The organism is Bradyrhizobium ottawaense, from assembly GCF_900099825.1.
GTDB lineage: Bacteria > Pseudomonadota > Alphaproteobacteria > Rhizobiales > Xanthobacteraceae > Bradyrhizobium > Bradyrhizobium ottawaense_A.
In genome coordinates, this window is record NZ_LT629693.1 from 2,050,871 (window position 1) to 2,106,443 (window position 55,573).

Annotated in this window: 56 protein-coding genes and 3 pseudogenes (1 of these 59 only partly in view); 25 read left to right on the forward strand and 34 right to left on the reverse strand. The window is 63.1% G+C overall.

The genetic code is table 11. From position 1 onward, the window contains the following. Nucleotides 1–15: 15 nt before the first annotated feature. The 3 genes from BLR13_RS09550 to BLR13_RS09560 all read right to left on the reverse strand — a co-directional run bounded on the left by BLR13_RS09550 (nt 16) and on the right by BLR13_RS09560 (nt 3,089). The gene (locus BLR13_RS09550; RefSeq protein ID WP_074825168.1) at nt 16–1,338 is read right to left on the reverse strand and encodes an MFS transporter; all 1,323 of its coding nucleotides are present in this window, start codon (nt 1,336–1,338) and stop codon (nt 16–18) included. 269 nt (nt 1,339–1,607) lie between these two features. Next, nucleotides 1,608–2,789 (reverse strand): winged helix-turn-helix domain-containing protein, encoded by a 1,182-nt coding sequence (locus tag BLR13_RS09555; protein ID WP_074825165.1) that lies wholly within the window; start codon nt 2,787–2,789, stop codon nt 1,608–1,610. 69 nt (nt 2,790–2,858) lie between these two features. Next, nucleotides 2,859–3,089 (reverse strand): hypothetical protein, encoded by a 231-nt coding sequence (locus BLR13_RS09560; RefSeq protein WP_074825162.1) that lies wholly within the window; start codon nt 3,087–3,089, stop codon nt 2,859–2,861. A gap of 624 nt (nt 3,090–3,713) precedes the next feature. Between BLR13_RS09560 and BLR13_RS09565 the strand changes: the two genes are divergently transcribed. Continuing rightward, a complete protein-coding gene (locus BLR13_RS09565) occupies nt 3,714–4,343 on the forward strand; it encodes an OmpA family protein (protein ID WP_074831712.1) in 630 nt (209 codons plus the stop codon). 140 nt (nt 4,344–4,483) lie between these two features. Here BLR13_RS09565 and BLR13_RS09570 read toward each other — a convergent pair whose 3' ends face one another. After that, complete coding sequence (locus tag BLR13_RS09570) at nt 4,484–5,692, reverse strand: phospholipid carrier-dependent glycosyltransferase (protein ID WP_079587929.1); 1,209 nt, start codon at nt 5,690–5,692, stop codon at nt 4,484–4,486. A 285-nt stretch (nt 5,693–5,977) separates the two neighbouring features. Here BLR13_RS09570 and BLR13_RS09575 point away from each other — a divergent pair, with 285 nt between their 5' ends. Further along, entirely contained in the window at nt 5,978–6,703 is a 726-nt protein-coding gene (locus BLR13_RS09575; RefSeq protein WP_074825159.1) for a FecR family protein, read from the forward strand. A 2-nt stretch (nt 6,704–6,705) separates the two neighbouring features. Then, nucleotides 6,706–7,851, forward strand: coding sequence for a hypothetical protein (locus BLR13_RS09580; RefSeq protein WP_244525129.1), 1,146 nt, complete (start codon nt 6,706–6,708; stop codon nt 7,849–7,851). A 155-nt stretch (nt 7,852–8,006) separates the two neighbouring features. Here BLR13_RS09580 and BLR13_RS09585 read toward each other — a convergent pair whose 3' ends face one another. Next, nucleotides 8,007–9,035: an alpha/beta hydrolase gene (locus BLR13_RS09585; RefSeq protein ID WP_074825152.1), complete on the reverse strand. Its 1,029-nt coding sequence runs from the start codon at nt 9,033–9,035 to the stop codon at nt 8,007–8,009. Between the two features lie 179 nt (nt 9,036–9,214). On the opposite strand from BLR13_RS09585, the gene BLR13_RS09590 reads away from it, so the two are divergent. Beyond that, the gene (locus BLR13_RS09590; RefSeq protein ID WP_074825148.1) at nt 9,215–10,741 is read left to right on the forward strand and encodes an amidohydrolase family protein; all 1,527 of its coding nucleotides are present in this window, start codon (nt 9,215–9,217) and stop codon (nt 10,739–10,741) included. Nucleotides 10,742–10,936: 195 nt separating this feature from the next. On the opposite strand, the gene BLR13_RS09595 is transcribed toward BLR13_RS09590, so the two are convergent. Both BLR13_RS09595 and BLR13_RS09600 read right to left on the reverse strand, forming a co-directional pair. Next, the gene (locus BLR13_RS09595; protein ID WP_074825146.1) at nt 10,937–11,674 is read right to left on the reverse strand and encodes an enoyl-CoA hydratase/isomerase family protein; all 738 of its coding nucleotides are present in this window, start codon (nt 11,672–11,674) and stop codon (nt 10,937–10,939) included. A gap of 33 nt (nt 11,675–11,707) precedes the next feature. Then, nucleotides 11,708–12,241 carry a cupin domain-containing protein gene (locus BLR13_RS09600; protein ID WP_074825142.1) on the reverse strand — a complete coding sequence of 178 codons (534 nt, stop codon included), beginning with the start codon at nt 12,239–12,241 and terminating at the stop codon, nt 11,708–11,710. Between the two features lie 139 nt (nt 12,242–12,380). Between BLR13_RS09600 and BLR13_RS09605 the strand changes: the two genes are divergently transcribed. Then, nucleotides 12,381–12,596, forward strand: coding sequence for a CsbD family protein (locus tag BLR13_RS09605; protein WP_074825140.1), 216 nt, complete (start codon nt 12,381–12,383; stop codon nt 12,594–12,596). Between the two features lie 224 nt (nt 12,597–12,820). Here BLR13_RS09605 and BLR13_RS09610 read toward each other — a convergent pair whose 3' ends face one another. The 3 genes from BLR13_RS09610 to ggt all read right to left on the reverse strand — a co-directional run bounded on the left by BLR13_RS09610 (nt 12,821) and on the right by ggt (nt 16,143). Next, nucleotides 12,821–13,804, reverse strand: coding sequence for a D-2-hydroxyacid dehydrogenase family protein (locus BLR13_RS09610; protein WP_074825137.1), 984 nt, complete (start codon nt 13,802–13,804; stop codon nt 12,821–12,823). Nucleotides 13,805–13,837: 33 nt separating this feature from the next. Further along, nucleotides 13,838–14,251 carry an FKBP-type peptidyl-prolyl cis-trans isomerase gene (locus BLR13_RS09615; protein ID WP_433994276.1) on the reverse strand — a complete coding sequence of 138 codons (414 nt, stop codon included), beginning with the start codon at nt 14,249–14,251 and terminating at the stop codon, nt 13,838–13,840. Between the two features lie 305 nt (nt 14,252–14,556). After that, nucleotides 14,557–16,143, reverse strand: coding sequence for a gamma-glutamyltransferase (gene ggt / locus BLR13_RS09620; RefSeq protein WP_074825131.1), 1,587 nt, complete (start codon nt 16,141–16,143; stop codon nt 14,557–14,559). Nucleotides 16,144–16,345: 202 nt separating this feature from the next. On the opposite strand from ggt, the pseudogene BLR13_RS09625 reads away from it, so the two are divergent. After that, nucleotides 16,346–17,145 (forward strand): annotated as a pseudogene (locus tag BLR13_RS09625) (rhodanese-related sulfurtransferase). 28 nt (nt 17,146–17,173) lie between these two features. Further along, nucleotides 17,174–17,353 (forward strand): annotated as a pseudogene (locus tag BLR13_RS09630) (SlyX family protein); the annotation flags it as partial. 83 nt (nt 17,354–17,436) lie between these two features. On the opposite strand, the gene BLR13_RS09635 reads toward BLR13_RS09630, so the two are convergent. The 3 genes from BLR13_RS09635 to BLR13_RS09640 all read right to left on the reverse strand — a co-directional run bounded on the left by BLR13_RS09635 (nt 17,437) and on the right by BLR13_RS09640 (nt 18,183). Continuing rightward, a complete protein-coding gene (locus tag BLR13_RS09635) occupies nt 17,437–17,709 on the reverse strand; it encodes a hypothetical protein (protein WP_074825124.1) in 273 nt (90 codons plus the stop codon). A gap of 100 nt (nt 17,710–17,809) precedes the next feature. Beyond that, entirely contained in the window at nt 17,810–17,944 is a 135-nt protein-coding gene (locus BLR13_RS42225) for a hypothetical protein (RefSeq protein ID WP_283806839.1), read from the reverse strand. 17 nt (nt 17,945–17,961) lie between these two features. Next, nucleotides 17,962–18,183, reverse strand: a complete 222-nt coding sequence (locus BLR13_RS09640) for a hypothetical protein (protein ID WP_074825122.1) — start codon at nt 18,181–18,183, stop codon at nt 17,962–17,964. A gap of 200 nt (nt 18,184–18,383) precedes the next feature. Between BLR13_RS09640 and hemE the strand changes: the two genes are divergently transcribed. Further along, nucleotides 18,384–19,355 (forward strand): uroporphyrinogen decarboxylase, encoded by a 972-nt coding sequence (gene hemE / locus BLR13_RS09645; RefSeq protein ID WP_433994277.1) that lies wholly within the window; start codon nt 18,384–18,386, stop codon nt 19,353–19,355. A 131-nt stretch (nt 19,356–19,486) separates the two neighbouring features. Here the strand turns inward: hemE and BLR13_RS09650 are convergent, their stop codons facing one another. Together BLR13_RS09650 and BLR13_RS09655 are read right to left on the reverse strand one after the other, a co-directional pair. After that, the gene (locus BLR13_RS09650) at nt 19,487–21,103 is read right to left on the reverse strand and encodes a GMC family oxidoreductase (protein ID WP_074825117.1); all 1,617 of its coding nucleotides are present in this window, start codon (nt 21,101–21,103) and stop codon (nt 19,487–19,489) included. A 57-nt stretch (nt 21,104–21,160) separates the two neighbouring features. Next, complete coding sequence (locus tag BLR13_RS09655) at nt 21,161–21,748, reverse strand: TetR/AcrR family transcriptional regulator (protein ID WP_074825114.1); 588 nt, start codon at nt 21,746–21,748, stop codon at nt 21,161–21,163. 105 nt (nt 21,749–21,853) lie between these two features. Here BLR13_RS09655 and BLR13_RS09660 point away from each other — a divergent pair, with 105 nt between their 5' ends. The 9 genes from BLR13_RS09660 (at nt 21,854) to BLR13_RS09700 (ending at nt 29,004) form a co-directional block, all read left to right on the forward strand. After that, nucleotides 21,854–22,219, forward strand: coding sequence for a nuclear transport factor 2 family protein (locus BLR13_RS09660; RefSeq protein WP_074825112.1), 366 nt, complete (start codon nt 21,854–21,856; stop codon nt 22,217–22,219). Between the two features lie 63 nt (nt 22,220–22,282). Further along, nucleotides 22,283–23,011 carry a GntR family transcriptional regulator gene (locus BLR13_RS09665; RefSeq protein WP_074825109.1) on the forward strand — a complete coding sequence of 243 codons (729 nt, stop codon included), beginning with the start codon at nt 22,283–22,285 and terminating at the stop codon, nt 23,009–23,011. A 53-nt stretch (nt 23,012–23,064) separates the two neighbouring features. Next, entirely contained in the window at nt 23,065–24,036 is a 972-nt protein-coding gene (locus BLR13_RS09670; RefSeq protein WP_074825106.1) for an ABC transporter substrate-binding protein, read from the forward strand. A 10-nt stretch (nt 24,037–24,046) separates the two neighbouring features. Next, a complete protein-coding gene (locus tag BLR13_RS09675) occupies nt 24,047–24,799 on the forward strand; it encodes an ABC transporter permease (protein WP_074825104.1) in 753 nt (250 codons plus the stop codon). Further along, nucleotides 24,778–25,575 (forward strand): ABC transporter ATP-binding protein, encoded by a 798-nt coding sequence (locus BLR13_RS09680; protein WP_244525130.1) that lies wholly within the window; start codon nt 24,778–24,780, stop codon nt 25,573–25,575. The genes BLR13_RS09675 and BLR13_RS09680 overlap by 22 nt, the downstream gene beginning before the upstream one ends. A 7-nt stretch (nt 25,576–25,582) precedes the next feature. Next, nucleotides 25,583–26,383 (forward strand): ABC transporter permease, encoded by an 801-nt coding sequence (locus tag BLR13_RS09685; RefSeq protein ID WP_074825099.1) that lies wholly within the window; start codon nt 25,583–25,585, stop codon nt 26,381–26,383. 13 nt (nt 26,384–26,396) lie between these two features. Continuing rightward, the gene (locus tag BLR13_RS09690) at nt 26,397–27,062 is read left to right on the forward strand and encodes a polysaccharide deacetylase family protein (RefSeq protein ID WP_074825096.1); all 666 of its coding nucleotides are present in this window, start codon (nt 26,397–26,399) and stop codon (nt 27,060–27,062) included. Continuing rightward, nucleotides 27,059–27,928 carry a fumarylacetoacetate hydrolase family protein gene (locus BLR13_RS09695; RefSeq protein WP_074825093.1) on the forward strand — a complete coding sequence of 290 codons (870 nt, stop codon included), beginning with the start codon at nt 27,059–27,061 and terminating at the stop codon, nt 27,926–27,928. Before BLR13_RS09690 ends, BLR13_RS09695 begins: the two co-directional genes overlap by 4 nt. A gap of 35 nt (nt 27,929–27,963) precedes the next feature. Further along, nucleotides 27,964–29,004 (forward strand): uroporphyrinogen decarboxylase family protein, encoded by a 1,041-nt coding sequence (locus BLR13_RS09700; RefSeq protein ID WP_171944981.1) that lies wholly within the window; start codon nt 27,964–27,966, stop codon nt 29,002–29,004. Nucleotides 29,005–29,078: 74 nt separating this feature from the next. Here the strand turns inward: BLR13_RS09700 and BLR13_RS09705 are convergent, their stop codons facing one another. The 4 genes from BLR13_RS09705 to BLR13_RS09720 all read right to left on the reverse strand — a co-directional run bounded on the left by BLR13_RS09705 (nt 29,079) and on the right by BLR13_RS09720 (nt 31,607). Continuing rightward, nucleotides 29,079–29,348, reverse strand: coding sequence for a hypothetical protein (locus BLR13_RS09705; protein ID WP_074825091.1), 270 nt, complete (start codon nt 29,346–29,348; stop codon nt 29,079–29,081). Next, nucleotides 29,345–30,379, reverse strand: coding sequence for a DUF2778 domain-containing protein (locus BLR13_RS09710; protein WP_083387621.1), 1,035 nt, complete (start codon nt 30,377–30,379; stop codon nt 29,345–29,347). Before BLR13_RS09710 ends, BLR13_RS09705 begins: the two co-directional genes overlap by 4 nt. Nucleotides 30,380–30,567: 188 nt before the next feature. Further along, complete coding sequence (locus tag BLR13_RS09715) at nt 30,568–30,990, reverse strand: DOPA 4,5-dioxygenase family protein (protein ID WP_074825088.1); 423 nt, start codon at nt 30,988–30,990, stop codon at nt 30,568–30,570. Nucleotides 30,991–31,073: 83 nt separating this feature from the next. After that, nucleotides 31,074–31,607 carry a VOC family protein gene (locus BLR13_RS09720; protein ID WP_074825085.1) on the reverse strand — a complete coding sequence of 178 codons (534 nt, stop codon included), beginning with the start codon at nt 31,605–31,607 and terminating at the stop codon, nt 31,074–31,076. Between the two features lie 244 nt (nt 31,608–31,851). On the opposite strand from BLR13_RS09720, the gene BLR13_RS09725 reads away from it, so the two are divergent. The 3 genes from BLR13_RS09725 (at nt 31,852) to BLR13_RS09735 (ending at nt 34,781) form a co-directional block, all read left to right on the forward strand. Beyond that, the gene (locus BLR13_RS09725) at nt 31,852–32,904 is read left to right on the forward strand and encodes a LacI family DNA-binding transcriptional regulator (RefSeq protein ID WP_074825083.1); all 1,053 of its coding nucleotides are present in this window, start codon (nt 31,852–31,854) and stop codon (nt 32,902–32,904) included. A 69-nt stretch (nt 32,905–32,973) separates the two neighbouring features. Next, nucleotides 32,974–33,942, forward strand: coding sequence for a Bug family tripartite tricarboxylate transporter substrate binding protein (locus BLR13_RS09730; RefSeq protein ID WP_074825080.1), 969 nt, complete (start codon nt 32,974–32,976; stop codon nt 33,940–33,942). Nucleotides 33,943–33,989: 47 nt separating this feature from the next. Then, on the forward strand, nt 33,990–34,781 hold the full coding sequence (locus tag BLR13_RS09735) for an SDR family NAD(P)-dependent oxidoreductase (RefSeq protein WP_074825077.1): 792 nt from the start codon (nt 33,990–33,992) through the stop codon (nt 34,779–34,781). Between the two features lie 68 nt (nt 34,782–34,849). Here the strand turns inward: BLR13_RS09735 and BLR13_RS09740 are convergent, their stop codons facing one another. Next, the gene (locus tag BLR13_RS09740) at nt 34,850–36,067 is read right to left on the reverse strand and encodes a cytochrome P450 (protein ID WP_074825076.1); all 1,218 of its coding nucleotides are present in this window, start codon (nt 36,065–36,067) and stop codon (nt 34,850–34,852) included. A 65-nt stretch (nt 36,068–36,132) separates the two neighbouring features. Next, nucleotides 36,133–36,342, reverse strand: coding sequence for a ferredoxin (locus BLR13_RS09745; protein ID WP_074825074.1), 210 nt, complete (start codon nt 36,340–36,342; stop codon nt 36,133–36,135). 166 nt (nt 36,343–36,508) lie between these two features. Between BLR13_RS09745 and BLR13_RS09750 the strand changes: the two genes are divergently transcribed. From BLR13_RS09750 to BLR13_RS09760, 3 genes are all read left to right on the forward strand, one after another. Further along, nucleotides 36,509–37,144 carry a TetR/AcrR family transcriptional regulator gene (locus tag BLR13_RS09750; RefSeq protein WP_074825071.1) on the forward strand — a complete coding sequence of 212 codons (636 nt, stop codon included), beginning with the start codon at nt 36,509–36,511 and terminating at the stop codon, nt 37,142–37,144. A 130-nt stretch (nt 37,145–37,274) separates the two neighbouring features. After that, entirely contained in the window at nt 37,275–38,756 is a 1,482-nt protein-coding gene (locus BLR13_RS09755; protein ID WP_074825068.1) for an aspartate ammonia-lyase, read from the forward strand. 10 nt (nt 38,757–38,766) lie between these two features. Continuing rightward, a complete protein-coding gene (locus tag BLR13_RS09760; protein WP_244525131.1) occupies nt 38,767–39,720 on the forward strand; it encodes a hypothetical protein in 954 nt (317 codons plus the stop codon). Between the two features lie 35 nt (nt 39,721–39,755). Here BLR13_RS09760 and dctP read toward each other — a convergent pair whose 3' ends face one another. From dctP to BLR13_RS09790, 6 genes are read right to left on the reverse strand one after another with little or no spacing between them, the layout of a single operon-like run. Then, the gene (gene dctP, locus BLR13_RS09765) at nt 39,756–40,784 is read right to left on the reverse strand and encodes a TRAP transporter substrate-binding protein DctP (protein ID WP_171945053.1); all 1,029 of its coding nucleotides are present in this window, start codon (nt 40,782–40,784) and stop codon (nt 39,756–39,758) included. 42 nt (nt 40,785–40,826) lie between these two features. Then, nucleotides 40,827–41,543 carry an ABC transporter ATP-binding protein gene (locus tag BLR13_RS09770; RefSeq protein ID WP_074825067.1) on the reverse strand — a complete coding sequence of 239 codons (717 nt, stop codon included), beginning with the start codon at nt 41,541–41,543 and terminating at the stop codon, nt 40,827–40,829. After that, nucleotides 41,540–42,313 carry an ABC transporter ATP-binding protein gene (locus BLR13_RS09775; RefSeq protein WP_074825064.1) on the reverse strand — a complete coding sequence of 258 codons (774 nt, stop codon included), beginning with the start codon at nt 42,311–42,313 and terminating at the stop codon, nt 41,540–41,542. The genes BLR13_RS09770 and BLR13_RS09775 overlap by 4 nt, the downstream gene beginning before the upstream one ends. Beyond that, entirely contained in the window at nt 42,310–43,311 is a 1,002-nt protein-coding gene (locus BLR13_RS09780; protein ID WP_074825061.1) for a branched-chain amino acid ABC transporter permease, read from the reverse strand. The genes BLR13_RS09775 and BLR13_RS09780 overlap by 4 nt, the downstream gene beginning before the upstream one ends. Nucleotide 43,312: 1 nt before the next feature. After that, on the reverse strand, nt 43,313–44,182 hold the full coding sequence (locus BLR13_RS09785; RefSeq protein ID WP_074825058.1) for a branched-chain amino acid ABC transporter permease: 870 nt from the start codon (nt 44,180–44,182) through the stop codon (nt 43,313–43,315). 47 nt (nt 44,183–44,229) lie between these two features. Continuing rightward, on the reverse strand, nt 44,230–45,396 hold the full coding sequence (locus BLR13_RS09790; protein WP_091976419.1) for an ABC transporter substrate-binding protein: 1,167 nt from the start codon (nt 45,394–45,396) through the stop codon (nt 44,230–44,232). Between the two features lie 321 nt (nt 45,397–45,717). Here BLR13_RS09790 and prpB point away from each other — a divergent pair, with 321 nt between their 5' ends. Then, entirely contained in the window at nt 45,718–46,647 is a 930-nt protein-coding gene (gene prpB, locus BLR13_RS09795) for a methylisocitrate lyase (RefSeq protein WP_074825054.1), read from the forward strand. 49 nt (nt 46,648–46,696) lie between these two features. Here the strand turns inward: prpB and BLR13_RS09800 are convergent, their stop codons facing one another. The 6 genes and pseudogenes from BLR13_RS09800 to tcuA form a co-directional block, all read right to left on the reverse strand. After that, the gene (locus BLR13_RS09800) at nt 46,697–47,476 is read right to left on the reverse strand and encodes a GntR family transcriptional regulator (RefSeq protein ID WP_074825051.1); all 780 of its coding nucleotides are present in this window, start codon (nt 47,474–47,476) and stop codon (nt 46,697–46,699) included. 185 nt (nt 47,477–47,661) lie between these two features. After that, entirely contained in the window at nt 47,662–49,605 is a 1,944-nt protein-coding gene (locus BLR13_RS09805) for an FAD-dependent oxidoreductase (protein ID WP_074825046.1), read from the reverse strand. A gap of 29 nt (nt 49,606–49,634) precedes the next feature. Next, nucleotides 49,635–50,780 (reverse strand): 2-methylaconitate cis-trans isomerase PrpF family protein, encoded by a 1,146-nt coding sequence (locus BLR13_RS09810; RefSeq protein WP_074825040.1) that lies wholly within the window; start codon nt 50,778–50,780, stop codon nt 49,635–49,637. Between the two features lie 18 nt (nt 50,781–50,798). Then, a pseudogene (locus tag BLR13_RS09815) lies at nt 50,799–51,591 on the reverse strand (N-acyl homoserine lactonase family protein). A gap of 38 nt (nt 51,592–51,629) precedes the next feature. Further along, entirely contained in the window at nt 51,630–52,616 is a 987-nt protein-coding gene (locus tag BLR13_RS09820) for an NAD-dependent epimerase/dehydratase family protein (RefSeq protein ID WP_074825035.1), read from the reverse strand. A gap of 141 nt (nt 52,617–52,757) precedes the next feature. Beyond that, a complete protein-coding gene (gene tcuA / locus BLR13_RS09825; RefSeq protein WP_074825032.1) occupies nt 52,758–54,260 on the reverse strand; it encodes an FAD-dependent tricarballylate dehydrogenase TcuA in 1,503 nt (500 codons plus the stop codon). 188 nt (nt 54,261–54,448) lie between these two features. On the opposite strand from tcuA, the gene BLR13_RS09830 reads away from it, so the two are divergent. Continuing rightward, nucleotides 54,449–55,408 carry an NAD(P)-dependent oxidoreductase gene (locus BLR13_RS09830; RefSeq protein ID WP_349518115.1) on the forward strand — a complete coding sequence of 320 codons (960 nt, stop codon included), beginning with the start codon at nt 54,449–54,451 and terminating at the stop codon, nt 55,406–55,408. 45 nt (nt 55,409–55,453) lie between these two features. Here the strand turns inward: BLR13_RS09830 and BLR13_RS09835 are convergent, their stop codons facing one another. Further along, nucleotides 55,454–55,573, reverse strand: the end of a protein-coding gene (locus BLR13_RS09835; protein ID WP_074825026.1) for a Bug family tripartite tricarboxylate transporter substrate binding protein. The gene runs 852 nt beyond the window's last position; the window shows 120 of its 972 coding nt (coding positions 853–972); its start codon lies off the right edge, out of view; the stop codon is at nt 55,454–55,456.

The window sequence follows — 55,573 nt, forward strand, 5'->3', positions numbered from 1 at the left end:
CCGGCTAACCGCCGGTCACTTCGCCGTGGCGAATTCGGTCTTGGTGTCGTGGCCGCCGAGAAATACCAGCAGTCCGGCCGCGAGCGGCAACAGCGACAGCACCAGCAGGCCCGTCGACGTGCTGCCGGTTGCGTCCTTGATCCAGCCGACGATGTAGGGTCCGCCAAAACCCGCGAGGTTGCCGATCGAATTGATCAGCGCGATCGCGCCGGCGGCTGCGGTGCCGGACAACCATGCAGTCGGCAGCGTCCAGAACACCGCGAAGGTGCAGAACACGCCGATCGCCGCCACCGTCAGCACGATCATGGTCGTGGTCGGGTCGGTGATGTAGCTGGAAGCGCCGAGCGCGACCGCGGTGAGCAGCAAGGGCCCGCCGACATGGGCGACGCGCTCGCGGCTGGCGTCGGAATGCCGCGCCCACAGGATCATCGCGATGGTGCCGAACAGATAGGGGATCGCGGTGACGAAACCGGTCTGCGCGTTGCTGAGGCCGAACGCTTTCACGATCTGCGGCAGCCAGAACTGCATGCCATAGAGCGCGCCGACGAAGCCGAAATAGACCAGGCTCAGCGTGATCACCTTTGGCGAGGACAGCGCCTGCCCGAGCGACATGTGGCTGGCCGCCTGCTTGGTTGCGGTCTCGGCCTGCAGCTTTGCCGCGAGCCAAGCCTTCTGCTCGGCGGTGAGCCAGTCAGCCTTCTCCGGCTTGTCGGTGAGATAGAACCAGGTGACGATGCCGAGCAGTACCGAGGGAATGCCCTCGATGATGAACAGCCACTGCCATCCCTTCAACCCCATCGCGCCGTCGAGCCCGAGCAGCAGGCCGGAGACCGGCGCACCGATCACGGTCGACACCGGAACGGCAATCGCAAACGCCGCGAGAAACCGCGCGCGATATTCCGCCGGATACCAATAGGTCAGATACAGGATGATGCCGGGGAAGAAGCCGGCTTCGGCGACGCCGAGCAGGAAGCGCAGCACGTAGAAGCTCGTCTCGCCGCTCACCAGCGCCATCGCCGCCGAGATGATGCCCCAGGTCACCATGATGCGGGCGATCCAGCGGCTGGCGCCGAATTTTTCCAGCGCCAGATTGCTCGGCACCTCGAAGATGAAATAGCCGATGAAGAAGATGCCGGCGCCCCAGGCGAAGATCAGCGGCGTGAACTTCAGCTCGGCATTCATCGTCAGCGCGGCGAAGCCGAGATTGACGCGGTCGAGATAGGAAAAGAAATAGGCCAGCACCAGGAACGGAATAAGCCGCCACGAAATGGTGCGTATGGTGGACGTCTCGACCTCGCTCTTCACAGGCGTGGTGGCAAGCGTACTGGATTGGCTCATTGGTTTCCCCCGAGGTTTCTTGTGGGTCGAGGATTACCGAGTGCTTTCACGTCTGGCAACGGCGAATGCCCGCGCTGGCGCAACGCGGGCATTCCGTTGGTGGGGGGGCTGGCATGCCCGTAGAACTACGCAGGAAACGACGTCCGCGGACGACTACGTTTGCGAAGCGTTAGCACCGACTCAAGGTCGCGCCGCCGAAGCAGAAGGCTTTCATCGCCGATACCTGCCGGATGCTGATCAAGGGCATAAGTTAGGGAGCACCGGGCGTCTCACTCCGCCAACTGAAACCGCTCGAACCGATCCAGCTCTTCCTCGATGCGGCGCTTGTAGATTTTGGCGCCACCGCGCGCGGCGCCCTTGCCGACCCAGTTCCATTTCTGCATCAGCAATTTCTGGTTCTGCCGGTCGGTCTTGAGATCGAGGGCGGCGACGATATCGTCGCCGACCAGCACCGGCAATGCGAAATAGCCGAATACACGCTTCTCCTTCGGCACATAGGCCTCAAAACGGTGGCCGTAGCCGAAGAACAATTCGGTGCGCTTGCGCTGGATGATCAGGGGATCGAACGGCGACAGGATGTGCACGAGACCGGCATCGCCCTCGCCTGCCGGTGCCGCGGCGTCCGGCTCCAGCACCTCGGGCCGCACCCAATGCTCCTGCTTGCCGGCGCCTTCGAGTGCGACCGGCGTCAATTCCTTGCGCCGCACCCGCGCCTCGATCAGGCGACGGATCGCGGCCTTGCTCGGCGCATCGAGATGGCAGATCGAATCCAGGCTGACCACCCCCTGTGAACGCAGCGCGCGGTCGAGCAAATAGGCCGTGGTCTCCGCTGACGAGGCCGGCTTCGGCGGTCGGTCCCAGCCGAAATGCCGCGCCGTCAGTTCATAGGTCTTGAGCATGCCGGTGCGTTCGGAGATCGTCACCTCGCCGGTATAGAAAGCGAGCTGCAGCGCACGCTTCGACGGCTTGCGGCTCTGCCACAGGTGCTCCTTCTCCGTCAGCACATCGTCCTCGATGTCACGGATGGTGAGCGCGCCGTCGCGCCGCAGCAGCCGCATCACCTTGCGGGTGTCCTCCGGCTTGACGGAAGCGAACCAGCGGTGGCCTTCACGCTTGTGCAGCTTCATCAGCGGCACGAAGAAGCGGAAATCTTTCGCCGGCACATAGGACAGCGCGTGCGTCCAGTATTCGAACACGCTTTTGTCGGCGCTCTGGGCCACGCGCAAATCCGCGCGGGTATAGGCAGGGATACGACTATAGAGAATATGGTGGTGGCAGCGTTCGATCACGTTGATTGTGTCGATCTGCACATAGCCGAGATGCTCGACCGCCGCCGCGGTCGCCTGCGGCCCGGCGCCGAATGGCGCTGATGTATCGAGCCGCTGGGCGCGGAGCCAGATCCGCCGGGCACAGGCTTTGGTCAGGGGATGGGGTTCAGTCGCGCGGGGCATTGCAGCGCAATGTAGTCGGATTCGCGCGCGTGAGAAGTCGGGAAACAGGCACCTGCCGTGCGAGTCACCTCAATGCTTCGCCCGCTCCGCAATGCTGCCGGTCGTGACCGTGGCATCGCAGGAGGCCCGACCACGTTCCGTCGCCTGGCATCGATAGACGCTGCCGGTGAGGCGATCGACCAGCCAGGCAGTCTCTTCCGTAGGGCTTTCGACGCCGACATAGCGGCTGCCGAGCGCATTGATCAGTGTCGACAACAGGATAGCCGCCGCGATCATGGCTGCGCCGATCAGGATCGGCATCGAACTTCCGGAACTTTCCGGCTCCGGTGTGCTGGGGCGATAGCCCTGATACTCGCGCTGACGCTTTACCGACTGAAACACCGCCCCGCCCGTCTCGCTTGTCTCGAACGATTTATTCTTCGACTTTTCTTGTGAGCTGTCTTGCTAGATCGCCATCTGGCCGATTTGTTGTCCACAGATCGGCGCTTGCGCGACGGCATTGAGACCGCTTCGTAACTTGAATCAAAAAGACGGTCCGCTGGCCACTTATTATTGTCGTTCGAAGTGCGGGCTCAGCGGCGGAACAATCCGCCCATCATGCCGCCGAAGAAGGCGCGCGGGTGTTGTCGTCGAACTTGCCGGAAACCTTGGTGTCGAAGCCGAGGCTGGTCAGGCGGCGCTGCACGTCGCGGCGCTGGCTGCGATCACCCGATCCAACAACGCAGCGACGTGACCGCAAAATCAGGCGAACGACGCAAGGACCGCCTCAAAACATCGACGCCGGGACGCGGGCGCCCTCGCCCGGCCCGAAGCCGGACGTCCTAGCGTGACCTAAATCACATTCGAGGCTTTGAACCCGTCCTATGTTTCGAGCATCAAAACGCCATGCACGCCATGCTGGCGGAACCCGTGAGGAACACGACAATGACCCGCCTTAATGGACTTTCCATCGTGACGATCGGCGCCGCGCTGTCGATGACGGCGGGCCTGGCCTTTGCAGGCGACACCGTCTCGGCCGATCAGCTCCTGAGCGCGCTGAAGCCGAAGCCGCTGACCCGCGGCCTTTCGACCGGCACCCAAGAGGACACCGCAACGCAGGCCAAGGAAACCGGCTTCGTCAATACGCTGCGCAACCGGAAGACCCGGTCGCTCTCGCTCGGCGAGCGCCAGGAGATCGCCGAGATCGCCGCGACCAAGCCGAAGATCGATCTCGAAATTCACTTCGACTACAACTCCGCCGACATCAGCAAGGACTCGATGCCGTCGGTGCAGGAACTCGGCAAGGCGCTCGCGAACGCCAGCCTGAAGGGTTCGACCTTCGTGGTCGCCGGTCATACCGATGCGATAGGCGGCGAGGCCTATAATCAGGACCTCTCCGAGCGGCGCGCCGATACGATCAAGAAGTATCTGACCGACAAATACGGCATCGTCGGCGCCAACCTCGTGACCGTCGGTTACGGCAAGACCCAGCCGAAGGATCCGAACGCGCCAATGGATCCGGCCAACCGCCGCGTCCAGGTCGTCAACATGGACACCAAGACCGCGTCAAAGTGACGCCTAGAAATTGATCCGCCTGCCCCCTCCGGCAGGCGGATTTCATTTTGGGGAAGCGAGGGCCGCCGCGCCCGCCTCACCGCCCGGCTGCAACCGAAGCACCGCGCCCTCATCGGCACTATGCGCGAGGCGACCTCGCCTCAGATCCAGCTCTGGAAGATCATCAGGCGACGATACGTTTCCATCGACGTACCCAAGGACGCCACCGAGATCGGCAACATCGCCACGAATCCGAACGATGCCGCCGCGACGAACGTCCACAACATCCAGCGCGGCGGCGCCCGCTCGCCTTGCGTGAACGCATAGACCAGCGCGAGCGTCGCGATCGTCGCCGACGGCAGATAGTAATAGATGAAGCCGATGGTACGCGGCAGCGCCGCCCACGCCAACCATGGGCCGAGGTAAAACGCCAGAATCAGAAACGCATCGGCGCGACGCCTCACGATCCAGTCCCTCAGGCAGATGCCGAGCGCCACCAATGCGGGCCACAGGATCAGCGGATTGCCGAGAAAGACGATCGCCTGAAACCGGTCGTCGGCAAGTTTGTCGAACTGAAACCAGATCGGCCGCATCAACAGCGGCCATGACGGCCACGAACTCATATAGGGATGCGGCGGATGCGAACCTGAGTTCTCGACAAAGATCCGGCGCTGTGCCTCGATGAAATCGCCGATCGACAATCCGTATAGGGGAATGTAGGTCACGTAATAGGCAAGCGCCGGAACCAGCACTAGGCAGACGGCAAAGTGGTAGTACCTGAATTCGGGCCAGCGGTCCGGTTGATACCAGTCGTCGGCATTGGCGTCCGCGAATGAGGTGCGCCAGCCCTGCATCAGGCGGATGACGGCAACGATCGCGATACATACGCCGAGCGGAAACAACCCGCTCCATTTGCAGGCTGTCGCGAGGCCGAAAGCGAGGCCGGCCAGCGCGAACGCGATCTCCGGTTTCTGCTTCCTGATTCCATGGATGAACGCCGCAACACCCAGCAGATCGAATGCCAGCGTGTAAATATCCAGCATCGCGATACGCGATTGCACGAACACCATCTGGTTGAGGAACGTCAGCAGCGCGGTCGCGAGCGCCGGCCCCTGGGCTGCAAACAACGCCAGCCCGCAAAGATACATCGCAACAATCGCCAGCGCCCCGAACACGACGCTGGGATAGCGCCAGCCGAGCGAGTTATCCCCGAAGGCGCGAATCGACAACGCCATGAACTGCTTTGCCAATGGCGGATGCATCGGGTTGAGCAACGGGTTCGGTACACCCGGTTCAAGCAACTGCTTTGCCGCGGGCACGTAATGTACTTCGTCGAAATTGATCTTGTCGGGTGTGGTTAATCCGATCATCAAGGCAAGATGCGCGACGACGAAAATCGCGACAGAAATTGCCACGATCTTCCACGCCTGATTTTGCGGAACAAACGGCGATTCGACAGCGGCTCCACCCGAATCTTCCGTCGCGCGCAGCTCTGTGGAAGGAGCAGCACTTTGCGATCGATCGCGTTGAACTTTTTTTCGTCTGGAGGTCACTAATCGACGGGCCGGTAAAGTGGGACAAGCTTGTGATAAAATTACAACATCGCCGGCCCGCACTATCCGGTACGATGACCGGCATAGATTGTACGGTGGGAAATGATTGCGCGTAACTACATTTTTGCGGTGCTGGGAATCTGCCTTGTGGCGGGCATCGATTCAGCGTCGGCTCAAGCTCCCACGCGTGTCGGCGAAGCCGCCGTCGTTAAAAATGAAGTTCTCCGCGTCGCCGCGTCTTCGACCAGCCAGATCAATGTCGGCGATGGATTGCTGCGCGACGAGGTCGTGCGCACCGGCCTCGACAGCGCGACGCGGCTGGTGATGGCCGACAGCACCAATCTGTCGCTCGGTCCGAATGCGACGCTCAAGCTCGACCGTGCCGTGTTCGACGACGAGCACCATTATCGCGACGTCGCGGTACGGCTGACGTCGGGCGCCTTCCGCTTCGTGACCGGCCATTCGGAAAAGGCCGCCTACAAGATCACGACGCCGCTGGCGACCATCGGCGTCCGCGGCACCATCCTGGATATCCTGTCGCAGCCGCGCGGCCCGACCATCGTCAACCTGCAGGAAGGCGCAGCCTCGGTCTGCACGCTCGCGTTTGACTGCATTCAGCTGACGCAGCCCGGCGACACCGCCATCATCACCGTGAGCGGTGGCAAGACGACGATCAAGAAGACCAATAATTCGCCGTGGACCTTCGCCAAGACCTGCAGCGCGGCCGCGGGCCTCTGCAGCACCACGCAATATGCGGACGCGACGCCGACGGTGGTGCCTACCGTCGATGACGGCAGCGACCCCACCGGCATGCTGTGCGGGCGCTGACGATGGCAAACCCCTCACGAGGCTGGATCGTCTTCGGCACCATGCTGGTCGCGGTGTCGCTGTTTTTTCTGCGCGACGAGTCGGGCATTGTCCACGCGCAATCCCTTTCCTGCGGGACGTCGACGGGCACCTATAATTCGGACAGCGTTAATTCGGAGTCCCAGGCAGGGACCGGGTGCAGCACCTCGACGTCCACTTCGAGTTCTACCTCAACATCGACTTCGAGTTCGACGCCAACGCCGACAACCACCGGCGCCGACTCCAGCGGCAACTCGGTCAACGATCTGGCCAAGCAACGCTTCAACCAGATGATCACCAACCGCGTGCTCGGCACCGTGCTGCTCGGCGTCAACGAGCAGGTCAACTGCAGCGACTGCGTCAGCGCGTTCGGCTCGGCGGGCTCGTTCTCGGCCGGCATTCACGGCCGCAAGAGCCTGACTGACAACCTGTCGCTACTGGCAGGCATCGCCTATACCCAATACAGCGAGGGCGGCTACAGCGTCACCAGCGCGCCGATCGGCGCCTTCGCGCTGCGCTATGATTTCGTCGACTGGGGATCGTCGCGGCCGTTCTTCGATATCGGCACTATCCTGACGCCTTACGAGAAGGTGCGTTACACCCGCAGTTATACGACGAGCCTCGGCGCGGTATCGCTGGACAGCCAGACCACCGCCAGCAATTACGCCGTGTACGGCCGCGCCGGCTGGATGAGCCGGCTGTCGCCGCGCGATGAAGTCGCGGCCTCCGTCGAGGTGTGGCAATTGTGGCAACGGGTCAACGGCTACACCGATCCGGCCGGCGTACCGTTAAATCCGTTCGACGCCTCGATCGCCGGCGGCACCGACCGTACCAGCCTCGTCAAGGTCGGCGGACAGTGGACACATCTGTTCGGCTCGAACGTCGAAGCCAATGTCAACGGCGGCTGGGTGCAGTCGTTTGCGACGCGCTCCGGCATCATCGCCACCGTGACCGGCGACGGCACCGTGGTGCCGACCATCGGCAACCAGGGCTGGTTCGAATATGGCGGCCGCCTCGGCTTCCGGATCACCAAGGGCTGGGTCGCCGATCTCTTCCTCAACGGCACCGCCGGCCCGCAACCGGTCGGCAACACCATCCACGGCGGCGTCGGATTGCGGATCAGTTATTAGCGGCGTCCGTTCACCCAACCGTCATTGCGAGCGCAGCGAAGCAATTCATTCTTTCTTTACGCGGCGAGATGGATTGCTTCGCGGAGCCTGTCATCGGGCGCGCATTCGCGCGCCCCGTTGGCTCGCAATGACGCTGTTGGGACCTTGCGCTCCCCTCACGTCGCAATCGGCGTCGGCATCGTCAAGAACGCCCGCGTCACGTGCCAGAACAATTGCCGGTTGATCGCCAGCGCCACCGAATGGGCGGTACCGGGCAGGATGATGAACTGGCGATCGCCGTTCGGCAGCTTGTTATAGAACTCCTCGAGATCGGCGACGGTGGCAATGCCGTCATACTCGCCGCGGACCAAGAGCACCGGCGCCAGCACCTTCTCCGGATGCACCACCGGCAGGTTGGCGGTCATGTCGAGATAGGTGCCGGTCGGAATCTGGTCGCCGAACTGCATCTCGACATCCGCCAGCACCTCGATCGCGGCGGGATCGGAAGTGCCGGGCTTGTCGCGGGTCGCGATCGAGCGGATCATTTCGCGGTCGCGCTTACGCATGTTGTGCGAGCGATAATAGGCGAGCTGCTCGGCGCGCTTGGTCAGCGTCGGCGAACCCTGGCCCTTGTAGGTGAAAGCGGCGAACACCAGACGGTCGACACGGTCGGGCGCCAGCATCGCAAAGGCCCCGGCGCGCAGCGCGCCTGAGGACTCGCCGACGAAATGCACTTTCTGCTGGCCGGTCTCGCGCGCGATGAGCTCGACCGCGACCTTCAGATCCTCGGCGCCGCTGGCGATGTCGGCATTGCCCGCGGTGCGGCCGGACTTGCCGTAATTCTCGTGGTCCATGGTCCAGACGTCAAAGCCGTAACGGGCAAACTCGTTCATCACGGAATATTCCCCCTTGCCGGGCACGTTGAGATCGAACACCCGCGAGGTCACCGACGAACCGTGGACAAAGAACACTACCGGCCGCGCCGGCTCGCCCGCTTTCGGCGCGCCGATCCGCTTGCGAAATATCCACAGCGGGATGTCGCCCTTCTTGGTCCAATACTCGCTGCTCCAGATCTCGCCGCCTTCCGAGGCGACTGCCGTCGCGGCCTGCGCCGGCATCGCGGCAGCCGCCGCGGCACCAAGCCCTCCGAGGCCGATGGCCCCAAGCACCGTACGCCGCGCCAACGGATGTCCGGAATCGGTCATGGTCTCTCTCCTCGCGTGACGTCTTGCTTCGGGCAAACTCTAACACGGGCCCGATGCTTTGAAAGCAGGTGTGCGCTGCACCGCGAAAACAACATCGCGCGATCACGCGCGGAACAGGCTGACAGCCGGGGGTTGCGGGGCTTATCCTTGGCCAGCCAATCAGGCCAGGGAGCGAACGCATGAGCAGCAATCTCACCGAAGAAGAACTCGCCGCGTTGATGCCGTCCGAATTGTGCCAGTACCAGACGCCGATCCCGACGCAGATCGTCTCCAGCGACGAATTTTACCCCGACCCGCAGAATGAACGGCAGCGCGAGGTCGAGGCGCGGCTGCTGGCGATGGCCGACGATCTCGGCGGCAAGCAGGGCCTTGACCGCCGCCGGTTTTTCCAGACCGCCGCCGGCATGGCCGCGTCCTTCGTGGCGATGAACGAGGTCTATGGACCGCTGTTCGACGTTACGAAGGCGGAGGCCGCCACGCCGGCGATGGCGCAGGAACGTGCCGCCGCGCTGAAAGACCAGTTCATCATGGACATGCACACGCATTTCCTGCGTGACGACACCCGCATCATGACGTTCGTCAACATGCGCGCCGCGGTCGGCAAGGCCGGCTGGAACAAGCAGCTCAGCGATCACGAGCAGACCATCGAGGACCTGAAATTCAACAACTACAAAAAGGAGATGTTTCTCGACTCCGACACCAAGATCTCGCTGATCTCGTCCGCGCCATCCGATATCGAGCAGGACTGGTTCCTGACCAACGAGCAGATGGCCGATGCCCGCAGGAAGATCAACGACGAGGCCGGTTCGCGGCGGGTGTTTTCGCACATGATCTTTACGCCGGGGCAGCCCGGCTGGCTCGACAAGCTCGACGCCGGGCTCGCGCTGAAGCCGGAATCCTGCAAGGGCTATACGGTCGGCGACAACACCCATAAGGAAATCAGCCGCTATCCGTGGCGGATGGACGACGAAAACGTCGCCTACAAGGGCTACGAGAAGATGGTGAAAGCAGGCATCAAGAATGTCTGCGTGCACAAGGGACTGTTTCCGCCCGGAATCGAAAAGCAGTATCCCAATTTGCGGGGCTTCGCCGATGTCGCTGACGTCGGGCAGGCCGCCAAGGACTGGCCGCAGCTCAATTTCATCGTCTACCACTCGGCCTATCGCCATGTCGGCGGCGATCCGAAACAGGCGCTGGCCGAATTCGACCGGACCGGGCGCATCTCCTGGACCAGCGATCTCGCCGACATCCCTGCGCAATACGGCGTCAGCAATGTCTATGGCGATGTCGGACAGTTGTTCGCGACCACGCTGGTCGCCGAACCCAATGTCTGTGCTGCGCTGATGGGCACGCTGATCAAGGGGCTCGGCGTCGACCACGTTTGCTGGGGCACCGACGCCTTGTGGACCGGCGCACCGCAGTGGCAGATCGAAGGCCTGCGCCGTCTCGAAATTCCCGAAGCGATGCAGAAGAAATTCGGCTACGCGCCGCTGGGGGCCGCCGACGGTCCGGTGAAGACCGCGATCTTCGGCGACAACAATGCGCGGCTGTACAATATCCAGCCGAAGCGCGCGATGCTCGATCTCAAGGGCGACCGGTTTGCGCTGATGAAGGCGGAATACGAGAAGGCCGGGCCAGAGCCGTCGAACATCCGCTATGGCTATGTGGTACCGAACAAGCCGATGGATCACAGCGTGTTCGTGTAAGGTCGTCCTAACTAAAATATCGAAAACAACCCCATGCAAAGTAACAGGGGGTCGCCTCCGCCGTCATTGCGAGCGAAGCGAAGCAATCCATGGCGCCACAAGGAAGGATGGATTGCTTCCGCCTTCGCTCAGGAGCTACGGCGGACAAGTCGTCGCTGCGCTCCTCGCAATGACGGTGCGAAGAGGTCGGGCTATTTACCTGCCCTTGAACTGCGGCTTGCGCTTTTCGCTGAAGGCCTTGACGCCTTCCTTGAGATCTTCGCTGGTTCGGACCGGGTCGAGCAGCCGGCGGACTTCGGCGACCGTTTCCAGCGGCCCCTTCGGCATCGCCTCGCGCGCCAGCCGCTTTAGCGCCTGAACCACCAGTGGAGCGGCGGCGGCGATCTTGGCAGCCATCTCCTGGGCGAGCACGACGTGCTGCCCTTTCGGCGCGATCTTGTTGACGAAGCCGATCTCGTAAGCACGCTGTGCCGACATTTCTTCGCCAACCAGAAGAAACTCCATCGCGATCTTGTGCGGCATACGCGCCAGCACCGACGAGACACCGCCACCGGTGGTGCCGACTTTGACCTCGGGATAGCTGAATCGCGTCGTCTCCGACGCCACGCACATGTCGGCCATCTGCACCAGAACGAAGCCGCCGCCGACCACCCAGCCGGACGTCGCGGCAATCACCGGCTTGTCCAGCTCGACACCCAATCCGGGAACGGCCCGCCACATGTCGGCGGGAAAATCCCTCACATCGGCGCCGACACAGAAATACGCTTCTTCGGCGGCAGCCAGCACCGCCACGCGGTCGTCGCTGTCGCGAAACCGCCGCCAGGCCTCGCATAGCTCTTCGCACAAAGCGGGGTTGAGCGCATTATGGGCGGAGGCACGATCCATCGTGATGGTAGCGACGTGGCCGGCGCTTTCGTAGCGAACGAGCTTCATGGGGCCTCCCGTATCACGCAATTTTTGCGCTTATTATTTCTTTTCGGCGGGATCGCGGTGCACGGGATCGATCCACAGCACCGTCTCCGGCTTTTCCACCGGCTCGATGTCGAGATTGATCGCGACCGCCTCGCCGTCGCTGCGTACCAGCACGCATTCCAGCACCTCGTCGCGGCTGGCGTTGATCTCCTGATGCGGCACGTAAGGCGGAACGAAGATGAAATCGCCGGGACCGGCTTCGGCGGTGAACTGCAACTGCTCGCCCCAGCGCATCCGCGCTTTGCCCTTGACGACGAAGATGATGCTTTCGAGATGGCCGTGATGATGGGCGCCGGTCTTGGCGTCGGGCCGGATGGTGACGGTGCCCGCCCATAATTTCTGCGCGCCGACGCGGGCGAAATTGATCGCGGCCTTGCGGTCCATGCCCGCGGTCGACGGCACGTTGGGATCGAGCTGGTTGCCGGGAATGACGCGAACGCCGTCATGCTTCCAGCGCTCGGCATCGCCGTGCGAATGATCGTGATCGTGATCGTGATGGGAATGGGTGTGATCGTGAGGACCGGTCATCTTGTTGCTTTCCGAAAATCTTCCTTGAGTTCCGCAACGTACATAAAACCGTGATCGCAAACCAGTCAAATAGCGGAACATTCGGGCCCACCTGCGACTTGTCCTGGCGAAGCTTAACCGCGTGCAAAGGAAAATTCCGATGGGTGCAACGGCAGACAAGATCAAGGGCACGACCAACGAAGCGATCGGCAAGGCCAAGCAGGGTGTCGGCGAGGCCACCGGTTCCGAGCGCCTGGAGGGCGAAGGCGTGATCCAGGAACTGAAGGGCAAGGGCCAGAAGGCCGTCGGCGACGCCAAGGACGCCACCAAGGATGCCGTGAACAAGGCGGCCGCGTCGGCGAACAAAAATCTCTGATCGGCATACGATCTGAAATGGAAGAGACCGGCCCATTGGGCCGGTCTTTTTCATTGGCTGCTTCTTACCTCGCCCCGCTTGCGGAGAGAGGTCGAATTGCACGCAGTGCAATTCGGGTGAGGGGGACTATCCGCAAGTCCGAATGCGTGGTGAGAGCCCCTCACCCCAACCCTCTAAGAGCGAGCTTCGCTCGTCTCGACCCCGCAAGCGCGGGGCGAGGGAGCCTACTGCCGCCTTTTCGCCATCACATCCGGATTGACCACGTTGGTCGGCGCGCCGGCAGCGTAAGCAACGATCTGGTCAAAAATATCCGTGAACTGGAGCTCATATTCGTCACGGGTGACGTAGCCGATATGCGGCGTGCAGATCGCGTTAGGCAGGTTCAGCAAGGGATCGTTGACATCGCGGAGCGGCTCCTTCTCGTAGACGTCCACCGCTGCCATGCCGGGCCGGCCGGCGCGCAAGGCGGCGACCAGCGCGTTCGGTTCGATCAGCGGCGCCCGGCTGGTATTGACCAGCAGCGCCGAAGGCTTCATCCGCGCGAGGTCCTCGGCCTTGACGATACCGCGCGTGGCGTCGACCAGGCGCATATGCAGCGACAGCACGTCGCATTGTTCGAAGAATTCGGCCTTGCTGGCCGCGGTTGCGTAGCCGTCGGCGCGTGCCTTTGCCATCGCCGGCTCTCGCGCCCATACCAGCACCTTCATGCCGAACGCCTTGCCATAGCCGGCGACGACGGCGCCGATGCGGCCATAACCATAGATGCCGAGCGTCTTGCCGCCGACGCTTTGGCCGACGCCGATCTGCCATTTGCCGGCTTTCATATTAGCGACCTGCTGCGGGATGGCGCGCATCCCTGCCAGCACCAGCCCCCAGGTGAATTCCGCCGTCGCATAGGACGGTGTGTCCGCATGCTGGCTCGACGACACGACGATGCCGAGCCGGCTGCAGCTATCGATATCGATGTGGGGATAGACGCTGCGCTGGCTGATCAGCTTCAGCTTCGGCAGCCGTTCGAGCAGCGGTGTGCGGATCTGCGTCCGCTCCCGGATCAGCACCAGCGCCTCGGTATCGCGCAGGCGCTCGGCGAGAACATCGACGTCCTGGACGTGGTCGTTCCAGATCGTGACGTCGTGTCCGGCCAATTTTCGGAAACAGTCGAGGGTGCGCAGCGTGTCGAAGTAATCGTCGAGGATCGAGACTTTCACGATGCGCTCCCCCGTCAGTTGTCGTTCGGGCGGTTACTTCACCGCCAGCAATTCGACGTCGAACATCAGCGTCGCATTGGGCGGAATGACGCCGCCGGCGCCGCGGGCGCCATAACCGAGCGCGGGCGGAATGATCAGCGTGCGCTTGCCGCCGACCTTCATCGAGGCAACGCCCTCGTCCCAGCCGGCAATGACCCGCTTCTGCCCGATCGGAAACTCGAACGGCTCGTTGCGGTCCACGGAACTATCGAATTTCTTGCCCTTCTGGCCGTTTTCATAGAGCCAGCCGGTGTAATGCATGACGCAGGTCTGGCCGGGCTTCGGTGACGCGCCGGTACCGACCGCGTTGTCGATGATCTGCAAACCTGAAGCTGTCGTCATAGGTTTTCCTGCGGTCTGGGCCGATGCCATCCTGGAGGCAACGGGCGTGGCAACCGCAGCCGCCATGGCGGCAAACGCGGTCTGGATGATGGTGCGTCGGGAAGATCGCATCTGTGAAAATACCTTTCCTCGATAGAGCCGGACGTGTCTAGCGCAAGGAAACCGGTGTTGCTACCCCATTTGACGCGTGCAAAAGCGCCGGGCTGATAGCTCCAGCCCGGCGTTCAAGCAAACGTTATTGTTGGATCAGACGGCCTGGGAGATCTGGGCAATTCGCGATCGAGGATGAAAACGGAGAGCTCCCGTCGCCCGCCAAAAAATCTAGATGCTTAATTGCTCCAGCCTGACCGGTAGCTTGCGAAACCAGTTGCTCAATAGCCGAGCGCGCAACCGTCCTTGCGCGGATCGGAGCCGCCGGCCAGCGTGCCCTTGTCCCAGTCGATCCAGATCGCCTGGCCGCCGCCGAGCGGGCCGACCACGCTGGTGGTCTTGTGTCCGATCTTCTTCAGGCCCTCGACGATCGCGGCCGGCACGCTGTCCTCGAGCTGGTAGACGCCCTCGTAATGCAGGCCACGCGGCATATCGATGGCTTCCTGCACGTCGCAGCCATAGTCGAGCATGTTGGTCAGCACATGGGTCTGGCCGACCGGCTGATACTGGCCGCCCATCACGCCGAACGGCATCACGGCGCGGCCGTTTTTCGTCGCGAGACTCGGAATGATCGTGTGCAGCGGCCGCTTGCGCGGGGCGATGCAATTGGGATGGCCGGGCTGAATCCGGAAACCGCCGGCGCGGTTTTGCAGCAGCACGCCGGTCTTGTTGGAAACGATCGCCGACCCGAACGAATGCGCGATCGAGTTGATGAACGAACAGACGTTGCGGTCCTTGTCGACTACCGTGATGTAGACCGTGGACGGGTTCATCGGCGGCGCGACGTTCGGCAGGTCGAGCAGTCCGTCCATGCGGATCTTGCTGATGTGCTCCTCGGCGAATTCCTTGGCCAGGATGCCGGCGACGTCGACATGAACCTGGGCGGGATCACCGATATATTGTTCGCGCATCATATAGGCGATGCGCGCGGCCTCCGCTTCAAGGTGGAAGCGCTCGACGCTGAGCGCCGGGAATTTGGTCAGGTCGAAGCGCGAGAGAATGTTGAGCATGACCAGCATGGTGATACCCGGACCATTCGGCGGGCATTGCCAGACGTCGTGGCCTTTGTAGATCGTGCCGATCGGCGACGTGGTCTCGGTGGCATGGCTGGCGAAATCTTCCAGCGTGTGCAGGCCACCGATACCGCGCAGCGTCTCGACCATGTCCTCGGCAATGGCGCCGGAATAGAACGCGTCGCGGCCACCCTTGGCGATCGCGCGCAGCGTCTTGCCCAGTTCAGGCTGATGGATCACGTCGCCGGCGGCCGCCGGCTTGCCATGCGGCAGCAGGTAGCGCTCGGTGTTGGTACCATTCTTCAGCTTGTCGAAACCGTTCTTCCAGTCGAACGCGATGCGGGGCGCGACGATGTAGCCCTCTTCCGCCGCCTTGATCGCCGGCTGCAGCAGAGTGTCGAGCCCCATCTTGCCGTGATCGCGCAGGATGGTCGCCCAGGCATCGACAGAGCCTGGAATGCTGACGGCATGGGCCGAGGTCAGCGGCACCGAGTTGATCTTGCGCTCCAGATACCATTCGACCGTGGCCGCCGCGGGCGCGCGGCCGGAGCCGTTATAGGCCACGATCTTGCCCTCGCCTTTCGGCTGGATCAGCGCGAAACAATCGCCGCCGATGCCGGTCGATTGCGGCTCGATCACCGCGAGCAGCGCGGATGCCGCGATCGCCGCGTCAGCAGCGGTGCCGCCCGCGCGCATCACATCGACCGCCACCAGCGCGGCCGCCGGGTGCGACGTCGCCACCATCGCGTTCTGGGCATGGACCGTCGAGCGGCCGGCGAAATGGAAATTCCTCATCGCTAGTCTTTCTTTATGAGCGTATTTTTGGGCACCCCACCGGCATGGGCAGGTTTACTTGAAGGTTTACTGGCGTTTCTTGGCATATTCATCCCGGGAAGGGCAATGGCTGGCATACCAGGGAATGGCCTGGGGGAAATGCGCGGAATACACGCGGTTTTGCGGGGTTTCCCCACCCCTGCCCGCCTGATAAACGGTCGCCATGCCCTTAAAAGTCGCCGCCTTCTATCAATTCACCGCGCTGCCGGATTTCCGGGAGTTGCGCGAGCCGCTGCGCGCGATCTGCGTGGGCCTCGGGCTGAAAGGCAGCGTGCTGCTGGCGCAGGAAGGCATCAACGGCACGGTGGCGGGTCCCACCGAGGGCATCGACGCGCTGGTGGCCGAACTGCAGCGCGGCGCGCTGTTCGGCGGCCGGCTCGACAATCTCGAACTGAAATTCTCGCAAAGTTCTGACCTGCCGTTTCAGCGGATGAAGGTCCGGCTGAAGAAGGAAATCGTCACGCTCGGCGCCGCCGTCGATCCGACGCGGCAGGTCGGCACCTATGTCGACCCCGCCGACTGGAACGCCCTGATTGCCGCACCCGACACGCTGGTCATCGATACCCGCAATGAGTTCGAGGTGGCGATGGGCACATTCGACGGCGCGGTCGATCCGGGAATAAGGAGTGCCAGTTCAAGGAATTCGCCGCGCAAAAGCTCGATCCGGAGAAGCGCCGCAAGATCGCCATGTTCTGCACCGGCGGCATCCGCTGCGAGAAGGCCAGCGCCTATCTGCTGGCGCAGGGATTCGACGAAGTCTATCACCTCAAGGGAGGCATCCTGCGCTATCTGGAAGGCGTCCCCGAGGCGGAAAGCCTCTGGCGCGGCGAATGCTTCGTGTTCGACGAACGTGTCGCGCTCGGCCAAGACTTACTTGAACAAAAGGACTTACTTGAACAAAAGGACTTGCGCGAACACAAGGACCTGCGCGAGTACAAAACGAACGATGGCTCCCATGAGTGACGGCAACGCGCTGATCGAACGCATCGACGCCCTGGAAATGCGGCTGACCTATCAGGACGAGGCCATCGAAACGCTGAATCAGACGATCACGAAGCAATGGCTCGAGATCGACCGGCTGAAGCGCCAGCTTTCCGAGATGAAAGAACGTCTGCAGGAAGCCGAAAGCCATGCGCCGGGACCGGCGAACGAGCCGCCGCCGCACTACTAGTCGCCGGGAAATAGAGAAGACTAAAACGACAAACAGAAACGGCCTCCGCAAGGGAGGCCGCTTCGTCAGTTCAATCGAACAGATTAGCGATCGCGGTCGATGATAACCGTCTTGTGGTCACGATCGTAGTCGCGGTCCCTGTCATGGCCCGGGCGCACGACAACCGTTTCGCCGCGATCACGGTGGTCACGCTCACGAACTACTTCACGGTCGCGATCGCGGTCGCGATCGCCGTGACCGGTACCTACGGTGACGCCCACCGGGCCAACACCCATACCGACTTCTTCCGCGCTCGCCGGCATCGCAATAGAAATTGTGGCCACTGCGACGGCAGCCAATACCATATGCTTGATCATCGCTTGCTCCTCTTGGATTTAATTACCGCTAAAGCAATTCGCGGAAATGTGATTTGTTCCGCTTCAGACATTCCGATCATGCGTCACGCATGAAAGGACATCACACGCGCATGCCAAACCAGATCGCGACGACGATCATCGCAAGCACGATCACCGCCCAAACCGCAGGCACGACGTACTTCGAACTGCCGCTGCGCGGCGAGTCGTTGGCAGCATGGTTGAATTCGGTTTGCATCGATTCACCCGCCTGCGCTACCGAAAGACGGCGCGCAATTTTTCCCAGAGCGTTTCGTTGTCGATATCGCCGTCAGGCTTCGATGGCGCCGGTTGCGTGGCACTCACCGGATCAGACGCCGGAAAGCTGTCCATCAGGCCGGTTTCGAGCCTGGCGTGGATCTCCCTGTCGGCGGCAAGTGCGGCAACCGGATTGGCAGCGTGCTTGTCATGCGGCGCGGGATCAAATTTCTCAGCCATAGGGGGCCTCCATTCAGGAAGACAACGCCCCGTATTCCGTGTTGTTCCGCGTCTCGCCTTGGCTAAGCCGCGGCCTGCGTGTATCAGGAACTCGAAAATATCAGCTGGCCGCAGGAACTTTTCGATTGACCCAGGAATCCGCCGTCAAACCTTTTATCGAAGTGCTGTCCGGCCACCGCCAGCCGGTGCCCCCGGTCTGGATGATGCGGCAAGCGGGGCGCTATTTGCCGGAGTATCGCGAGCTGCGTGCCAAGGCGGGTGGTTTTCTCGATCTGTGCTTCACGCCGGAATACGCCGCCGAAGTGACGCTGCAGCCGATCCGGCGTTTCAACTTCGATGCCGCGATCATCTTTTCCGACATTCTGGTGATCCCCTACGCGCTCGGCCGATCCGTCCGCTTCGAAGCCGGCGAAGGCCCCCGGCTCGATCCGCTGGATACGCCCGAGAAAGTGGCAACGCTGGCGCGCCATGCCGACTTCGGCAAACTCGAGCCGGTCTATGAGGCGCTGCGCCGCGTGCGCCGCGAGCTCGATCCGCGCATCGCCTTGATCGGCTTCTGCGGTGCGCCATGGACGGTCGCGACCTACATGGTCGCCGGGCAAGGCACACCGGACCAGGCCCCGGCACGAATGATGGCCTACCGGCATCCCGAGGCGTTCGCCGACATCATCGACGTGCTGGTGGAGAATTCGATTCAGTACCTGCTCGACCAGCTCAAGGCCGGCGCCGACGTGCTGCAGATTTTCGATACCTGGGCCGGCGTGCTGCCGCCGCGTGAATTTCAGCGCTGGTCGATCGAGCCGGCCAGGCGCATCGTCGCCGGCGTGCGCGCACAGGTGCCTGACGCCAAGATCATCGGCTTTCCCCGCGGCGCCGGCGCGCAGCTTCCCGCATATGTCGAAACAACCGGCGTCAACGCCGTCAGCATCGACTGGGCAGCCGAACCGTCACTGATCCGCGAGCGCGTGCAAAACCGAGTCGCCGTGCAAGGCAATCTCGATCCGCTGGTGCTGATCGCAGGTGGCGCCGCGCTCGATCGCGCGGTGGACGACGTACTGGCGAATTACGCCGGCGGCCGGTTCATTTTTAATCTCGGCCACGGCATTCAGCCGGAAACCCCGATCGCGCATGTCGAGCAGATGCTGAAGCGCGTGCGAGGATATAAAGGCTGAACCAACCACGCGCCGTCATACCCGCGAAGGCGGGTATCCAGTAATCACTGGCCCGGATTCGAGCCGAGACGTCAGGGCGTACTGGATCATCCGCCCCAGTGCGCAATTGCGCACAAGGCGGATGATGACAGTTACCGCGCATCTTCCAGGATCATGTCCGACGCCTTCTCGGCAATCATGATCGTCGGCGCATTGGTGTTGCCCGACATCAAATCCGGCATGACCGAGGCATCGACCACGCGCAGGCCTTCGATGCCGCGAACTTTTAGCCGCTGGTCGACAACCGCCAGCGGATCGTTGCCCATCCGGCAGGTCGACGTCGGATGATAGACTGTGCTGCCGGTGCGGCGGCAGAAATCCAGCAACTCGTCGTCGCTCGCCACCTTCGGCCCCGGATCGACCTCGCCGACCGCATAGGGTTTCAACGCAGGCGCCGCCAGAATCTTGCGCAGGATCCCGATGCCGTCGATGAAGGCCCGGCGATCGGTTTCGGTCGCAAGATAATTGATGCGGATTTCCGGCGGCACCGAAGGATCGGCGCTCTTGATGCGCAGCGAGCCGCGGCTTTCCGGGCGCAACTGGCAGACCGAGGCGGTGAAGCCGGACTGCGCATGCAGTTTCTCGCCCATCTTGTCGGTCGAGAACGGCAGGAAGTGAATCTGGATATCGGGGCTCGCCAATCTGGGATTGGTCTTGAAGAACGCGCCCGAGGTGCCAGCGGCAATCGTCAGCGGTCCCTTTCGGAACGCCGCGTATTGCGCGCCGGCCAGCATCTTGCGAATGGGATTGTTGACGATATCGTTCAGCGTCACGGACTGCGCGCAACGCGTCACCAGCCGTACCTGCAGGTGATCCTGCAGGTCGTTGCCGACGCCTTGCGCATCGAGCACGACATCAATGCCGTGGCTCTTCAGGAGGTCCGCCGGTCCGACGCCGGAGAGCTGCAGCAGTTGCGGCGAATTATACGCGCCGCTGGAAACCAGGATTTCCTTGCGCGCCCGCGCCGTGCGTACGCGGCCTTCCTGCTTGTATTCGACCGCTTTGGCACGACGTCCCTCGAACAGGATGCGCTGCGCCAGCGCCGAGGTCTCGACGTGCAGATTGCTCCGCTTCAATGCAGGCCGCAGATAGGAGAACGCAGTCGAGGCGCGCCGTCCGCGCTTGGTCGTGGTCTGGAAAAATCCCGCACCTTCCTGGGTGGCGCCGTTGAAATCGGGATTGGTCGGAATGCCGGCCTCGGCGGCGGCGACCACGAAGGCCTCCGACACCGGATCGGCGTGCCGCCAGTCGGAGACCGGCAGCGGTCCACCCGCGCCGTGATATTTGCTCTCGCCGCGCTGCTGGTTCTCGGCCTTCTTGAAATAGGGCAGTACGTCGTCATAGCCCCAGCCGGCATTGCCGCGCTGACGCCATCGGTCGTAATCCTCGTGCTGCCCGCGCACGTAAAGCAGTCCGTTGATCGAACTCGAACCGCCCAACACCTTGCCGCGCGGCTGAAACACCTGGCGACCGTTCAGTCCCGGTTCGGGCTCGGTCTGGTACATCCAGTTGACGGTCTTTTCCTTGAACAGCTTGCCGTAGCCGAGTGGCACGTGGATCCAGAGATTGGTGTCCTTGGGTCCGGCTTCCAGCAGCAGCACCGAATGCTTGCCGTCGGCGCTCAGGCGATTGGCGAGCACGCAGCCGGCCGAACCGGCACCGACGACGATATAATCGAATTCGGCAGCGTCATTGTTGTTATTGTTCATTGGCTTCCTCCCGCGCCACGAGAGGTAGCGGGGCCACCACAGGCGGTCAAGCGGCCTTCAGCGCAGCCGAAGCGCCTCGATCAGCGACTTGAAAGCGCGGCTGTATTCACCGCCGGCCTTGAGCACGTCCGACCGGCCGGCGCAGGCGACGGCCGCTTCCGTCGCGGCGCCGAGCAGCAGACGCGCGAGCGGCTCGATCGGCTGCCGCGCGATCAGACCGGCATCCATCGCCGCCGCGAGTGCGCGCGGAAATTTTCCGCCGAAATGCTGCGCGTCGATTTCACGCCAGCGCTCCCAGCCCAGCACCGCCGGGCCGTCGCGCAGGATGATCTGGCAGGTCGCTCCCTTCGCGCACGCGGCGAAATAATGCTGCGTGCCTGCGACCATCGCCGCCAGCACATCCCTTTCCGTCCGCACCGCACGATCGATATCGGCGACGAGGTCGCGCGAGACCGCATCGAACACCACCTCGAATACAGCCTCCTTGGTGGCGAAGTGATGATAGACGGCGCCCTTCGCCACCTGCGCGGACTCCGCGATATCGTCGATGGTGGTGGCGGCGAAACCGCGGTCGCCGAACAGGCGGCGTCCCGCCTTCAGGATGGCCTCCGTTGTCGCCGCGCGTCGTTCAGCCTGTTTCGCCATCGGTTTTGTCTAGTCGAAATTTGCCGCGGCGGCCAGTTGACTTTCCGACCCTTGGTCGGTATTTACCGACTTATAGTCGGTTTATATCACGCACGAGGTCACGCTATGCCGAGCCGTCAAACCGTTGAAGCTTTTGTCGCGCTGGTGGAAGCCGGCGACTATGTCGGCGCGATCGAGCATTTCTATGCGCCCGATGCATCGACGCGGGAGAACACCGGCGAGGCCGTGGTCGGCCGCGACGTGCTGATGGCCAAGGAGCGCGGCGTCATGGCCAGGTTCCGGAAGATCGAGGCTTCGCGCATCGGCCCAGTGCTGATCGAGGGCGACACCGTGACAGCGCGCTGGAAGTTCACCTTCACTGGCGCCGACGGATCGTCGCGGTCGCTGGAGGAAATCGCCTGGCAGACCTGGCGCGGCGACAAGCTGATCGAGGAGCGTTTCTTCTACGATCCGCGTCAAATGGCGCAGTGAGCCCAGCCTGAAAAAATCGATTTTCGATTGACGACACCGGAATAGCCCGCCAATCTGCCTTTGATGAGCAGTATCGGGTTGAGTTTTGGTGACGATCTGGCCGGCGACCGGCCCAGAAGCCTGACGTCGGCCGTTCAGGAACGGCTGCGGACAGACATCCTTTCGACACGGCTGCTGCCTGGCCAGAAGCTGCATATCGCGGGCCTCGCCAAGCAGTTTTCCGTCAGTCTCGCCGCGGTCCGCGAGGCCCTGTCGCGCCTCGTCGCCGACGGGCTGGTGCAGGCCTCGGACCAGCGCGGCTTCCGGGTCAGCCCGGTCTCGCCGGCGGACCTCAGGGACGTCACGCAGACCCGCGTCGATATCGAGGGACTGGCGCTGCGGCGCTCGATCGAGAACGGCGACCGCGCATGGCTCGGTTCGGTAGAGCAATCCTTCGCGGCGCTCGTTGCCGTCCCCTATACCTATCCGGATGATCCGACCCATCATTACGAGGAATGGGTAGTACTTCACCGCATCTTCCACCGCACGCTGGTCAATGCCTGCGGCTCGCCCTGGTTGCTCGGCTTTCGCGATATCCTGCACGAGCAGAGCGAACGCTATCGCCGGCTGTCGATCCGGCGCAACACCGAAAAGTCCCGCAATGTCGAGGCCGAACACGCCGCGATCGTTCACGCCGTGCTCAAGCGTGATGCCGACGCCGCCGTCGCGGCGCTGTCGAAGCATTTCCTGACGACCATGCATCTGGTCGAACTTGCGACACCCAAACCATTGGGGATTGTCGACACCGCCTGATCGAAAATTCGAAAACGCCAATCCAAATCAAAAAAAGCAAAGGGAACGTCACAATGAGCTTCACACGACGTCACGTGTTGACCACGATTGCCGCAGCCGCCCTGCTCGGCACGTCGGCGATGGCGCAAGCCGCGGATACGGTCCGCATCGGCCTTCCGACCAAGACCTATTGGCCGACCACGATCGCGGAGACCGCGGTCAAGCAGAAGCTGTTCGAGAAGGAAGGCATCACCGCGGAACTGACGATCTATCGCGGCGGCGCCGAGACGTTCGAGGCGATGGCCGCGGGCGCCGCCGACGTCATCCTCGACGCGACGTCGCTCGCTGCGGCTGGGCGCAAGAAAGGCGTGATGTCGAAAGTGGTCGCCAATGCCGCGATGGGCTATTACGGCTGGCAGTTGATGGTGCTTGCCAAGTCGACGGCCGGGGTCAAGGACCTCAACACCAAGAAGGTCGCGATCACGTCGGCGGGCTCGGGCTCCGACCTGCTGGCGCTGTGGACCATTCAGGACAAGAAGATCGACTTCACCCGCGTGCCGGTCGGCGGCGGCGGCCTGGTGCCGAACCTGCTCGCCGGCAATGTCGACGCCGCGGTGGTCTATTCGCCGCTCAGCTTCCAGATTTCCAAGTCCGGTGAGGCCAAGACCATTCTCGATTATTCGAAGGAAGTGCCGCCGAATCTCGCTGCCGGCTGGATCGTGCTCGACAAATACGCGCAGGAGAAGCCGGCTCTGGTGCAGAAGACGCTGAACGCGCTCTATGGCGCGCTGATGTTCATGCGCGACAACAAGGATGTCACCGTCAAGCTGATCGCCGAACTCTATGAGATTCCCGCCGAGATCGCCGCGCTGGAATATGAAAACACGATTCTGAAGCTGGAAACCGACGGCAGCATGAGCGGGACGAAGATACCGGAAGAGGTTCAGCTGGCGCTCGACATGGCCAAGGCCGGCGGCATGAAGGATCTGGCACCAGCGGCCGAGGTCATCTCGACCCAGTTCAAGCCGGTCCCAACCAAACCCTGAGGCGACAGCGATGCAAGGTGTCGGCGTAAAGGCGGCGCGGGTCGCGATTGTGGTGGCGCTGTTTGCGATATGGGAAATCCTGTCGCGGACCGGCTTCGTCAATCCGCGGCTGCTCCCCTCGGCGTCCGACACGCTGTCGACGCTCGCCGACCTCCTGCAGCGCGCGAGCGTCCGCAAGGATCTGGTGGTGACGGCGACCGAGGTGCTGACCGCGTTCGCGCTCGCCGTTCCCTTCGGTACGCTGATCGGCTTCCTGATTGCCGAAAATCGCTACTTTGCCGACGTCGCGAAGCCCTTGCTGTTCTTCGCTTTCAGCATTCCCAAGTCGATCTTCCTGCCGATGTTCATCCTGGTGTTCGGGGTCGGCTTTTCGCAGAAGGTCGGCTTCGGCTTCTTCTCGACCATCTTCATCGTGATCATGTCGACCACGACGGCGGTGGAGTCGGTCAAGGTCGAACATCTGACGGTCGCCCGCTCCTATGGCGCGACGCCGATGCAGACCGAGTTCCGCGTCTATCTGCCGAGCATGCTGCCGGTGCTGCTCGAGGCGCTGCGGATTTCGATGATCTTCAACCTGACGGGGGTCATCCTTGCCGAAATGTACGCTTCACGCGACGGCATCGGCCACCAGATCGCAACCTGGGGCGAGAATTTTCAGATGAAGCAGTTGCTGGCCGGCGTGATCATGATCGCCGCGGTCGCCATCACCTTCAACGAACTGGTCAGATGGGTGGAAACACGATGCAGCCATTGGCGAACATAACCCCGCTGAAGCCGGCCGGCGCGATCGAGGTCCGCAATGTCGGCCAGATCTTCAAGACCACGACGCAGGACGTCGTCGCGCTCGAGGACGTTTCGCTCGACGTCAAACCCGGCCGCTTCGTCGTGCTGGTGGGCCCGAGCGGCTGCGGCAAGTCGACGCTTCTGATGATGATGGCCGGCCTGCGCCAGCAGACGTCGGGCACCATCACCATCAGCGGTGCGCCGATCCCCGAGCCCGATCCAAATCGCGTCGGCGTGGTATTTCAGGAGGCCAGCCTGTTTCCGTGGTTGACGGCGGAGGAGAATGTCGAATTCCCGCTGGCGCTGCGCCGCGTTGCCAAGGACGAGCGCCGCGCCAAGGCGCAGGATGCGCTGAAGCTGGTCGGGCTCGACGGGTTCGGCAAGCGTCATCCGCACGAATTGTCCGGCGGAATGAAGCAGCGCGTCTCGATCGCACGCGGCATGGTGCAGGACCCGCCGGTGCTGCTGATGGACGAGCCGTTCGCGGCACTCGACGAACAGACCCGCATGACCATGGGCGACGAGTTGCTGCGGATCTGGGCCGCGACCGGCAAGACCGTGGTGTTCGTCACCCATAGCCTCACTGAGGCGGTCTATCTCGCCGACGAAGTGATCGTGATGTCGCCGCGGCCCGGGCGCATCGTCGACCATCTGCAGGTCTCGCTGCCCCGCCCGCGCACCTACGAGATGCTGAGCGGCGACGCCTTCGGCACCCTGCGCGACCGCATCTGGCGGCACATCCGCAAATCGGCGTGAGGTTCCGATGACCGCAACAACGCTCCGCAGACTGATCGTGATTGGCCTGATCGCGCTGTGGGAAATTCTGCCGCGCGCAGGCCTCGTTCCCGAATTGTTTCTGCCGTCGCTGTCCTCGACGTTGTCAGCCGGCTGGAGCGAGGCGGCCGAGTATGGCCACGCGCTGGTCGTGACGCTCTACGAGGTCGCAATATCGATGGCGTTCGCCTGCGGCGGCGGCATCCTGCTCGGCGCCGTCGTCGGCAGCCTGCCTCGGCCGCGCATCCTGATCATGCCGATGGTATCCAGTCTTTACGCGGTGCCGCTGGTCATTCTCTATCCGGTCTTCACCGTGTGGCTCGGCATCGGCTCGGAATCCAAAATCGCGTTCGCGTCGATCTATGGCTTCCTGCCAACGATGCTGGCGACCGCCGCCGGGATCCAGACCATCAATCCGCAGTTGCTGCTCGCTGCCCGCAGCATGGGCGCGACACTGAGCCAGCGGCTGGTGCGGGTGATCATTCCGGCCGCGATCCCGACCGTGCTGTCTGGGTTGCGCGTCGGCGGCGCGCTCGTGATCGTCGGCGTGGTGGTGTCGGAGATGCTGATCTCTTCCGCCGGCATCGGCTACCTGATCTCGCGCTATCGCACCATTCTCGACAGCGCGCATGTCTTTGCCGGCGTGCTGCTGGTACTGGCGATGGCGATCGCCTTCAACGCCGGCATCAAGTGGATCGAGCGCAAGGCCGCGATCTGGCAGACCGGATCGCGCGCCGGCCAGCGCGCCGCCGACGAACTTACCGCCGGCACCCTGCAGCCGGCGACCTAGTGGAGTATTTTAAGTGTTCGACCTGACGCTGACATTCGACAATGGCCCCGAGCCCGGCGTGACGCCGCGCGTGCTCGACATCTTGCGCGAGCGCGGCATCAAGGCCACCTTTTTCGTAATCGGGGAAAAGCTCGGCGATCCCGTGCGCAGGCAACTCGCCGTGCGCGCCCATGACGAGGGGCACTGGATCGGCAATCACACCTTTACGCACACCGTTCCGCTCGGGCAGCAGCGTGACCCCGCGGCGGCGCAAAACGAAATTGGTCGAACGCAAGCCACGATCGGCGATCTCGCGCACACCGCGCGCTGGTTCCGGCCGTTCGGCGGCGGCGGCAATCTCGACGAGCGGCTGCTAAAACCGTCCGTCGTCGATTATCTCACCGGCCACAAACATAGCTGCGTGCTGTGGAACGCGATCCCGCGCGACTGGGCCGATCCAGATGGCTGGGTCGACCGCGCGCTGGAGCAATGCCGGTCGCAGCCGTGGAGCCTGATGGTGCTGCACGACCTGCCGACCGGTGCGATGAACCATCTCGAGCGTTTTCTCGACCGTGCCACCGAAGCCGGCGCGCGCTTTCATCAGGATTTTCCGCCCGGTTGCGTCCCGATCCGTTCGGGCGAGATCGTGCTGCCCATCCACGCCTATGTTTCCAACATCGAAGAGAGTGTCACACCATGAAGATTGCAAGTTTCAAGGCGGGTACCACCGCAACCTGGGGCCTTGTCACCGACGCCGGGATCATCGACGCCGGCAAGCGGCTGAAGGCCTACCCGACGTTGAAGGCCTTGCTGGCGAAGGGATCGCTCGACGAATTAAAGGCGCTCAAGGGCGAGCGGGCGGACTACGCGCTGGCCGAAATCGAGCTGCTGCCAACCGTGCCCGACCCGGACAAGATCTTCTGCATCGGCGTCAACTACTCCACGCATCTGGCCGAAAGCGGCCACCCCACCCCGCCGCATCCGATGATCTTCACCCGCTTTGCCAACAGCCAGGTCGGCGGCGGCCAACCGATGATCCGGCCGCTGGAATCCGAGCGCTTCGACTATGAAGGCGAGATGGCCGTCATCATCGGCAAGGCCGGCCGCCGCATTTCCCGCGAGAAGGCGCTCGGCCACGTCGCGGGCTATGCCTGCTACAATGACGGCAGCATCCGCGACTGGCAGCGCCACACCTCGCAATTCGCGCCCGGCAAGAATTTCGTCGCCACCGGCGGCTTCGGACCGTGGATGGTGACAACAGACGAAATCCCCGACATCTCCAAGCAGACCATTGCGACCCGTCTCAACGGCGTCGAGGTGCAGGCAGCACCAATCTCCGACCTCGTGTTCGACGTCCCTGCCTTGATCGCCTATTGCTCGACCTTCACCGAACTCGTCCCCGGCGACGTCATCGTCACCGGCACCACCGGCGGCGTCGGCGCCTACCGCACACCGCCGCTCTGGATGAAGGAGGGTGACGTGGTCGAGGTCGAGGTTTCCGGCATCGGTGTGTTGCGCAATCCGGTCAAGGACGAGGTTGCGGCGGCAGCGACGCGCGCGGCCTAAGCAAAAAATAGAATAACAAGAGCAAGGAGACGATCATGAACCTGCCAAAGCACCTGTTGCCGACCACGGTGGTCGGCAGCTATCCGCAACCGGAATGGCTGGTCGACCGCGCGATGCTGTGCAAGGTGGTGCCGCGCACGCGCATGCATGCGATGTGGCGGCTGCCGGCCGAGCATCTTGAAGAAGCGCAGGACGACGCCACCATCGTTGCTATCCGAGACATGGAGCGCGCGGGCATCGACGTGGTCACCGACGGCGAAATCCGCCGCGAGAGCTACTCGAACCGTTTCGCCACAGCGCTTGACGGCATCGACGCCGACAATCCCGCCATTATCACGGCGCGCAACGGCACCCAGACGCCGGTGCCGCGCGTGGTCGGACCGGTGAAGCGCAGCCGCCCGGTCGAACAGACCGACATGGAATTCCTGCGCAAAAATACCGACCGCGCTGCCAAGATCACCCTGCCCGGCCCGTTCACAATGAGCCAGCAGGCCAAGAACGAATTCTACAAGGACGACGAGGAGCTGGCGATGGCGTTCGCCGCCGCAGTCAACGCCGAGGCACTCGACCTGCAGAAAGCCGGCGCCGACGTGATCCAGCTCGACGAGCCCTGGGTGCGCAACAATCCGGATCTTGCGCGGCGCTATGCAGTCAAGGCGATCAACCGTGCGCTGCAGGGCCTCACGGTGCCGACCGTCGTGCATCTGTGCTTCGGCTATGCAGCGGTCGTGCCGGGCTCGACCAAGCCGGCCGGCTATTCGTTCCTCGCCGAACTCGCCGACACCCACGCCGAACAGATTTCGATCGAGGCGGCGCAGCCAAAGCTCGATCTCGGCGTGCTGAAGGATCTATCGTCGAAGAAGATCATGCTCGGCGTGCTCGACCTCGGCAATCCCGAGATCGAGACGGCGGAGGTCGTGGCCGACCGCATCCGCAACGGCCTCAAGCATGTCGCGGCCGATCGCCTTGTCGTCGCGCCCGACTGCGGCATGAAATACATGCCGCGCCAAGTCGCGTTCGGAAAGCTGAAGGCAATGTGCGACGCGGCCGCAACGGTGCGCAGGGAGATCAGCTAGACCGAAGGCCTTTTTGTCTTACGCGTTTTCTTCACGCGAACCGGATCCCACTTCGCTCGAAAACGCTATGGCGATCAGAGCAGCTTGGCGCGGACGAACAGCGCGCGCAGCGCGTTGGTCGCCTGCACCGTCAGCATCGCATTGCCGGCGGCGCGCTGCAGGGCGCCGACGGCATCGGCGTGCAGCGCGCGGAATTCGATCCACTCGATGCTGCTGAGATTGGTAATGAACTGATACGCCTGGCCGACCGTGCCGATCGACACCGTCTTGCCGTTCAGATTGATCTTGAAAATCGCCCGCAGCGGTGTGTCGGAATCGGAGGCTTCGCCCGCGACCGCCGTCATGACGGAGACGTCGAGCGCCGCGACGCGGTGAGGCCCTCGCGCAGGTTCGGCACCACGACCAGACGCGTGACCTCACCGTTGTTGTACGCCTTCAGGAACCTGTCGTAATCCTTGATCGAGACGCAGCCGTTGGAATCGCCGTTGGGGCCGAGCATGTAGCTGTGCACCAGCAGGCCCGACCGGCCGAGCGTGTCGCTTTCGCCAACCGGAGTCATGCGAAGCGCCGCGACTCCGTGAAACAGCTTCTCTCGCGGCTTCAGGTCGTAGACGGCCGGCGGCGTCGCCCCAACCATGCGTTGGTTCACATGGGAAGGATCGTCCATCAGGCTGCCGAGGCCGGAATGCGCCTCGAGCCTCGCGCCGTTCGGCAGATACACCGCGCGCGCCGAAATGTCGTAGACGGCGGTGAGGTTGTCGTAGCCGAGCGCTCCGAGGTCAGGCTTCTCGGCAAACAACCCGTCGCCGGGCGTCAGTGACGCCAGCGTGAAACGCATCGGCACCAGGTCGGCCAGTTTCTGGAACGCGGTGCGGCTATCCGACGGCGCCGGCGGTGGTGGATCGTTTCTCGCCTGCAGATTGGCCTCGACCGGCCGCGACCTCGGCATCGGCACCGACGCGGTCTCAGCCAATGGCGCCGGCGGAGTGGACGCGCCACTGCCGTCGCGCAGCTTCCCGATCAACAGGCTTTCGATGTGGCCGAACTCGGCATCGAAATCGGCGCGCAACGACCGGGCCACCGGACGCGAGGGATAGCTGATCACGGACCCATTGCGGGCCGCGCCCGAGCCGAACCGGTCATCGAACGAGATCGAGCCGGCGACGGACGAGTTCGCGCCGGCGACGAACGAGTTCGCGCTGGCGATATTGGCCGATGCCGGTTTGTGGATCCAGCCGACGAGGTCGAAATCGGTGATCGAGGCGGCCAGCACTGACGCCATTGCAATCGCGGCGAAGGCGAATGCCGCCTTGGCGAACAATGGGGCGCCGCGGCTCGACTCAAGCCTGGCATTTCTCTTCGTGAAGCTATCCATCCGTCCCCGGCTCGGCGCTCCGAAATCACCCCTGATTCGTAAGGGATTCACCGAATAAGTGCCAATATAATGCAAACCAAAACAAGGCATAATCGAGACAGGCGATGGCCGCCATCGCCACCGGCCCAATCCACGGCTCCAGGCCATGTCATGGTAAACGGGCCGCGGCTTGAAATATCTGCCACAATTCAGGGCCTGCGAACCGGAGCCGTATTCGGGGCGGGCGCCTGCTCCATTTCGGCCTGTTCCGGCAGCTTTTCCGCGTGCACGGCCAGCGTCTCCCCGATCCAGATCGGATCGGCAAGGTGGTCCCGCCGCGGGTTGGTGGTGTTCGGATGCACCAGAACACTCAATTTGCCATGGTTGAGCATCAGCCAGGGAACCAGATCGGGGAATATCTCCCTGGCGAAAGCCACCTGATACATGGCCTGGTCGTGCGGCCCGACCTTGACGTCGTGCCAGCGTCCAAGCGTTACGGAGAAGCGTTCGCCGATCCAGCTGCGCAATTGCTCGGCCTCGGCCCGCGTCGTCGCCGGATCGTAATAGATATGGGCATGATAGCTCGCGATCTCGTCCGTCGATCGCGGACCCGCCTTGGGTGTACCGGTCATGTCATCCGCTCCACGCCATCGCCGCTTCGAATGCCGGCCGCGATGATCGCTGCAACCTGAGGCGTGGTCAATGCATGCGTCCGTCAGCGCCCGCCGACCTCGCGGATGGGCCTTGAACCGTCCCAGCCAATAGCGGCCCGCCTGATCCGCTCGAAGAAAGCTCCCTTGGCTCCGCTGATGTCGGATATTTCGATCACGGTGCCGGGATGGGACTGGGTATCGAAATAGGCGAAGCGGCCCTGCTCGCCGCCGATCTGGCCTTCGTGCCCGACCCTGTAACCGAGCGAGAGCGCCCGGTCGTAGAGCGATTGGTAATCCTTCGACCAATACGACATGTGCTGCAGCCCTTCGCGGCCGGAGTCGAGAAACTCCTTGTACATCGACGGCGCATCGTTCCGTTGCTGGATCAACTCGATCTGCAGATCGCCGGAATTGGCGAGTGCGATGCTCATCTCGACGCTGGAGTCTTTTCCGCGGTGACGAAAATAGTCGGTCTTGACCCGATCCATGTAGTACCAGGGCCCGACACCCATGACGTTGATCCAGTGATCCATGGCGGCGCGGATGTCGCGGATCACATAGCCGTTCTGGGCGACCGCTCCGAAAACACGACTCATGTTGCCTCCTTTACCGGCGGCATCCGCCCCCCCGGGGGCCGCGCGCCAGTTTCATCCCGATATTATTGGCCGCTGGTGGAGTTCGAAGCGGATTGCCGCCGCCGAGGTCACCTGCAGATGCTCGAGGCGAGGCTATATCGTTTCTGGAAACGTTTTCAATGTCTTGGAGATAATTTATCCAAGTATTTGATTTAACGAAGCTTATATGCCTAAATCGATATGAGAATTGATCCATGGAGGCGCGATGGCCCGAACCCAGCCCAATGCGCGCCCGACGATCCGCGACGTCGCCGCGCAGGCCGGCGTATCGGTCAGCAGCGTCAGCCGGGTATTGAACGGCGGCCCGCACACCAGCCCGGAGCTGCATGGCAAAATCATGCGCGTGGTCAATCGGCTGGGATTCGAGCCCCATCCGGCGGCGCAAGCCCTGCGGTCGCGCGCGACCAACACCATCGGCTGCATGGTGTCGGACATCTCGAACCCGCTCTACAGCGAGATGGTCAACGCGGCGGAGGATGAACTGCAGCGCGCCGGCTACGTGCTGATGCTCGGCACGACGCGACACGCGGAGGCTCGCGAAACCGCATTCGTGTCTGCCGTCCGGCGGCGGCGGATGGATGGACTGCTGTTGTTTGCCGGCGACAACACCCACAAGGATTTCACCGCCGCGCTGGCGACGCTCGACCTGCCCTGTGTCGGGATCGATCGCGAAGTGCCAGGAGTCCCGTCGGTGCGTGCGGATCATCGCGGCGGCGGCCTGGAAGTGACGCGCCACCTCATTGGGCTCGGCCATCGTCGCATCGCGCTGCTGACGGGGCCGGCCTCGCTGCTGCCAAGTACGGAGCGGCTCGCCGGCTATCGGCAGGCACATTTCGACGCGGGACTTGAAATCGATCTCGATCTGGTGCGGCCGCAGGTGCATGGATCGGGCATCGCCTTCAGCGACGTCTGCCAGTTGCTGCAGAGCCCAGCTCCGCCCACCGCGATCATCACGCTCGGAACGCATATGTTGGCGAGCGTCCTGGATGCCCTTGCCAGCCATGGCGTTCGGTATCCTGACGATATCTCGCTGGTCTGCGTCGGCGACACCGACCTTGCTCGCCACGCGACGCCAGCGATCAGCTCACTGACATGGGATTTGAGCGAGATCGGCCGGATCGCTGCAAAAATCCTGCTCGACCGGATGCGCGACGGCGATGAGGTCCAGGATACCCCGCCGGATACACGGCCGGTCTATCTGCCGACCAGGTTCATCCTTCGGCACTCCTGCGCCGAACCAAAAGGCCGCCCGAAGTGATCCAGCAAGAAGCGATCCAATAAAATCACGCCAATAAAAAAGAAACACGGGAACCCCCAGGGAGAGAAAATGAAATTCCGTACGATGATGCTGTCGCTGCTGACGCTGGCATTGGTAACGATGCCGGCACGCGCCGACGATGCGACCGACTATCCTTCCAGGAAAATCCGGATGCTGCTGCCGTTCGCGGCTGGCGGCGGTGGCGACGTCATCGGCCGGCTGCTGGCCGACAAGATGGGCAAGCGCCTCGGCCAAACCATCTTCATCGAAAACCGAACCGGCGCAGCGGGAACCATCGGCACCCAACAGGCCGCGACGTCGCCGGCGGACGGCTACACCATCACGATCGGCGGCATGACCACCCACGTGCTCGCGCCGGCTTCCTATGCCAGCCTTCCCTACGACGCGATCAAGGATTTCACGACCATCGGGCGCATCGGAACGTCGTCGATCCTTCTGGTGGCCACCAACGACTTTGCCGCCGACGACCTTCGCGGACTAACCGAGATATCGAAGAAGGGCGATCCGATCCTGTACGGGAGCTGGGGCGTCGGCTCGACCGGACATTTCTGCGGCGAAATACTTTCCCAGAAGGCGGGCGTCCGCCTCGAGCATGTTCCGTTCAGTGGCGCAGCCAAGCTCGCCAACGACCTGTTGGGCGGACACATCAAACTCGGCATGCTCGATATGGCGACGGCAACGCCGTTCGTGAAGGACGGCAAGCTGAAGGCGCTGGCCGCGTGCGGGGGGCGATCGCCAAGCCTGCCGCAAGTCGGCAGCTACAAGGACCAGGGCGTCGACTTCGAGCGCAGCCTGTCCTGGGTCATGTACGCGCCTGCAGGCATTCCCGACATCGTCGCGCGAAAATTATCGACTGCGCTGAAGGAGGCGGTCGATGATCCCGAGATCGTCGAAAAACTGCTCGCGCTTGGGGTGACCGCCGACTTCGTTCCCGGCGATCAGCAGCGCGACATCAACGCGCGTGACATCGAGGCCTGGAAGAAGGTCGCGGTCGAAGCCAAGATCGAAATCAAGTAGGGCCTCACGCCATGACGTCATCTTCACCAGATCCTTCCGTCATCGCGATGCCGAACGGACATCGCGTCGGCGCCTTGCTCGAAGGGCGTGTCGCCGTCATTTCGGGGGCCGGGCGCGAGCGCGGCATCGGCAAGGCAACAGCAAAACTGTTTGCAGCGCACGGCGCCAGCGTCGCACTGCTCGATCTCGATGAGGCCGAAGTTCAGACCGCGGCGGCCGATCTCGCCGCAGCGGGCGCGAACGCCATCGGCATCACCTGCGACGTCAGCCAACCCGATTCCTGCCGGGCCGCGATCGAGCGCGTGCTGGCGTGGCCGAAAAGTCGGGGCCGGATCGACATCCTCGTCAACAATGCAGGCCTTACCCAAAGGAAACGGGTCGCGGATATCTCGCTTGAAGACTACAGCCGCATCACCGAGGTCGTGCTCGCGGGCACCCTGCGGCTGTCGCAGGCTGTGATGCCCGCGATGCGATCGCAGCGCGCGGGAAGCATCATCTGCATTTCGTCGATGTCGGCGCAGCAAGGTGGCGGGGTGTTCGGTGGCGCGCATTATTGCGCGGCCAAGGCCGGCGTCCTCGGCCTTGTCAGGGCGATGGCGCGGGAGCTCGGACCGGACGGCATCCGCGCCAACGCGATCACGCCCGGCCTGATCCTGACCGACTTCTCGCGATCCGGGGCCACGGATGAATCCAAGCACGCCATTGCCAAAGACTGGCCGCTGGGAAGGGCCGGCGATCCCGCCGAAATTGCCGGCGCGTGCCTGTTCCTCGCTTCGGATCTCTCGTCCTACGTCACCGGTGTGACTCTCGACGTCAACGGCGGCGCCTATATGCGCTGAAACGCCAGGAGCCCGGTTCTGACTGGGTCAGAACCGGGCTCCGGTTTTCGAAACGTGATGAAGGGCGATCACTTGCCCTTGAACAGCACCGGAAGCTGGCGCGGGCCGCGCACGGTGCCTTCCGACCATTTGACCTCGCCGGCCGGATCGAGCTTGAAATCAGGAATCCGCTTCAGCCATTCCTCGATCGCGACCGTCATCTCCATGCGCGCGAGGTTAGAGCCGACGCAGCGGTGAATGCCGAGGCCGAAGGCGGCGTGGCGGTTTTCCTTGCGGTCGATCACCACCTTGTCGGCATCCGGGAACATCGCGGGATCGCGGTTGGCGGCCGGGAACGACAGCAGCACCATATTGCCAGGCTTGACCGGGCAACCGCTGATGGAGGTTTCCCCGATCACTTCACGCGCCATCGTCACCGGCGAATAGGCCCGCAGGAATTCCTCGATCGCGGTCGGCATCAATTCCGGCTCGGCGATCAGGCGGTCGCGGTCGGCGGGCGTTTTCGCCAGATGCCACAGCGAGGCGCCGATCCCGCTCCAGGTGGTGTCGATCCCGGCGATCAGAAGCAGCCGCAGCGAGCCGAGCACATGCATGTCCGACAGCGGCTGGCCGTCCTTGTCCCTGGCGTTCATCATTGTAGAAATGAGGTCGTCGGTCGGGTTCTTCTTGCGCGCCTCGATATGCCCGGCGAAATAATGGGTCATTTCATGCACCGCGCGCATCAGCGCGGCGTCATCCTTGATGCCGAGTTCGAGAATTTCGTGAATCCACTTGATGAAGAGATCGCCGTCCTTTTCGGGAATGCCGAGCATGTGGGCGATCGCCCGAACCGGAATGTTCTTGGTATAGCGCGCCGCGGCGTCGCATTTGCCGTCCGCGATGAATTCGTCGATCAGTTCGTTGCAGATGGCGCGAACCCGCGGCTCCAGCTTCTTCATCGCGTCGGGCGTAAAGGGCGGCAGCAGCAATTGCTTGGCCGGCTTGTGCTCCGGCGGATCGGATGTGATCGGCGGCGCCGTATTGGTGATCGGCGGCCGGACGTCGCGCACGATGACGCGGCGGGAGGAGAAATGCTCGGTGTCGTAGGCGATTTCCTTCACCGCCTGATAGGTGGTCGGCAGGTAGCAGCCGAGGAAGCGCTTGGTATGCACGACCGGACATTCGCTGCGCAGTTCGTCCCAGATCGGAAACGGATCTTCGGTCCAGCGCGGATCGGTATGGTCGAAATCGTGGACCCAGTCCGAGACCGGGGGATGCTCGGGCATGACGCTGACGGTATCGGACATCCGGGTGATTTCCTTCTGCTTCGTTCGTGCAAATTCAAATGAGCGAAATTGATTCGGGGACCGGACTATTCCTCGCTCACTTCGATCGCGATTTCCGGGCAGTTGGTCTGGGCGAGCCAGGCCTTGTCTTCCAGGCCAGCCGGCACCGTACCGTCGCCGATTTCGTGCGCGTTGCCGAATTCGTCGAGATTGAACAGCTCAGGTGCCAGTGATTTGCAGCGCGCGTGGCCCTGACATTTGTCCTGGTCGACGCGGATTTTCAGCTTTCCGGCCATGGCAAGCGTTTCCCTCTGTGGCGCGCTTGGCTGCGCGTGTACTGTTTGTTGATTTCGGACGTCGCCAGCCGCCGGCTGGTGCACCTCGAAGTTATGGCCTATTACATTCGTTCCATGGTAGTGCTGTCAAGCGAATAGTAGAACTGTTATAAGATCGTCGGACCAAATGCCGCCTCGCCCCGCACGCAAAGCGCTGAACGCCTACCACCACGGGGATCTCCGCGATGCCCTGGTTCAGGCCGCGTTGCAGGAAGTCGAACTCGGCGGCCCGGAAGCGATCAATATCAGTGCGCTGGCGAAGAAGCTCGGCGTCTCGCAGCCGGCGCCCTACAAGCATTTTGCCGACCGGGAGACATTGCTGGTCGCCGTCACGGCGGAAGCCTTCCGGCAGTTCAGCGCCATGCTGCGGGCGTCGATCGTCGAGCCGTCGAAGCGTTCCAAGCTGTCGCGCTTTGCGCAACTCACGCTGGATTTCGGCCTGCGCCGCAACGGCATCTACCGCCTGATGTTCGCCTCGCGCATCATGGCGTGCGTACCGAAGGGCAGCGAGCTTCATAGTGCTGCGATGGAGACCTTCGATCTGCTGCTGGAAGCGCTGGAAGCGCCGGCGATCGGATATTTGCGCGAGCGTAGCGCGCTGAAGATCTGGGCCGCGCTGCATGGCGTGGTCATGCTGGCGGAACAGGGCCTGCTCACCGGCGAGGTCGGCCAGATCAGCCGCGAAGAGCTGGTCGAGGAGATCGTCGAGCAGACCAAGCTGGCGCTGTCGGTCGCCATCGAGGCCGCCGGCAAGGCCGTCTGATATCCGGCACCCGCCCCCACTTTAGCCGGCTCCAATGGCCTGCGACATCGGGCTTTCAGCTTCCTGATGCTCCCATGGAATGTTAGCGTCCGTCTCCGGATCAGCAGTTTCCAACAGGGAAAGAGCGACGATGGCCGAAACCAAGATCGATGTGGATCCTCCGCAATCCGTCGCCGTTGCCACCACCCGGTCGATCGAGCTGACCCAGGTCGCGACCCGAAGCGAACACGATCTGATCGGCGACGCCGACGTGCCCGCCAATGCCTATTGGGGCGTCCACACCTTGCGGGCCGTGGATAACTTCCCCATCACCGGCGTTCCCGTCGGACATTATCCCGACCTGGTGCGGGCGCTGGCGCTGGTGAAGCAGGCTGCGGCGCGCGCCAACCGGCGTCTCGGACATCTGGCGCCGGCGAAGGCCGACGCCATTGACCGCGCCTGCGATCTGATCGCCAAGGACGGACGCTTTCACGACCAGTTCGTGGTCGACGCCATTCAGGGCGGCGCCGGAACCTCGACGAACATGAACGCCAACGAGGTCATTGCCAACGTGGCGCTCGAACTGATGGGGAAACACAAAGGCGACTACGCCGCACTTCATCCCAACGACGACGTCAACATGGCGCAGTCGACCAACGATGCCTATCCGACCGCGTTGCGGCTTGCGATCATTTTCGCAGCCGGCCCCCTGATCGCTTCGCTCGACGAGCTCGCCTTTGCCTTCAAGTCGAAGGCCGTCGAGTTCGGCGATGTCCTCAAGATCGGCCGCACCCAGCTTCAGGACGCGGTGCCGATGACGCTGGGCCAGGAATTCGATGCCTATTTTGCCACCATCAAGGAAGACGTCGCGCGAATAAGGGAAGCGGCGGCGCTGTTTCGCGAAGTCAATCTCGGCGCCACGGCGATCGGCACCGGCATCAACGCCGATCCGCGCTATGCCGCACTCGCGATCGAGGAACTGGCGCGGGCTTCCCATGAACCGATGGTACCGGCCAGCAACCTGATCGAGGCGACCTCCGACATGGGCGCCTTCGTGCTGTTCTCCGGCGTGTTGAAGCGTGTCGCAGTAAAACTATCGAAGATCTGCAACGATCTGCGTTTGCTGTCCAGTGGACCGCGCGCGGGCTTTGGCGAAATACGCTTGCCGACGGTGCAGGCGGGATCCTCGATCATGCCGGGCAAGGTCAACCCGGTGATTCCAGAGGTGGTCAACCAGGTCGCCTATATGGTGATCGGCCATGACCTCACCGTGACGATGTGCGCCGAAGGGGGACAGCTTCAACTCAACGCCTTCGAGCCCACGATCGGCTACTGCGTGCTGTCATCGCTGCGTACGCTGACGGCCGCAATCAACACCTTGACGAAGAAATGCGTGGTCGGCATCGAGGCCGACCGGGAACGATGCCGGGCGCTGGTCGAGGACAGCATCGGGCTCGTGACCGCGCTCGTGCCTGTTCTCGGCTATGAGACATGCTCGCGAGTAGCCAAGCAGGCACTGGCGCAAAAGCGCCGGGTTGCCGACATCGTGCTGGAGGAGAAGCTGTTGACGCAGCAGCAGATGGAGCGTCTGTTCCGCCCGGAAGCGATGACCTCCCCCGCCCGTTCGATGTAGGCGAGACCCTGTGTCGAGCCAGGTTGCGCCACCGCACGCTTCCGACGCGAATCCGCCGAGCGGCCTGCGGGTTCGGCTGACGCGTTCCGCCAGGCGCGCAGTGCTCGGCGCGCTGCTATCGATGTGCTTTTCCGGTCTCGCGCTCGCCAAAGACAACGGCGACGACGAGGACGGCTCGGCCCCGGCCAAACCGTCGCTGCCGAACATCTACCTCGATATGAGAACCATCTACACCACCCTGCCCGCCGGCGCGCTGTCGATCGGGTTCAGCACACCTCCGCTATTGTCGACGCTGTCGAACCTCTCGTCGCTCACGACCCTGACGTCGCCGTCCAGTCGCAGCATCGCGGTCGACCTTCCCGTGACGGTCGATGTCAACGACCGGCTCTCGGTCTATGGCGGCGTCAGCGGCAGCGCCTCGCAATCGGGCACCGATCCCTGGACCGCCTTCACCATCACCAGCTTTACCGTTGGCTTCCAGGCCGACGTCTACCAGCAAAACGGCGGCATGTTTCCGACGCTCACGCTTCAATCCAATGTGACGCGATCGATTTCCGACGCGCCGCTGGCGACCACGGCCTACAACACGATCCTTGAAGCGGACTACGCGCTGAATACCGACGAAACGCGGGGGTTACTGGCCGGCGTGCAATACACCAGGGTCCTGGTCGATACCCCGCTTGCGAACGTCAAACCCGATGTCATGGGATATGTCGGCGGCTACTATCAGTGGGACAACAACTGGAAATTTACCAGCCGGCTCGGCGTGCAGTCCTTCGGCGGCGCCCAGCTTCTGAACCTGACGCCATTCCAGGCCTTCACCCAGCCGATCGTGCGGTTCGACCTCGACCGCATGGACGACAATGACAACCGGCTGTTCGGCGTCACGGCGCAGATCGCATGGACGCCGAAGCCCTCCTATCAGCTCACGCTCCGAACTCCGCTCTACGCGATCCGGAATTGACGTCCAGGCATCGACCGTCGCGGCTTACGTCTGCTTCACTTCTTCGCCGCCGCTTCCGCCAGTAGGTCGTTGAATTCCTTCAGCGCCGCGGACGCCGGCTTGCCGCGGGCATCGAGCGTCGTCGCCCACTCCTGCCCGACGCCTCTGAGCTTCTCCTTCATCTGAGCGCGGGTGTCGTCTGGAATCGACACAAAGGTGACGCCGGATTTCTGCATGTGCGCGCGCGTGTCGATCAGTTCCTTGTCGACCTCGGCGCAGACTTTCGGCACGATGGCCTCGGATGCCTCGTCCATCGCCTTCTTGACGTCGTCGGGAAGGCGATCCCAGGCCGACTGGTTGATCGAGTAGGCGACGATGAAGCTGCCGAAGCTGACACCGTCGGTCGTGTATTTGATCAGCGAGTCCATCCCGTAGGCGACAACGCTTTCCATCGCAAACAGCAGGCCGTCCATGGTGCCGCGAGTCAGCGACTCATAGGCATCGGGCGCGGCCATTCGCACCGGCACCGCGCCGAGCGCGCGCAACGTCAGGTCCTGCGCGCCACCGGTGGTGCGCAGCTTCAATCCCTGCATGTCCTTCATCGTCTCGATCTTCTGTTTGGTCGTGAATACCGGATAAGGCGGCAGCACGACTTCCATCAGAAGCCGGATCTTGTTCGGTGCATATTCCTGGGTCGCCAAAACACCCTGGCGCGCGCTCTTCCAGTAAGCGAGGCCGCCCTGACAACTGGTGTCGAAAGCTTCCGGCAACTGCGCCACTTCCGACAGCGGCATCTTGTCGGAGACATAGGAGGGACCGATGTAGCCGATATCGACGACGCCGGACTGCGTCAGCCTGAGCATGTCGGTCGCCTTGCCCAGTTGCTGGTTGGGATAATATCTGAACGTGACGGCGCCGTTGGTTTTTCGGGTAACCTCGTCCATCCAGGGCTTTAGCATCAGCCGCACCAGGTAATGCCCGGCGGGGAACGAGTCCGCCACCCGCAATTCGAGCGCCTGCGCGGGAACTGCGACGCTCGCCGTCAACATCAGCAACACCACCGGCAGCCCCGCCAATCGGAACATCAGCTTCATTTTGGCTCCCATGACGGTCCCCTTGTTGCGATGCTAGACGCCGAGATAGGCCCGCTGAACGTAGTCGCTCTTGACGAGTTCCGGCCCCGGACCGCTCAACGCGATGCGGCCATTCTCCAGCACATAGGCATAGTGGCAGAGCCGGAGCGCGAGGCTGGCATTCTGCTCGACCAGCACGATCGACAGGCCCTGCTCCTTGTTGATGGTCTGGATGAGGCGGCCGATCTCCTGCACCATGATCGGCGCGAGACCGAGCGAGGGTTCATCCAGCAACAGCACCTTCGGCGCCGCCATCAGCGCCCGCGCAATCGCGAGCATTTGCTGTTCGCCTCCCGACAACGAGCCGGCCATCTGGCTGCGGCGCTGCCGGAGCTTTGGGAAGAAGTCGAACATCCGTTCGACCGATTTGTGCAAATGCGCGCCCTGCGGCTGCAGATAGCCGCCGACAAACAGATTGTCGTGCACGCTCATGCGCGGGAATACCCGCCGTCCCTCGGGCGACAGCGCGATGCCCCGGGCCACGATTTCGGGTGTCGACATCCCGTCGATCCGTGCGCCGCCGAAGCTGATTTCTCCCTTGCTCGGCGACCTCAGCCCCATGATCGCGCGCAAGGTGCTGGTCTTGCCGGCGCCGTTACTGCCCACCAATGACACGATCTGCGCAGGTGCTACGTCGAGGCTGATGCCGCTGAGCGCGACCCGGCTGCCGTATTCGACGTGGATATCCCTGATACAAAGCCCCTTGCTCATCCGACCTCCTCGGAGCCGAGATAGGCCTCGATCACCTTGCGATTGGCGCGAATGTCGGCCGGCACGCCCTCGGCGATCAACTCACCGTGGTCCAGCACGACGATGCGATGGCACAAGCCCATCACCAGCCGCATGTGATGCTCGACCAGCAGCACGGCGACGCCTTCGGTTTCGTGAATTTCCCTGATCAGGCGACCGAACTCGGCCGCCTCCTCCGGATTGAGCCCCGCGACCGGCTCATCGAGCATCAGAAGTTGGGGATTGGCAGCGAGCGCAATGGCAACGCCGAGCCGACGCTGACCGCCGTACGACAACTCGCCGGCGCGCCATTCACGGTATGGCGTGAGCTGCAACCGACCGAGCAAGACGTCGCAGCGTTCGCCGGTCGCCGCCAGGGTGGCGCGTGCGGCGCGCGTGTTGAAGACTGAACTCAGCATCGAAACCGACGTAGTCGCGAACGCGCCGCGCATGACGTTTTCGATGACGGTGGCGTCCGGAAACACCGTTGTGGCCTGAAACGTCCGCACCAGCCCTTCGCTGACGATGGCGCTCGGCTTCTTTCCGACGATGCTGTGCCCCTTGAACCGGATGGCGCCGGCCGTCGGCGGCATGACCCCGCTGACGACGTTGAAGCAGGTGGTCTTGCCGGCGCCGTTGGGGCCGATCAGTCCGACGATCTCGCCCTTGTTCACCGAGAACGAGACATCCTTCAGCGCATTCAGCCCGCCGAAACGCCGGCTGATGCCGTCTACTTCCAGCAAGGCGGTCATTTTGGCGCCTCCGCCCTGGAAGGCTTGAAAAGAGAGCGTCCGATCGAGACCAGCCCGTTTGGCAGGAACAGCAATACCGCGAGCAGGATCGCGCCGTAGACGATATGCTGCGCCCCGACCAGACCGCGCAACAGCTCCGGCAACGGCGTCAGGAACAGTGCGCCGAGCACCCCGCCGAGCATCGTCTGCCGACCGCCGACAACGAGCATGGTGATATAGGCAATCGAGTCGTTGAAGGTGAAACTGTCGGGCGACAGGAAGCGGATGTAATGCACCATCGTCGCACCGGCAGCACCCGCGATGCCGCTGCCGAGCGCGAAGGCGATGACCTGATAGTGACTGACGTCGATGCCGCTGGATTCGGCAAGTCGTACGTTCTCCGCGATCGAACGGAACGCCCGGCCGTATTGCGACCGCATCAAGGCCCAGACGAAAGTCAGGACAATGATGAAAGCGACAAGCGCAAAATAGTAGAACCGCAGCCGCGTCGAGAGCGGAAAGCCGAACAGCGAAATGGCGGGTATTCCGAGCAATCCGTTGGCGCCGTGGGTGACGCTTTCCCAATTGAGCGCGATCAGCGTGAACACCTGCCCTGCCAGAAACGTGACGAGCACGAAATAGACCCCGCGCAGACGCAGCAGGATCTTGCCGAGCAGCGCTGCCGCCAGCCCCGTTGCAAATCCGGCAAGAACGATGCCGAGGATCGGCGGAATCTTGAATGTCAGGGCGGCGAGCGCCGAGATGTAGGCGCCGGCGGCGACGAACGCAGCGTGCCCGAGCGATATCTGTCCGACCGCCGCGATCAGGCCGAGGCTGACCGCGAAGATCGAATTGAGCAACATCAGGTTCGCCAGGTGAATATAGAACTGGTTGGCCGTGAGCTGCGGCAGGACGAGCGCCGCCGCAAGCAGGATGACAACGGCTGCGCGCCGCAGCATGCGGGTACGAGCCGCAAGCGCAGGCTTGTCGCGGCCGATGGCGGATGATGATCCCTCCAACTCAGGCCTCCCTTTGTCCCAAGAGGCCGGCGGGCCGCACCAGCAGGATCAAGATGACGAGCAGAAGCTGCAGGATGTCAGACACCAGCGACCCGAAGATCGTGGCGGTAAAGCTCTCGATCATGCCGAGCAACAGTCCACCGACCACCGCCCCCGGCACCGAGCCGAGACCGCCGAGAATGACGACGACGAACGCCTTGAGCATCGGCGTGAGCCCGACAAACGGCGAGACCGAGAATACCGGGCCCATCAAGGCGCCGGCCAGCGCCGCGAGGGCAACACTCAGCCCGAACGCCAGCGGATAGATGTAGTTGACGCGAATTCCCTGCAGCAGTGCGGTTTCGGTATCCTGCGCGACCGCCCGCATCGCGCGCCCGAGGCGGGTTCGCTGCATGAAGAGCCAGAAGGCGACGAAGATCAGCGCCGCCGCCGCGATAACCACGAGCCGAGACCACGGAAAGCTGAAGGGGCCGATCGCCAGCGTGCCGGTGACGATATCGGGCATCGCGCGCGGCGCCGGTCCCCACAGCAGCACGGCACCGTTCTGAATGATGACGGAAATCGCCAGCGTCGCGATCATTCCCGACATTTCATCCGAGCGAAACGGCTGGATCAGGGTTCGCTCGATCAGCATGCCGAGAATGCCGACGGTCACCGCCGCGATCGCCAGGCAGACGACGAACGGCAGTTCCCATTGAACATAGGTAAAGAAGCCGGCAAACGCGCCGAGCATATAGAACTCGCCATGCGCGAAGTTGACCACGCGCATGATCCCGAACACCAGCGTGAAGCCGACCGCCATCAGCATGTACATCGCGCCGATGACGAGACCGTTCAGCGCCGCCTGCGCCAGAAGTATCGAATAGTCCAAGTCCGTTCTCCCGCGTCAGGCCGCACCGATCAGTTGCGAAACCCGCGCTATTCGCACACCGCCGGGGTACACTTGGCGACGACATGGGCTTCGCCGCCCTTGAGCAGTGCGACGTAGAACGGAGCATCGAGCTGCTGGTTCGATTTCCACTGCGCCTGCCCGATCCAGTTCACCTTTCCGAGCACGCTGTCGAAATCCTTCAGGCCCAGCACCGCTTCGCGGACCTTGTCCACGTCGGTCACCGTTCCGGCCTTCTGCATGCCGGCGAACAGCATCTGGACGTTGGCATAGAAGAACGGACTGAAGGCGTTGAGCGGAACCTTGTACTTGGTCTCGAACCGCCTAGTGTACTCCTTGATCGAGGCGAGCTCCGGATTGATCGGCTGATGCACGTAGACGTTCTCGGTCGCCTCCTTGCCGGCGATCTTCAGGAGGTCGGCGGTGGCGTCACCGCCGGTACGGATGATCGGGCCCTTGAAGCCGAGCTCGCGAAGCTGCTTGACCAGCAGTCCCGCGGTCTGCGGCGAATTGCCGTCGAGTTCGAACGCATCGATGTTCTGCGCCAGCACGCGCGTCAGCAACGGCACGAAGTCGACGCGCTCGCGTTCGAAGAATTCCTTGGCCACGAATTTGGCGCCGACCGCCTGATAGGCGGCCTCGTTGGCCGCGCCGACCTGCTGCCCGGATTCATCGTTCGGGAACAGGCCGCCGACCCGCTTCGCGCCGAGCTTCTGCACCACCCACTTGATCTGCGGATCGGAGAACACGTCCGACGGAATCACCGGCCGCAGGCTGTATTTGTATTCCGCCGACAACGCCTTCGGCGTGAACGCCATCGTCATCGTGATGACCTTGTTTTCGGTCGAGACCGGAAGCAACGCCAGCGCCGGCGCCGAGCCGAGCGGGCCGACCACGTACTTGATGCCGTCATCGAAGACGAGGCGGTTGAACGCGGTCAGGGCGTCGGCTGCCTTGTAGTGATCGTCATAGGCCACGACTTCGACCTGGTACTTCTTGCCGCCGACTTCCAGGCCGCCCTTGCTGTTGACGTCCTCCGCCGCGAGTTCGGCCGCGCCCTGCATGGCGATCCCCCATGCCGTTCCAGCGCCGGAAAGCGTCGCAAGCACACCGAGCTTCAAGGTCTCGGCCTCGGCTGCATATGAAGAGGCAGCGACGACCGACGACAGAAGCGCGACCTTCAGAAATCCACGCATGGTTACCTCCCTAATGTCGGAGAGCGGTCAAAGCCGCCCCCTCATGATCTCGCTGTTGATGGCTTCCGTCGGCCCAAACCGGCGACGGGCAGCGCTGAACCTAGCCTGTCGTATCGATCAAAGTCAACTGTTGACAGTTTAACGGCCATGTCGGAAACATCCGGCGCGGCGTAGCGCCGCAGCGACCTGTTGAGGAGCCTGATGACCGACGGCCAGTGGACAAACAGTGCGGAGAGCAAGACGTTTCCGGCCTAAACCCATTCAACTGGGGAGTCCGGGCCGCTATATGAAAAGAAGAAACACAGCACAGGTGAAGACCAAATGACCTATCTGGTCGCCCATGATTTGCCGACGCTTCCGGCCGGCGAGCGTTTTCGAGAGCTGTTGCAGCGGCCCGGCATCCTGCAGATCCCCGGAGCCCATTGCGGCCTAGCGGCACTGCAAGCCAAGGCCGCACGGTTCGAGGCGCTGTATCTGTCGGGGGCGGCGATGTCCGCCTCGATGGGACTTCCGGACCTCGGCATCCTCACCATCGAGGACGTCTGCTTCTTCGTCCGTCAGGTGTCTCGCGCATCGCAGCTTCCCGTGCTGGTCGATGGCGATACCGGATTCGGCGAAGCGCTCAACGTGATGAACATGGTTCGCGCGTTCGAAGACGCCGGCGCCGCGGCAGTCCAGATCGAGGATCAAATCCTGCCGAAGAAGTGCGGCCATCTCAACGACAAGAAGCTGATCGCGCCGGAAGACATGGCCGCGAAAATCGCGGCCGCTGCGAAGGCGCGCCGGCACCTTTATATCGTGGCCCGCACGGACGCCGCCGCCGACGAGGGGCTCGACAGCGCGATCAACCGGGCCAGGCTCTATGTCGAGGCCGGCGCCGACGCGATCTTCCCCGAGGCGCTCCATGACCCCGAGGCGTTCCGCAAGTTTTCCGAGACCATCAAAGTGCCGCTGCTGGCCAATATGACCGAGTTCGGGCGAACACCGTTCATGACGGCCTCCGAGTTCGAGGCGCTCGGCTACAAGATGGTGATCTGGCCGGTCAGTGCGCTGCGCATGGCGGCCAAGGCGCAGGCCGATCTGTATGAGGGAATCCGGAACGATGGCGGCACCCATCGCCTGATCGATCGCATGCAAACGCGCGCGGAACTTTACGCGACCATCGGCTACCACGAATACGAAGCGCTGGATTCATCAATCATCACGTCGGTGACCCCGGAGGGTATGCCGCAGCGGTCAACCGGCAAGTGAGTACAAGTAAGTGACAATAGGCAGGTAACGGCGACGCAAGCGCGGGGAACTACCTTCGCGCCAGTGCTGCGGCCCTGCCGCCCTTGCCGGACAAGGTGGTCGCCGTCTTCGGCTTCCGCACCGGGGCAGCCGGGGCCACGTCCTGCCGGCTGGCCGCTTCCCGCATCTGCTCCTCGACATAGAGGCGCGCATTGCCGATATGCAGGCGCATTTTCCGTTCGGCTTCCACCGGATCCCGCCGCATCAGCGCCGCCACGATATCCTTGTGCTCACGCAGGGCCTGCTTGGCCCGTCCCGGCTTGGTGCTGGATTTGTAGCGGTAGACCCGGAGCAGATAGTAGAGGTCCTCGCACAGCATCTGGACCAGCCGCGCATTGCGGCTGCCCTTCACGATCCGGAAGTGAAAATCGAAGTCCTTTGACTCCTGATAATAGCCGGTTCCCTCCTGCACGCTCTTCTGCTGCTGGTGCTGATCGAGCAGCTCGGAAAGCGCCTCCAGTTCTTCGTCCGTCATGTTCTTGGCGGCAAGCCCGCATGCCAGCCCTTCCAGCGCTTCGCGCACCTGCAGCACTTCATAGAGATCGCTGGGTGACAGGCTGGCGACGCGGACGCCGATATTCGGTGTCCGCTGCAACAGCTTGCGGCCTTCGAGCCTGCGGATGGCTTCCCGCAACGGGCCGCGGCTGACGCCCAGCGACGCGGCCAGCGCCTGCTCGCTGATCTTGCTGCCCGGCTGAAGATCGCCGCTCATGATCGCGGCTTCGATCCGTTCCGCGAGCGCGTCCACCAATGATTGCGCTGAAACCTTGTTGCTCAAAATGCCGTTCATGAAAACCTTCCGAGGACCACTCCTTCAGGAGCCTGCGCAGACGCCTCTGCCCTGGCCCGACGCGGAGGAAACGACGATCCTGTTGGTCCACGCGACATTGCCGGATCGGCCCTCTTGCCCATTAATATGTCTCTTCCCGGAAAACAATCAATCGTAGAAATACCTGTTCCATCAACTGTCTACAGTTAAACGATCCGGAGCGCCGTGAGCGTCCCCTCCTCGATCGCCTGGAAGAACTTTCTCGGCCCGCCGACATCGCCGGCATAGTGCACGGCAATGCCGAGGCCCTCGAGGCTGTCGGTTTCAGCCTTCCGCGATGCGTAGCCGGTGCAGAAGATCACGCTGTCGATGTCGTGCAGCGTGCGCCGCACCCGGCCTTCCGGCCTGATTTCGACCCAATCGGGACCGACCGCGAGCAACTCCATATTCGCCAGCACCTCGATGTTCAGCTCCGCGACCCGGTCGAGATAGTAGACGCGGTCGGCGTGGACCGCCTTCTTCAGCATTTCCGAGCGCACGATCATGATGACCTTCTTGCCCTGGTCCGCCAGATAATCCGCAACCTCGATGCCGACCAGGCCGCCCCCGACGACGACACAGGTCTGGCCCGCCGTCTCGAGGCCGGCGATCACCCGCCACCCACTCAAAACATGAGGCAGATCGGATCCCGGGACATCAGGCTGAACCGGCGAGGCGCCGGTGGCCACGATGATGGCCTCGGGCCTGAGCGCGCGTGCATCATCCGCCGAAAACGACCGATTGAGACTGACGGGAATGCCGAGGCGCGCGATCTCGGACGTGAAATAGCGCAACGCGTTCTTGATCTCACCGCGATGCGGCGGCTGATGCGCCAGCAATAGCTGCCCGCCGATCACGCCCTCCTTCTCATACAGATGGACATCATGCCCGCGCCGGGCCGCCGTCACCGCCGCGGATAGCCCGGCCGCCCCGCTGCCGATCACGACAACGCGCCTCGAATCCGGTTTGAGCGCGAGCAGCGGCTTCAGCTCCAGTTCCCGGCTCACCATCGGGTTGACCGTGCAGGCCAGACCCTTGTGGCGGTGAACCGTGGCGATGCACTCGTTGCAGGCAATGCAGGGGGCGATCGTCTCGACACGGCCGGCCTTGGCCTTGGCCGGGAAATGCGGATCGGCGATCAAGGCGCGGCTCAGGCAGATAAAATCAGCCTGGCCGTCTTCGAGGATCTGCTCGGCAAGTTCAGGCGTATTGATGCGCCCGACCACCATCACGGGGACCTTGACCCGTTTTCGAATGGCATCGCCGTAGCTCACGTAGCAACCACGATCGACCGACATGCCGGGAACGACCATGTAGGGCCGCGACGCATGCACGCCGCCGGACACGCTGATCGAATCCGCGCCGGCCGCCTCGAACATGACGGCCATCTCGATGGCGTCGTCGAGTTCGAGGCCATGCTGGACGTGATCCCGGCCGTTCATGCGAACGATGACGGGATAGTCCGCGCCGAGTCTCGCCTTGATCGCCCGGATCAGGCGCACACAGAAATAGGCGCGGCCCTGCACGCTGCCGCCGTAGTCATCCTCGCGCTTGTTCGAATCCGGCGACAGAAACTCACCGATCAGATAGCCGTGCGCGCCATGCAATTCGACGGCGTCGAAGCCCGCGTCGCGCGAGCGCCGCGCCGCTTCCGCAAAGCGTTCGACGATGCGGTCGATCTCGCCGACGGTCAGTTCCTTCGGAATCACGGCGTCGCCGACGCCGGTGAACTGCGAGGGGATCGGCGACGGCGCCAGCGGCACCGAGCCAGAAACATCCGGAATGGATTCGCGGCCGCCGTGATTGAGCTGCAGCGCCATTTTGGCGCCCTCGGCATGCGCCGCCTGAACCACCTTCCGCAGGCCGGGAATGAAGCAATCGTCATTCAGCATGGCGTTGTGATGCAGCCGCTTGCCTTCCTGCTCGATATAAGTGGCTTCGACAACGATCAATCCGGTGCCGCCGCGGGCGCGCTCGGCGTAGTACTCGACGAGATCGTCGCCGACGAAGCCGTCCTTGTCCGCAAGTTCCGAACTGGTAGCCGCGAACACGACCCGGTTCGGCAATTCCAGCGAACCGATCTTGCCCGGCGCAAATAGTTTCGGAAACATCGGCACACTCACCAGGCTATGGATACGGACTATTCGGTCGTTCGATAGACGACGTTGCCTTCGAACAGGCGGCGGGCGCTGCGATAGACCGCGCCATAATCGGCCTTCGCGATACCGTCTGCGGAAATCGAGACCCCGGCATCGACCAGCGTGACGCCGGACGGATGCGCAATCCGGATCGGTCCGTTCGCGTTACTCAACTGCGCGGGAATACTGCCGGGAACCCGGGTCGCGACCGACAGGCAGATCGCGCCGGTGATCGGCGTGGCGCGATGCGGCTGACCGACCGAGATCATCCGGACCCAGATGTCGGCATCCGCGGCCGTAATCTCGCGGCCCGACAAGGTCCGCCCGGCGCGCGGGCCCGACACCATCGCGACCTTGGGAATGCCGGTCATGCGGCGCGCCGTATCGAGATCCGGCGCAATTCCCATCTTCACCGATGCCGCGCAACGAATGGCTTCCATGTGCTGCAGAAAGACCGCATCGCGGTCGAGCGCGTCAGGCAGTTCATCGCCGGATTGTCCGACCGCGCTCGCCTCGACGAAGACGCAAGGGTTGGCAGCGTCGACGCAGGATGCCTTGACGATCCCGAGCCCCTTGATGTCGAACTCGTCGACGGCGCGTCCGGTCGGCAACAGCTTGCCGGTCCGCGCGCCGCCCGGCTCGAGAAATTCCAGCCGGATCGGTGCTGCCTTGCCGCCCACCCCATCGATCTCGATATCGCCGGTGGCAGCGAGCGCGCCCTGCTCGACCGGAAAACGGGCGACGATGATCTTCGAGGTGTTGGTGTTGTGAATGCGGACGGTCGCTTCACCGTTAGCTGGGCCGGTGACCATGCCCTCGTCGAGCGCGAACGGTCCGACCGCCGACGACATGTTGCCGCAATTGGCGCCGTAATCGACGAAGGTGTCGTGCACCCCGATCTGCGCGAAGGTGTAGTCGACATCGGCATCCGGGCGGCTCGGCGGGCCGATGATGCAGATCTTCGACAACGAGGAAATGCCGCCGCCCATGCCGTCGAGCTGACGGCCGTTCGGATCGGGCGAACCCATGACCTGCAGGAAGATCGGATCCCAATCCGAAGGCTTGGCGGGCAGATCCTCCTTTCGGAACATCACCGCCTTGGAAGTGCCGCCCCGCATGAATACCGCACGAAGTCGAGCATTTGCCATGGAGGGTCCCTCTCGTCCTTACTTCAACGGCTCGGCATCGAGGCGGATGATATCCGCAGGCCCGCCCGGCTGCGCCGGATAACGCTTTAGCACCAACGGATCGTGGCCGGGCACGATGTGAGACTGCGACGTCGCCATGCGCCGCATCGTATCATAACCTTCGAGCGTCTCGCTGACGTCGACCACGACCGGGAATGGCCGGTTATTGCTCGAAATTCGCGTAATAATGCGAAGCGTCCGAGGCGACCACGACCCATCCGCGCCGGGTCCGGACCCGCACGAACTGCAGGCCGCGCGAATGACCGCCCACCAGATGAACCGACACGCCATCGGCGATTTCGCTCGAACCGTTGTGGAACGCGACGCGCCCCTGAAACAGCTTCTGCACCATCGCGGTGACGTCTTCCGCCTCGAACGGGTGACGCAGGCTGGAATGGCACATGCAACGGCCGGTGCAGTACTCCATTTCCCGGTCCTGAACGTGATACTTCGCGTTCGGAAACATATCGTGATTGCCGGCATGATCATAATGCATGTGGGTCAGGATCACGTCCTTGACGCCGGCTGCATCGATACCGGCGGCCTTCAGGCCTTCGGCCACCGGCCGCGTCAGCTTGCGCGCGCGCCGCTTCGCCATGTCGGCATCGAAGCCGGTGTCGATCACGATGGTCTGGCCGCCGCCTCTCAGCACCCAGACGAAAAAATCCATCGGCATCGGCCCGTCATGCGGATCGCCACCGAGAAAATTCTCCGCCGTTTTACGCTCGGCGTTGTGGGCGTAGCGGATCGCGAGAATTTCGTATTCCGACATGGTTTGCTCCGTTCCGGCGTCTAGCTTGCGGCCTTGTCTCAGGCTTTTTCTTGCGCCTTGCGCCATTCGAGCAACCGGCGAATGCCTTCCTCGATGGAGACTTCCGGCACCCATCCCAGCATTTTCTCGATCTTGGCGCGGCTGAAGTCGAGCTGGTCGGTCACGCTCGATCGCACACTGCCACCACCGGTCTTGAAAACCGGCTTGAGGCTGCTGCCGGTGATCGACAGCAGGATCTCGACCAGGCGATTGAGCGAGGTCGCAACACCGGTCACGACGTTGAAGCTCTCGGCCGTCACGTCGGAGGACATTGCCATGACATTGGCCCGCGCCACGTCGGCGACATGGATGTAGTCATGCACCTCGCTGCCGTCGCCGGTGATGACCGGCGCCTCGCCGCGCGCGATGCGGTCGTAATTTTCCATGATGTAGAGCGCGTTGACGCCGCGATAGTGCTGGCGCTCGCCGTAGACGGTCGAGTAGCGCAGCCCGATCGCCTGGATGCCGTGCTTGGCGCTGTAGAGCTTGCAGAGGTTTTCACCGATCAGCTTGGTGCAGGCATACAGCGCGGCCGCGGGCTGGAAGCTGTTGAGTTGGGCCGGAGCCCGTTCGTCGACCAGGCCCGGCGCCGGATCGCCGTAGACCGCGACCGACGACGAGAACACCACTTTCTTGACGTTGCGGTAGCGGCACGCCTCGAAGATATTGACCTGCCCCTCGACATTGACCGCCAGACCAAGGCTCGGGTTCTGGCTGAGCGGCAGCGTCAGGAAGCCGGCGATCGCGAACACGCCATCGCAGCCTTCAAAGGCGTCGTAGAGCTCATTGATGCGCAGGATGTCGCCGCGCAGCAGCTTGACCCGGGGATCACCCAGCAGCGACTTGACGGTCTCGGGATTGCCCAGCGCAAAATTGTCGAGCAGCACGACTTCGCGCGCGCCCTGGCTCAGCAATTGTTCCGCAACGTGCGAACCGATCAGGCTGGCGCCCCCGGTGACGACAAACTTTCCTTCGGCGATCTTCATGGAGGCTCACAGTCTTTCGCAAACAACGCCGCGGCTCACGGCAAACAGGAAGCCCGGGGGGCGGGCTCCCATCGATGATATCCGCGAGCGCGGACATGACATCCGAAAGGGCGCGAACGCCCTTCGGATGTCCGTGGCGGATCAGGCGACCGAACGCTTGTCGCTGGCCCCAACATAGGCGGCGGCGCTTTCGCCGGCGAGCTTGCCGAACACCGAACCCGACATCAGGCCGGTGCCACCGGGATAGTTTTCGTAGAACAGGCCGCCCACCAGTTCACCGGCGGCATAGAGCCCCGGGATCGACTGATCAGTCATGTCCTGCACTTCGCCGCTGGTGTTGATCTGCAGACCACCGAACGTGAAGGTGATGCCGGTCGTGGTCACGAAGGCGACATAAGGGGGCTTGTTGATCGGCAACGCCCAGTTCGATTTGGGCGGCGAGATGCCGCGGGCGGCCTTGCCGTCCAGGATCGCCGGATTATACGGCTCGGGACCGCAGGCGGCGTTGTACTCGCTGACGGTCTTCTCCAGTTCCGCCGGATCGAGCTCGAGCTGCTCAGCGAGGCCGGCGATGGTGTCCGATTCGACCTTGGTGACTTCCTTGATGCGATATTCGTCGCGCAGCATCGCGACCGTCTGCTGGTCGAAGATCTGGATCGCGGTCCGGCGCGGCTGGTTCATGATCTCGCGGCCGAACTTCGCGTAAGTGAGGTTTCGATAGTCCTCGCCCTCGTCGACGAAACGCTTGCTGTTGATGTTGACCATGATACCGAGCGGATAGGAGTGCTTCTGGAAATTGTCCAGCACCCAGCGGTCGCCATAGGGCGGCGCCGAGATGTCCCACTCGCAGGCGTGGCAGCTTGACCAGTTGCCGAACGGACGCGCGCCGATCGCGAGCGCCGCCAGAATGCCTTCACCCATGTTGTGGCGGGTGCCGCGAACGCGGCAGAGATCCCAGCCCGATCCGAGATAGCGCACCCGCATTTCCGGATTGGATTCAAAGCCGCCGCAGGCGAGAATGACCGACTTGGTCGCAATTTCGGAATAGCCCTGTGGGGTACGGATCTTGACGCCGGTGACCACGCGGTCGGGCCGCTGCACCAGGCCGATCAGCGCCGAGCCATAGCGGATTTCGATGCCGAGCTTCTCAAGGCGCGCCATTTCGGCCTCGACCAGGCCGGCACCGCCGCCGACGGCTTCAATGTTCACGCCGCCGTAGAAATGGTGCTTGCCATCGACCAGGAACGACTGGCGGCCATACATCGGAACGAAGCGGATGCCATGGCTGCGCAGCCACGCCATCGTCGAACGCGACCGATCGATCAGGAGATTGGCCAGGTCCTCGTCGGACTGGTGATGGGTCACTTCCATCAACTGGTCGTAGAAGAATTTCCGGCTGTGCGGCGGCAGCACGATCTTGGATCGCTCCTCCGCCGTCATGTCCGGGATGATATCGGAGGCGACATCTTCCGCTCCCTCGTGGACGAAGCGGAACCCGCCGGCGGTGAAATAGGAGTTGCCGCCCCGCTCGGCTTCGGGCGCGCGTTCGAGCACCAGCACTCGCGCGCCATTTTCATGCGCGGAGATCGCCGCACAGAGAGCTGCGTTTCCTGCACCGGCCACTACAACGTCATATTCTCTCACGTGCGTCTCCCTTCATGTGCGTGTCTGACCGGCCGACCCGGCGGCCTGCGGCCTTCGGACGCGGTCGGTCGAATTGCGGCAGACCGTATCGCTGCCCCGTCAAACTGTCTACAGTTTTCATTATGCGACACCGGCGGACGCCGTTGCGCAACCAGCGGGGCTGCGGCGTCGCTTAACGCCGGTCCTGTCTGTATAGAGAGTACCGGCGAACAAGCTTCGGCGGGTCGACACGGCCTTGCAACAATGAAGAACGGGAGAAAATAATGTCTGAGAAGGTCGCGGTGATCGGAATGGGGCAGATGGGATCCGGGATGGCCGGACGGCTCAAGGAGTCCGGCCTCGACGTCGTCGGCTACGACGTCAACGCCGAACAGCGCGCACGCCTCACCAAAGACGGCTTTGCGATGGCGTCAAGCATCGCCGAAGCGCTCGCCGGCCGCACCATCGTGCTGACCAGCCTGCCTGATCCGAAAGCGGTGACGGAAGCCTGGCTCGGCGTCGAGGGGATCGTGGCCCACGCCGCCAAGGGCACACTGTGCATCGAGCTCTCAACCATCGATCCGCAGACGATGCGGCAGGCCGCCGAAGCCGCCGCCGCGCGCGGCATTGCGGTGGTCGATTGTCCGGTCAGCGGCAGCCCCAACGAGGCGCGCGCCGGCAAGCTGATCCTGATCGCCGGTGGCGACAGGGTCGACGTGACCCGCGCCGAACCGATCCTGAAACTGCTCGGCAACGACTGGAAATACACCGGCGCGGTCGGCACCGCCAAGGTCGTCAAGATCGTCAACAACATGATGTCGATGGGCAACGTGCTGGTCGCGGCCGAAGCGTTCGCGCTCGGCGTCGCCGCCGGCGTCGAGCCGGAAAAGCTCTACGACGTGCTGTCGGTGAGCGGTGGCCGCTCTCACCATTTTACCAAGCGCTTCCCGAACGCGATCAAGGGAGACTTCTCGCCCGGATTCAAGATGGAGCTCGGCGAAAAGGATCTCGCGCTCGGCGTCGAACTCGGGCGCATGACCCGGATGCCGACGCCTTCGGCTTCGGCAACGCGCGAAATGTATGCGCTGGCGCTCGCCGAAGGGTTTCGCGGCCAGGACATCGTCTCACTTCTTGCGATGTACCAGAACTGGGCCAAGCCGAAAAACTGAAGAACGGCCAACATTGGCGGCCGGCTCAGCCGGCCGCCAGATGCACTACTCGGCCTTGATATTCGCCTTGGCGACCACGTCGGCGAGTTCCCGGGTCTCCTTCTGAATCTTCTCGGCGAACGCAGCCTGCGAGAGCGTCAGCACATTGCCCTGCGGCTCCAGTTT

Bases quoted from the DNA above. Each gene is read 5' to 3' on its own strand.
- BLR13_RS09805 (WP_074825046.1), bottom strand. From the start codon at position 49,605: ATGTTTCCGAAACTATTTGCGCCGGGCAAGATCGGTTCGCTGGAATTG.
- BLR13_RS09560 (WP_074825162.1), bottom strand. From the start codon at position 3,089: ATGCCGATCCTGATCGGCGCAGCCATGATCGCGGCGGCTATCCTGTTG.
- BLR13_RS09775 (WP_074825064.1), bottom strand. From the start codon at position 42,313: ATGACCGCCTTGCTGGAAGTAGACGGCATCAGCCGGCGTTTCGGCGGG.
- BLR13_RS09700 (WP_171944981.1), top strand. From the start codon at position 27,964: ATGAACCTGCCAAAGCACCTGTTGCCGACCACGGTGGTCGGCAGCTAT.
- BLR13_RS09735 (WP_074825077.1), top strand. From the start codon at position 33,990: ATGCCGAACGGACATCGCGTCGGCGCCTTGCTCGAAGGGCGTGTCGCC.
- BLR13_RS09745 (WP_074825074.1), bottom strand. From the start codon at position 36,342: ATGGCCGGAAAGCTGAAAATCCGCGTCGACCAGGACAAATGTCAGGGC.
- BLR13_RS09770 (WP_074825067.1), bottom strand. From the start codon at position 41,543: ATGAGCAAGGGGCTTTGTATCAGGGATATCCACGTCGAATACGGCAGC.
- BLR13_RS09790 (WP_091976419.1), bottom strand. From the start codon at position 45,396: ATGCGTGGATTTCTGAAGGTCGCGCTTCTGTCGTCGGTCGTCGCTGCC.
- BLR13_RS09720 (WP_074825085.1), bottom strand. From the start codon at position 31,607: ATGAGTCGTGTTTTCGGAGCGGTCGCCCAGAACGGCTATGTGATCCGC.
- BLR13_RS09685 (WP_074825099.1), top strand. From the start codon at position 25,583: ATGACCGCAACAACGCTCCGCAGACTGATCGTGATTGGCCTGATCGCG.
- BLR13_RS09595 (WP_074825146.1), bottom strand. From the start codon at position 11,674: ATGAAGCTCGTTCGCTACGAAAGCGCCGGCCACGTCGCTACCATCACG.
- BLR13_RS09635 (WP_074825124.1), bottom strand. From the start codon at position 17,709: ATGATCAAGCATATGGTATTGGCTGCCGTCGCAGTGGCCACAATTTCT.
- dctP (WP_171945053.1), bottom strand. From the start codon at position 40,784: ATGTTCCGATTGGCGGGGCTGCCGGTGGTGTTGCTGATGTTGACGGCG.
- hemE (WP_433994277.1), top strand. From the start codon at position 18,384: ATGATGCGGCAAGCGGGGCGCTATTTGCCGGAGTATCGCGAGCTGCGT.
- BLR13_RS09820 (WP_074825035.1), bottom strand. From the start codon at position 52,616: ATGAAGATCGCCGAAGGAAAGTTTGTCGTCACCGGGGGCGCCAGCCTG.
- BLR13_RS09570 (WP_079587929.1), bottom strand. From the start codon at position 5,692: ATGATCGGATTAACCACACCCGACAAGATCAATTTCGACGAAGTACAT.
- BLR13_RS09705 (WP_074825091.1), bottom strand. From the start codon at position 29,348: ATGACGGCGGTCGCGGGCGAAGCCTCCGATTCCGACACACCGCTGCGG.
- BLR13_RS09710 (WP_083387621.1), bottom strand. From the start codon at position 30,379: ATGGATAGCTTCACGAAGAGAAATGCCAGGCTTGAGTCGAGCCGCGGC.
- BLR13_RS09660 (WP_074825112.1), top strand. From the start codon at position 21,854: ATGCCGAGCCGTCAAACCGTTGAAGCTTTTGTCGCGCTGGTGGAAGCC.
- BLR13_RS09750 (WP_074825071.1), top strand. From the start codon at position 36,509: ATGCCGCCTCGCCCCGCACGCAAAGCGCTGAACGCCTACCACCACGGG.
- BLR13_RS09680 (WP_244525130.1), top strand. From the start codon at position 24,778: ATGCAGCCATTGGCGAACATAACCCCGCTGAAGCCGGCCGGCGCGATC.
- BLR13_RS09665 (WP_074825109.1), top strand. From the start codon at position 22,283: ATGAGCAGTATCGGGTTGAGTTTTGGTGACGATCTGGCCGGCGACCGG.
- prpB (WP_074825054.1), top strand. From the start codon at position 45,718: ATGACCTATCTGGTCGCCCATGATTTGCCGACGCTTCCGGCCGGCGAG.
- BLR13_RS09715 (WP_074825088.1), bottom strand. From the start codon at position 30,990: ATGACCGGTACACCCAAGGCGGGTCCGCGATCGACGGACGAGATCGCG.
- BLR13_RS09695 (WP_074825093.1), top strand. From the start codon at position 27,059: ATGAAGATTGCAAGTTTCAAGGCGGGTACCACCGCAACCTGGGGCCTT.
- BLR13_RS09550 (WP_074825168.1), bottom strand. From the start codon at position 1,338: ATGAGCCAATCCAGTACGCTTGCCACCACGCCTGTGAAGAGCGAGGTC.
- BLR13_RS09800 (WP_074825051.1), bottom strand. From the start codon at position 47,476: ATGAACGGCATTTTGAGCAACAAGGTTTCAGCGCAATCATTGGTGGAC.
- BLR13_RS09740 (WP_074825076.1), bottom strand. From the start codon at position 36,067: ATGTCCGATACCGTCAGCGTCATGCCCGAGCATCCCCCGGTCTCGGAC.
- BLR13_RS09725 (WP_074825083.1), top strand. From the start codon at position 31,852: ATGGCCCGAACCCAGCCCAATGCGCGCCCGACGATCCGCGACGTCGCC.
- BLR13_RS09755 (WP_074825068.1), top strand. From the start codon at position 37,275: ATGGCCGAAACCAAGATCGATGTGGATCCTCCGCAATCCGTCGCCGTT.
- BLR13_RS09585 (WP_074825152.1), bottom strand. From the start codon at position 9,035: ATGACCGATTCCGGACATCCGTTGGCGCGGCGTACGGTGCTTGGGGCC.
- BLR13_RS09810 (WP_074825040.1), bottom strand. From the start codon at position 50,780: ATGGCAAATGCTCGACTTCGTGCGGTATTCATGCGGGGCGGCACTTCC.
- BLR13_RS09650 (WP_074825117.1), bottom strand. From the start codon at position 21,103: ATGAACAATAACAACAATGACGCTGCCGAATTCGATTATATCGTCGTC.
- BLR13_RS09640 (WP_074825122.1), bottom strand. From the start codon at position 18,183: ATGGCTGAGAAATTTGATCCCGCGCCGCATGACAAGCACGCTGCCAAT.
- ggt (WP_074825131.1), bottom strand. From the start codon at position 16,143: ATGAGGAATTTCCATTTCGCCGGCCGCTCGACGGTCCATGCCCAGAAC.
- BLR13_RS09600 (WP_074825142.1), bottom strand. From the start codon at position 12,241: ATGACCGGTCCTCACGATCACACCCATTCCCATCACGATCACGATCAC.
- BLR13_RS09580 (WP_244525129.1), top strand. From the start codon at position 6,706: ATGGCAAACCCCTCACGAGGCTGGATCGTCTTCGGCACCATGCTGGTC.
- BLR13_RS09675 (WP_074825104.1), top strand. From the start codon at position 24,047: ATGCAAGGTGTCGGCGTAAAGGCGGCGCGGGTCGCGATTGTGGTGGCG.
- BLR13_RS09555 (WP_074825165.1), bottom strand. From the start codon at position 2,789: ATGCCCCGCGCGACTGAACCCCATCCCCTGACCAAAGCCTGTGCCCGG.
- BLR13_RS09590 (WP_074825148.1), top strand. From the start codon at position 9,215: ATGAGCAGCAATCTCACCGAAGAAGAACTCGCCGCGTTGATGCCGTCC.
- BLR13_RS42225 (WP_283806839.1), bottom strand. From the start codon at position 17,944: ATGCAAACCGAATTCAACCATGCTGCCAACGACTCGCCGCGCAGCGGC.
- BLR13_RS09730 (WP_074825080.1), top strand. From the start codon at position 32,974: ATGAAATTCCGTACGATGATGCTGTCGCTGCTGACGCTGGCATTGGTA.
- BLR13_RS09670 (WP_074825106.1), top strand. From the start codon at position 23,065: ATGAGCTTCACACGACGTCACGTGTTGACCACGATTGCCGCAGCCGCC.
- BLR13_RS09615 (WP_433994276.1), bottom strand. From the start codon at position 14,251: ATGGCGGCTGCGGTTGCCACGCCCGTTGCCTCCAGGATGGCATCGGCC.
- BLR13_RS09565 (WP_074831712.1), top strand. From the start codon at position 3,714: ATGACCCGCCTTAATGGACTTTCCATCGTGACGATCGGCGCCGCGCTG.
- BLR13_RS09575 (WP_074825159.1), top strand. From the start codon at position 5,978: ATGATTGCGCGTAACTACATTTTTGCGGTGCTGGGAATCTGCCTTGTG.
- BLR13_RS09605 (WP_074825140.1), top strand. From the start codon at position 12,381: ATGGGTGCAACGGCAGACAAGATCAAGGGCACGACCAACGAAGCGATC.
- BLR13_RS09655 (WP_074825114.1), bottom strand. From the start codon at position 21,748: ATGGCGAAACAGGCTGAACGACGCGCGGCGACAACGGAGGCCATCCTG.